At 63.6% G+C, this 57,671-nt stretch carries 50 protein-coding genes (1 of these 50 running past the window's edge); 27 read left to right on the forward strand and 23 right to left on the reverse strand.

Annotated features, from left to right (window positions below; translation table 11 throughout):
- Positions 1-380: 380 nt before the first annotated feature.
- Both OPU71_RS05655 and OPU71_RS05660 read left to right on the forward strand, forming a co-directional pair.
- Positions 381-2,309, forward strand: coding sequence for an HsdM family class I SAM-dependent methyltransferase (locus OPU71_RS05655; RefSeq protein WP_267726015.1), 1,929 nt, complete (start codon positions 381-383; stop codon positions 2,307-2,309).
- Complete coding sequence (locus OPU71_RS05660) at positions 2,306-2,800, forward strand: hypothetical protein (protein ID WP_267726017.1); 495 nt, start codon at positions 2,306-2,308, stop codon at positions 2,798-2,800. Before OPU71_RS05655 ends, OPU71_RS05660 begins: the two co-directional genes overlap by 4 nt.
- Positions 2,801-3,036: 236 nt before the next feature.
- Here the strand turns inward: OPU71_RS05660 and OPU71_RS05665 are convergent, their stop codons facing one another.
- From OPU71_RS05665 to OPU71_RS05675, 3 genes are all read right to left on the reverse strand, one after another.
- Complete coding sequence (locus OPU71_RS05665; protein WP_267726019.1) at positions 3,037-4,071, reverse strand: AraC family transcriptional regulator; 1,035 nt, start codon at positions 4,069-4,071, stop codon at positions 3,037-3,039.
- 71 nt (positions 4,072-4,142) lie between these two features.
- Entirely contained in the window at positions 4,143-4,529 is a 387-nt protein-coding gene (locus OPU71_RS05670) for a type II toxin-antitoxin system RelE/ParE family toxin (protein ID WP_267726021.1), read from the reverse strand.
- Entirely contained in the window at positions 4,522-4,827 is a 306-nt protein-coding gene (locus tag OPU71_RS05675; protein ID WP_267726023.1) for a type II toxin-antitoxin system Phd/YefM family antitoxin, read from the reverse strand. The genes OPU71_RS05670 and OPU71_RS05675 overlap by 8 nt, the downstream gene beginning before the upstream one ends.
- 288 nt (positions 4,828-5,115) lie before the next feature.
- Between OPU71_RS05675 and icmF the strand changes: the two genes are divergently transcribed.
- Both icmF and OPU71_RS05685 read left to right on the forward strand, forming a co-directional pair.
- Entirely contained in the window at positions 5,116-8,496 is a 3,381-nt protein-coding gene (icmF, locus tag OPU71_RS05680; RefSeq protein WP_267726025.1) for a fused isobutyryl-CoA mutase/GTPase IcmF, read from the forward strand.
- 89 nt (positions 8,497-8,585) lie between these two features.
- The gene (locus OPU71_RS05685; protein WP_267726027.1) at positions 8,586-10,112 is read left to right on the forward strand and encodes a S41 family peptidase; all 1,527 of its coding nucleotides are present in this window, start codon (positions 8,586-8,588) and stop codon (positions 10,110-10,112) included.
- Positions 10,113-10,331: 219 nt separating this feature from the next.
- Here the strand turns inward: OPU71_RS05685 and OPU71_RS05690 are convergent, their stop codons facing one another.
- Positions 10,332-10,970 (reverse strand): TetR/AcrR family transcriptional regulator, encoded by a 639-nt coding sequence (locus OPU71_RS05690; RefSeq protein WP_267726029.1) that lies wholly within the window; start codon positions 10,968-10,970, stop codon positions 10,332-10,334.
- An 85-nt stretch (positions 10,971-11,055) separates the two neighbouring features.
- Between OPU71_RS05690 and OPU71_RS05695 the strand changes: the two genes are divergently transcribed.
- From OPU71_RS05695 to OPU71_RS05720, 6 genes are all read left to right on the forward strand, one after another.
- The gene (locus tag OPU71_RS05695) at positions 11,056-12,096 is read left to right on the forward strand and encodes a prolyl oligopeptidase family serine peptidase (protein ID WP_267726031.1); all 1,041 of its coding nucleotides are present in this window, start codon (positions 11,056-11,058) and stop codon (positions 12,094-12,096) included.
- Positions 12,097-12,108: 12 nt separating this feature from the next.
- Entirely contained in the window at positions 12,109-12,948 is an 840-nt protein-coding gene (locus OPU71_RS05700; RefSeq protein ID WP_267726033.1) for a nuclear transport factor 2 family protein, read from the forward strand.
- A 200-nt stretch (positions 12,949-13,148) separates the two neighbouring features.
- Positions 13,149-14,657, forward strand: coding sequence for a S41 family peptidase (locus tag OPU71_RS05705; protein WP_267726035.1), 1,509 nt, complete (start codon positions 13,149-13,151; stop codon positions 14,655-14,657).
- Between the two features lie 3 nt (positions 14,658-14,660).
- Positions 14,661-15,041 carry a hypothetical protein gene (locus OPU71_RS05710; RefSeq protein WP_267726037.1) on the forward strand — a complete coding sequence of 127 codons (381 nt, stop codon included), beginning with the start codon at positions 14,661-14,663 and terminating at the stop codon, positions 15,039-15,041.
- A 125-nt stretch (positions 15,042-15,166) separates the two neighbouring features.
- Positions 15,167-16,123 carry a hypothetical protein gene (locus tag OPU71_RS05715; RefSeq protein ID WP_267726039.1) on the forward strand — a complete coding sequence of 319 codons (957 nt, stop codon included), beginning with the start codon at positions 15,167-15,169 and terminating at the stop codon, positions 16,121-16,123.
- A 90-nt stretch (positions 16,124-16,213) separates the two neighbouring features.
- Positions 16,214-17,080 carry a DMT family transporter gene (locus OPU71_RS05720; RefSeq protein ID WP_267726042.1) on the forward strand — a complete coding sequence of 289 codons (867 nt, stop codon included), beginning with the start codon at positions 16,214-16,216 and terminating at the stop codon, positions 17,078-17,080.
- Between the two features lie 18 nt (positions 17,081-17,098).
- Here OPU71_RS05720 and OPU71_RS05725 read toward each other — a convergent pair whose 3' ends face one another.
- The 8 genes from OPU71_RS05725 to dnaA form a co-directional block, all read right to left on the reverse strand.
- Positions 17,099-18,262, reverse strand: a complete 1,164-nt coding sequence (locus tag OPU71_RS05725) for a VWA domain-containing protein (RefSeq protein WP_267726045.1) — start codon at positions 18,260-18,262, stop codon at positions 17,099-17,101.
- Positions 18,259-20,532: a DUF5682 family protein gene (locus tag OPU71_RS05730; RefSeq protein ID WP_267726047.1), complete on the reverse strand. Its 2,274-nt coding sequence runs from the start codon at positions 20,530-20,532 to the stop codon at positions 18,259-18,261. Before OPU71_RS05730 ends, OPU71_RS05725 begins: the two co-directional genes overlap by 4 nt.
- A gap of 7 nt (positions 20,533-20,539) precedes the next feature.
- Entirely contained in the window at positions 20,540-21,619 is a 1,080-nt protein-coding gene (locus OPU71_RS05735) for an ATP-binding protein (RefSeq protein WP_267726050.1), read from the reverse strand.
- Positions 21,616-23,163: a DUF5691 domain-containing protein gene (locus OPU71_RS05740; RefSeq protein WP_267726053.1), complete on the reverse strand. Its 1,548-nt coding sequence runs from the start codon at positions 23,161-23,163 to the stop codon at positions 21,616-21,618. Before OPU71_RS05740 ends, OPU71_RS05735 begins: the two co-directional genes overlap by 4 nt.
- On the reverse strand, positions 23,160-24,497 hold the full coding sequence (locus OPU71_RS05745; RefSeq protein WP_267726056.1) for an SWIM zinc finger family protein: 1,338 nt from the start codon (positions 24,495-24,497) through the stop codon (positions 23,160-23,162). The genes OPU71_RS05740 and OPU71_RS05745 overlap by 4 nt, the downstream gene beginning before the upstream one ends.
- A 147-nt stretch (positions 24,498-24,644) precedes the next feature.
- On the reverse strand, positions 24,645-27,125 hold the full coding sequence (gene gyrB / locus OPU71_RS05750; protein ID WP_267726058.1) for a DNA topoisomerase (ATP-hydrolyzing) subunit B: 2,481 nt from the start codon (positions 27,123-27,125) through the stop codon (positions 24,645-24,647).
- Between the two features lie 179 nt (positions 27,126-27,304).
- Entirely contained in the window at positions 27,305-28,408 is a 1,104-nt protein-coding gene (gene dnaN, locus OPU71_RS05755) for a DNA polymerase III subunit beta (protein WP_267726061.1), read from the reverse strand.
- Between the two features lie 527 nt (positions 28,409-28,935).
- Positions 28,936-30,363 (reverse strand): chromosomal replication initiator protein DnaA, encoded by a 1,428-nt coding sequence (gene dnaA / locus OPU71_RS05760; RefSeq protein WP_267726064.1) that lies wholly within the window; start codon positions 30,361-30,363, stop codon positions 28,936-28,938.
- Between the two features lie 276 nt (positions 30,364-30,639).
- Here dnaA and rpmH point away from each other — a divergent pair, with 276 nt between their 5' ends.
- The 13 genes from rpmH (at position 30,640) to OPU71_RS05825 (ending at position 42,036) form a co-directional block, all read left to right on the forward strand.
- A complete protein-coding gene (rpmH, locus tag OPU71_RS05765) occupies positions 30,640-30,774 on the forward strand; it encodes a 50S ribosomal protein L34 (protein WP_114403167.1) in 135 nt (44 codons plus the stop codon).
- The gene (gene rnpA / locus OPU71_RS05770) at positions 30,713-31,135 is read left to right on the forward strand and encodes a ribonuclease P protein component (RefSeq protein ID WP_267726072.1); all 423 of its coding nucleotides are present in this window, start codon (positions 30,713-30,715) and stop codon (positions 31,133-31,135) included. Before rpmH ends, rnpA begins: the two co-directional genes overlap by 62 nt.
- Before the next feature lie 6 nt (positions 31,136-31,141).
- Positions 31,142-31,351, forward strand: coding sequence for a membrane protein insertion efficiency factor YidD (gene yidD, locus OPU71_RS05775; RefSeq protein ID WP_267726073.1), 210 nt, complete (start codon positions 31,142-31,144; stop codon positions 31,349-31,351).
- Between the two features lie 55 nt (positions 31,352-31,406).
- Positions 31,407-33,062: a membrane protein insertase YidC gene (yidC, locus tag OPU71_RS05780; protein WP_267726074.1), complete on the forward strand. Its 1,656-nt coding sequence runs from the start codon at positions 31,407-31,409 to the stop codon at positions 33,060-33,062.
- Entirely contained in the window at positions 33,037-34,395 is a 1,359-nt protein-coding gene (gene mnmE, locus OPU71_RS05785; RefSeq protein ID WP_267726076.1) for a tRNA uridine-5-carboxymethylaminomethyl(34) synthesis GTPase MnmE, read from the forward strand. Before yidC ends, mnmE begins: the two co-directional genes overlap by 26 nt.
- A gap of 12 nt (positions 34,396-34,407) precedes the next feature.
- Complete coding sequence (locus tag OPU71_RS05790) at positions 34,408-34,752, forward strand: hypothetical protein (RefSeq protein WP_267726077.1); 345 nt, start codon at positions 34,408-34,410, stop codon at positions 34,750-34,752.
- A gap of 21 nt (positions 34,753-34,773) precedes the next feature.
- Complete coding sequence (locus OPU71_RS05795) at positions 34,774-35,556, forward strand: sulfite exporter TauE/SafE family protein (RefSeq protein ID WP_324256036.1); 783 nt, start codon at positions 34,774-34,776, stop codon at positions 35,554-35,556.
- A gap of 132 nt (positions 35,557-35,688) precedes the next feature.
- Entirely contained in the window at positions 35,689-37,584 is a 1,896-nt protein-coding gene (gene mnmG / locus OPU71_RS05800) for a tRNA uridine-5-carboxymethylaminomethyl(34) synthesis enzyme MnmG (RefSeq protein ID WP_267726078.1), read from the forward strand.
- The gene (gene rsmG / locus OPU71_RS05805) at positions 37,581-38,207 is read left to right on the forward strand and encodes a 16S rRNA (guanine(527)-N(7))-methyltransferase RsmG (protein WP_267726080.1); all 627 of its coding nucleotides are present in this window, start codon (positions 37,581-37,583) and stop codon (positions 38,205-38,207) included. The genes mnmG and rsmG overlap by 4 nt, the downstream gene beginning before the upstream one ends.
- On the forward strand, positions 38,207-38,977 hold the full coding sequence (locus OPU71_RS05810) for a ParA family protein (RefSeq protein ID WP_267726082.1): 771 nt from the start codon (positions 38,207-38,209) through the stop codon (positions 38,975-38,977). Before rsmG ends, OPU71_RS05810 begins: the two co-directional genes overlap by 1 nt.
- Positions 38,978-38,988: 11 nt before the next feature.
- On the forward strand, positions 38,989-39,786 hold the full coding sequence (locus OPU71_RS05815) for a GNAT family N-acetyltransferase (protein ID WP_267726084.1): 798 nt from the start codon (positions 38,989-38,991) through the stop codon (positions 39,784-39,786).
- Between the two features lie 62 nt (positions 39,787-39,848).
- Entirely contained in the window at positions 39,849-40,694 is an 846-nt protein-coding gene (locus OPU71_RS05820; RefSeq protein ID WP_267726086.1) for a ParB/RepB/Spo0J family partition protein, read from the forward strand.
- Between the two features lie 220 nt (positions 40,695-40,914).
- Positions 40,915-42,036 (forward strand): HD-GYP domain-containing protein, encoded by a 1,122-nt coding sequence (locus tag OPU71_RS05825; RefSeq protein ID WP_267726088.1) that lies wholly within the window; start codon positions 40,915-40,917, stop codon positions 42,034-42,036.
- A 101-nt stretch (positions 42,037-42,137) separates the two neighbouring features.
- Here the strand turns inward: OPU71_RS05825 and OPU71_RS05830 are convergent, their stop codons facing one another.
- A complete protein-coding gene (locus OPU71_RS05830; protein ID WP_267726090.1) occupies positions 42,138-43,472 on the reverse strand; it encodes an ATP-binding protein in 1,335 nt (444 codons plus the stop codon).
- A complete protein-coding gene (locus tag OPU71_RS05835) occupies positions 43,469-44,125 on the reverse strand; it encodes a response regulator (RefSeq protein WP_267726092.1) in 657 nt (218 codons plus the stop codon). Before OPU71_RS05835 ends, OPU71_RS05830 begins: the two co-directional genes overlap by 4 nt.
- 383 nt (positions 44,126-44,508) lie before the next feature.
- Between OPU71_RS05835 and OPU71_RS05840 the strand changes: the two genes are divergently transcribed.
- Both OPU71_RS05840 and OPU71_RS05845 read left to right on the forward strand, forming a co-directional pair.
- Positions 44,509-45,645, forward strand: a complete 1,137-nt coding sequence (locus tag OPU71_RS05840; RefSeq protein ID WP_267726094.1) for a pyridoxal-phosphate-dependent aminotransferase family protein — start codon at positions 44,509-44,511, stop codon at positions 45,643-45,645.
- Between the two features lie 43 nt (positions 45,646-45,688).
- Complete coding sequence (locus OPU71_RS05845) at positions 45,689-46,294, forward strand: hypothetical protein (RefSeq protein WP_267726096.1); 606 nt, start codon at positions 45,689-45,691, stop codon at positions 46,292-46,294.
- Positions 46,295-46,427: 133 nt separating this feature from the next.
- Here the strand turns inward: OPU71_RS05845 and OPU71_RS05850 are convergent, their stop codons facing one another.
- The 7 genes from OPU71_RS05850 to OPU71_RS05880 all read right to left on the reverse strand — a co-directional run bounded on the left by OPU71_RS05850 (position 46,428) and on the right by OPU71_RS05880 (position 53,923).
- Entirely contained in the window at positions 46,428-49,007 is a 2,580-nt protein-coding gene (locus OPU71_RS05850) for a hypothetical protein (RefSeq protein ID WP_267726098.1), read from the reverse strand.
- A gap of 112 nt (positions 49,008-49,119) precedes the next feature.
- Positions 49,120-49,632, reverse strand: coding sequence for a hypothetical protein (locus OPU71_RS05855; protein WP_267726100.1), 513 nt, complete (start codon positions 49,630-49,632; stop codon positions 49,120-49,122).
- A gap of 116 nt (positions 49,633-49,748) precedes the next feature.
- Complete coding sequence (locus OPU71_RS05860) at positions 49,749-50,147, reverse strand: hypothetical protein (RefSeq protein WP_267726102.1); 399 nt, start codon at positions 50,145-50,147, stop codon at positions 49,749-49,751.
- A gap of 67 nt (positions 50,148-50,214) precedes the next feature.
- Complete coding sequence (locus OPU71_RS05865; protein ID WP_267726104.1) at positions 50,215-51,771, reverse strand: phospholipase D family protein; 1,557 nt, start codon at positions 51,769-51,771, stop codon at positions 50,215-50,217.
- On the reverse strand, positions 51,759-52,490 hold the full coding sequence (locus OPU71_RS05870) for a DUF3047 domain-containing protein (RefSeq protein WP_267726106.1): 732 nt from the start codon (positions 52,488-52,490) through the stop codon (positions 51,759-51,761). Before OPU71_RS05870 ends, OPU71_RS05865 begins: the two co-directional genes overlap by 13 nt.
- Positions 52,491-52,529: 39 nt before the next feature.
- A complete protein-coding gene (locus OPU71_RS05875) occupies positions 52,530-53,678 on the reverse strand; it encodes a glycoside hydrolase family 5 protein (RefSeq protein WP_267726108.1) in 1,149 nt (382 codons plus the stop codon).
- A 26-nt stretch (positions 53,679-53,704) separates the two neighbouring features.
- A complete protein-coding gene (locus OPU71_RS05880) occupies positions 53,705-53,923 on the reverse strand; it encodes a hypothetical protein (protein WP_267726110.1) in 219 nt (72 codons plus the stop codon).
- Positions 53,924-54,299: 376 nt separating this feature from the next.
- Between OPU71_RS05880 and OPU71_RS05885 the strand changes: the two genes are divergently transcribed.
- Entirely contained in the window at positions 54,300-55,928 is a 1,629-nt protein-coding gene (locus OPU71_RS05885) for an alpha-amylase family glycosyl hydrolase (protein WP_267726112.1), read from the forward strand.
- A 42-nt stretch (positions 55,929-55,970) separates the two neighbouring features.
- Here OPU71_RS05885 and OPU71_RS05890 read toward each other — a convergent pair whose 3' ends face one another.
- Positions 55,971-56,330 (reverse strand): 50S ribosome-binding protein YggL, encoded by a 360-nt coding sequence (locus OPU71_RS05890; RefSeq protein WP_267726114.1) that lies wholly within the window; start codon positions 56,328-56,330, stop codon positions 55,971-55,973.
- A gap of 374 nt (positions 56,331-56,704) precedes the next feature.
- On the opposite strand from OPU71_RS05890, the gene OPU71_RS05895 reads away from it, so the two are divergent.
- Entirely contained in the window at positions 56,705-57,157 is a 453-nt protein-coding gene (locus OPU71_RS05895; RefSeq protein WP_267726115.1) for a hypothetical protein, read from the forward strand.
- A gap of 44 nt (positions 57,158-57,201) precedes the next feature.
- Here OPU71_RS05895 and OPU71_RS05900 read toward each other — a convergent pair whose 3' ends face one another.
- On the reverse strand, positions 57,202-57,671 hold the final stretch of the coding sequence (locus tag OPU71_RS05900) for an ATP-binding cassette domain-containing protein (RefSeq protein ID WP_267726116.1). It continues 1,444 nt past the right edge of the window; 470 of the gene's 1,914 nt are visible here — the last part of the coding sequence; its start codon lies beyond the right edge, outside the window; it ends in the stop codon at positions 57,202-57,204.

Below are 57,671 nucleotides of genomic sequence, written 5' to 3' on the forward strand. Positions count from 1 at the left end.
CGACTCGACCGAGAAGTAATGGAACATCGAGGATTGGGGATCGACTTCGCCGCGCATCGTTGCTCTGCCTGGGGTGGGACGCTTATCCCTACGACAACTGCATCCCCGAATCGTTCACGGGGTTTTGCATCACCCTGTTAGCAACCCGTTGCGAACGTTCTGCGGCTCCCACCTGATTGCTCGCTTTGTCGGGCATCCGGAACTCCATGCTGGAATGAATCTCAGATTGGGAGCCATTTTCGTAAGTCCGAGTTCTACATCTGCGCGACTGTTATGCTTTGCCCCATAAGCGGAATCGGGGGTGTGATCCGGTACCGCCTGCCATAGGGCAGTTCGCCTGCCGGCGATTGCAGTACAAAGACAATTTGCACGGGACGCCAGTGAGTAAAAACGAGCGTAAGACGGAGAATATTGTTCGCGACCAACTACGCCTGTGCGGGTACTACAACCCCGCATCTGATGTGCAGGTCGAAGAGCAGAAGAGCAACATCGAAGCAGCGAAAAAGTTGCTTAGGGCGGCGAGTAAGTCGGGTGGTGGTGGGGCTGGCGCGCCGGAGTTCATTATCAGTGCCCCCAGCTCTCCGGATTTCTTGGTAATCGTTGAGTGCAAGGCCGACACCAAGGATCACGTCAGCCCCTCCGTTAACGCCATCGTCGACGGCCAAGCTCTTGCCGAGGATGACGCTGCTCTCGCAAAGAGGTTGAAGCGGTTTGCCGCTGACGGTGTCTTGCACTATGCGAAGGCTCTCTCCCGCGAGTTCAATGTGATAGCACTAGCTGTCAGCGGTGAGACCAAGAAGGGAGCCTTGATCTCAACCTATCTATGGCATAAGGGTGGCCTGAAGCCAAAGGTCCTCGTTGCGAAGGGCGGCGCGACGCTCGATAAGATCATCCCATGGGCTGACTACATAGAGAACGCGACGTTCGACCCAGCCGTTCAACGCATGCGCTTCGACGAGCTGATGGCCTTTGCTGCAGATCTGCATGAGTTCATGCGCGATCACGCGAAGCTAACGGAAAGCGAGAAGCCACTGCTGGTCAGTGGCACATTGATCGCTTTGCGCAATAAGGCCTTTGCCGCGTCTTATGGCCTGCACACTCCAGCGCAACTGCAGCGGGAGTGGATGCGAATTATCAAGGACGAGATCCAAAGGGCTGAGATTCCTCAGGCCAAGAAAAACAATATGACTCAGCCCTACTCAAGCATCGAGGTGCACCCCGAGCTTGGGAAGCCCACGAAGTCATACCCCAAAGGTCCGTTGTTCGAGTTGATCGATCGCTTGAACAGCAAGGTTTGGCCGTTCATCAGCGTCTATCACGACTTCGACGTCGTGGGCCAGTTCTATGGCGAGTTCCTCAAGTACACCGGGGGCGACAAGAAAGCGCTAGGTATTGTTCTCACGCCTCGCCACATCACCGAGCTATTCGCACTGCTCGCTAACGTAACCAAGGACAGCCATGTCTTGGACATCTGCTGCGGGACCGGCGGATTTCTGGTCTCCGCCATGCACCAGATGTTTAAGTCTGCGGTAACAGACGAAGATCGCGAGCGTATTCGCAGGGACGGTTTGGTCGGTGTAGAGCAGCAGCCAAACATGTTTGCCTTGGCTGCCTCGAACATGATTCTCCGCGGCGACGGCAAGGCAAACCTGTACCAAGGCAGTTGTTTTGATGATGCGATCACGAACGCGATCAAGCGTCACGATTGTGACGTTGGCATGGTGAATCCACCGTACAGCCAGAGTGACAGCGATCTGCATGAACTCAAATTTGTGAAGCACATGCTCGACTGCCTAAAGTCTGGCGGCACAGGTATTGCCATCGTGCCTATGTCCAGCGCCCTATCGGCAAACTCGCTCAGGGCCGAAATCCTCAAGGAGCACACCCTTGAAGCGGTCATGTCGATGCCCGATGAACTTTTCTATCCGGTTGGTGTGATCACGTGTGTCATGGTTTTCACTGCACACAGGCCGCACGCTGTATCTAACCGAAAAAGCTGGTTTGGATACTGGAAAGAAGACGGATTCGAGAAGACCAAAACTCGTGGCCGCACAGATCAGCACGACCAGTGGTCCGCGATTCGCGATAGCTGGGTAGACGCATTTCGGAATCGCGAAGTTCATGCAGATAAGAGCGTTATGCAGAAGGTCAGTGCTGACGACGAATGGTGCGCTGAGGCCTATATGGAGACTGACTACACAAAGATTTCTCAGGCTGACTTTGAGAAGGTGCTCCGAAACTACGCCATCTACCGTCTTGTCGGTAGCGATCCGTCCGATAGCAACGATGCGAAGGGAGAGGACGCATGAAGTTGGTGGCTTTGTCGAAGTTGTTTGAGACGCGCTATGGGCACTCCTTGGAGTTGAATCGACTTAAGCAAACCCCACGCGAAGATGGTGGAATCGCCTTCGTCTCGCGCAAGATGGGTGATAACGGTATCGCGGCGCACGTCGAGCGAATAGCGGAGCTAGAGCCTGCGCCAGCCGGTGAGCTTACATGCGCGTTGAGTGGCAACGGCGTGTTGTCGACGTTTATTCAGGATGAGCCGTTCTACACGGCTTTCCATGTAGCCTGCCTTCGACCAATCGAGCCAATGAGTCAGGAGCAGTTGCTCTACTACTGCGCTTGCATAAAGGCGAACCGTTTTCGCTACAGCTATGGCCGACAAGCCAATAAGACCTTGAAGGATCTTCTCCTGCCAGATCCTGCGGATCTGCCGGACTGGATCAACGGGGGCCTTTCGCGTGTAGTTGACACGTTGAGCCATCGGCTGAATTCGATTCAGCGTCGGCTGCCATAAGTCTTGTAATAAGCCCCTACTTTGAGTCCCGAGAACCCGTCTGGCGGTCTAGTCCGGTTTCATTACAAACCGGTCAGCCACACAGGGTAGCTGCAGTCTGCTCGCTGGCCTTTAGCGGCCACCCTATCCTTTTGGTGTGACGGCCTCATAGGCCGATCAGTAGTCGTGGCCAATTCGCGCTGTATTGCCCTGACCTTGCGAAATCCCGCCACGCCACGCTCTGTAACTGCCGCCGATCAACCAGCCCGACGCCCCCTCCGCCAAGCACTCGGCGATTGCCCAGTCCAGCCGACGAAGGCACGAAAGAATGCCGAAGGCTCAGCGTAGCCGAGCTCGGCGGCGAGTGTGGCGACCGGCACGTCGGTCTGCCCCAGGCGTGCGAGCGCGAGGTCGCGGCGCAGGGCTTCGCGGATGGCGCGGAAGCTGGAGGCTTCGGCTTCGAGCCGGCGTGCGAGGGTGCGGGGGGAGAGGTGCAGGCGGGCGGCGACGGTTTCGAGCGTGGGGAGTTCGGGCAGGGCTTCGCGTAGCAGGTCGCGCACGCGGGTGACCATTTCGCGGTCGCGCCGGTAGAGGGTGGTAAGCCGCCCCGGCCCGCCGGCGAGAAAGCGGGCGAGCGCGGCTTCGTCGCGCCGCAGGGGCAGATCGAGCAGGTTGGCAGCGAAGTGAGCGACCAGCGGCGTAGCCGGTGAATCAACCGGCGCTGCGAAGCGGCTATGTGCGGTGTAGATCAGCGTGTAGTCGGCGACATGCGCCGGGGGCGGGTAGGGGAAGTCCACCGCGTCGAGCGCGATGCCGCGCCCGACCAGCCAGCACGACAGCCCGTGTAGCAGGCGCAACAGCCATTCGAAGCTGAACACGCGATCCACCGCAAAGGGCTGGCGCTCGCTGATCGTGAGCTGCGCCTGCTCGCCGCTCCGCGCCACCGTGATCGACACATCGGGCAGCACCAGCCGCAGGAAGCGCACCGCGCGCGCCAGCGCCTCGCCCAGCGTCGCGGCGCTGAGCACCCCCCGGCACAGGAATTCAAAACTGCCCACCCGCATCGGCTGCGGGAACAGCCCGAAGGCCTCGTCGTCGAGCGTGGCCGCAACATGGTTGTAGAGCGCAGCGTAGTGGGCCAAGGGCACGCGCACCTCGTCGCGCACCAGGCAGGCGGCATCGATCTCGACTTGCGCCAGCAAGGCCGCCGCATCGAACCCCGCCGCATGCGCGCCAGCCAGCATGCCACGCACGAAGGCGGGGGCGACGGTGGCGGAACTTTGTGCAGGCATGCCGACCTACGCGCCGAGGGCTTGCCGCAAGCGGGCGAAGAGCAATGTTCCAGTGGCGAAGGGCCGCTGTGTCATGCGTTGCCGGGCCATAGCCGTGCAAAGTCGAAGGAGAGTTGCCGGTGGTGGCGGATCGAGAGCAAGTAGACCGCCGCTTGGGTGTCGGCCACCGCGTACAGCAGCAGGTAGTCGCCGTTGACCAGCACCCGTAGCGTGGATGCGGCGCCAGCCGGCAAGCGGGCAAGCTGGTTCAGGGCTTCGACCGAGCGGGGCGGGGTGTCGAGATAGGCACGCCCCATGCGCGGAAAGCGCTGCAGGTTGGGGATGACAGTGCTGCGCAGCGTTTCAAGCAGCGCATCGTAGGCGCTGTCGGCGCCCGCCTCGGCGAGGAAGGCTTCGATGGCGGCCAAGCGTTCGAGAAAGCTCGCCGTGAGTTCGACGCGGAATGGCGTGTCAGCCATTTTTGCCGGTGGCCTTGCGGCGCGCTTGAAGGCGGGCGATGGCGGTGTCGGCGTCTTCGCTGCGGCCGGCCGCAATGTCTTCGAGCCCGCGGCGGGCGTCTTCGATCAGCAGCAGGTGAATGCGTTCGCGTTCAAGCGCGTGGTAGTAGTCGAGCCGCGCGGCGTCGATCAGCGCGACGTAGCTTTCGCCGTTCTTGGTGATGATCTTCTCGGCACCGGCTTTGACCTCGTCCGCCAGTTCAGACAAGTGGGCACGGGCATGCGAAAGCGGCGTGACATCGCGGCTGGTGATCGCCATTTCTGCCTCCTTTGACGTACGGATTAACGCACAGAATCGCAGCTATCTTAGCTGGCGCGGCCCGCCGACGTGCATAGAAATTCCCGTTTTCTATGCATGTCGTCGGGACGTGTATAGAAAATCCGCAAATCGACAGGCTTTCGCGCGGAGCCTCTCGTGGGCGCTCTGCGTGATTGGCGGATTCTGCACGATCGGCGTCGCATCCGGCACTGGCAGGCTGATTGACCGGCGGCTATTTTGGCAATGTGCCTGCCGCAATTGATAGAGGCGGGCGTCAGGAGAAGCCCGATGACCGACCCGCGCGTCCACACCCAGTTGGCACCCTACAAAACCAAGCACCGCGTCCGCTTCGTCACCGCCGCCGCGCTGTTCGACGGCCACGACGCTTCGATCAACATCATGCGGCGGCTGTTGCAGTCGACCGGCTGCGAGGTGATCCACCTGGGCCACAACCGCTCGGTGGGCGAGATCGTGAATGCGGCCTTGCAGGAGGATGTGCAGGGCATCGCGATCACCTCTTACCAGGGCGGGCATGTCGAGTTCTTCAAGTACATGGTCGACCTGCTGCGCGAGGCCGGCGCCGGGCATATCAAGGTGTTCGGCGGCGGCGGCGGTGTGATCGTGCCGGCCGAGGCGCGCGAGCTGATGGACTACGGCGTGACGCGGATCTACTCGCCGGAAGACGGCGCCGCGCTGGGCCTGCAGGGCATGATCAACGATGTGGTGGCTAAGGCGGATTTCGACGTTGCGGGCTTGGCGACGGCTGACTTTCAACGCAGAGACGCGGAGGCGCAGAGGGCCGCAGAGAAAGGCCTTGAAGAAGTTCCTTTGCGGCCCTCGGCGCCTCTGCGCCTCTGCGGTGAGACTTCAGCCGCCGATGCCATCGCCGCGCTGCGTACTGGCGACACCCGCGTGCTGGCGCGCACGATTACCGCGCTGGAGGCGGGCACCGCCGCGCCCGCGCTGCGCGAGGCGATCCTGCGCGAAGCCGAGTCGCTGGCGACGCCGCGCCTCGGCATCACCGGCACCGGTGGTTCGGGCAAGAGCTCGCTGACCGACGAGCTGATCCGCCGCTTCCGCCTCGATCAGGCGGATCGGATGAAGATCGCGGTGATCGCGGTCGACCCCTCGCGCAAGCGCACCGGCGGCGCGCTGCTGGGCGACCGCATCCGCATGAATGCAATCGAACATCCGCATATCTACATGCGCTCGCTCGCGACTCGAGAGACCGGCAGCGAAATTTCCGCCGCGTTGCCCGAGGTGATTGCCGCCTGCAAGTTGGCCGGCTTCGATCTGGTGATCGTCGAGACCTCCGGCATCGGCCAGGGCGATGCGGCGGTAGTGCCGCATGTGGACCGCTCGCTGTATGTGATGACGCCGGAGTTCGGCGCTGCGAGCCAGCTCGAAAAGATCGACATGCTGGACTTCGCCGACTTCGTGGCGATCAACAAGTTCGACCGCAAGGGCGCGGCCGATGCGCTGCGCGATGTGGCCAAGCAGGTGCAGCGCAACCGCGAGGCCTTCAACCAGCGCCCGCAGGAGATGCCGGTATTCGGCACGCAGGCGAGCCGCTTCAACGACGACGGCGTGACTGCGCTCTACCAGGCGGTGCGTGCCGCGCTGCAGGGGCTGGGCCTGCACTTCGAGCCGGGATTGCTGCCGGAGATCCACACCCGGCATTCCACGCACCAGACGCCGATCGTGCCGCCGGAACGTAGCCGCTACCTTGCGGAGATTGCCGACAGCTTGCGCGGCTACCACCGCCGAGTGGATGCGCAGAGCCGCATCGCACGCGAACGGCAGCAACTGCTTGCGACCCGAGCGATGGCTGCAGCGGCCGGCGTGCCGGTTGAGCTGGATGCGCTGATCGCGGCGCGCGAGGCGCAACTCGGCCCCCGCGAAACCAGGCTGCTTGCAGAGTGGCCGCAGGTGGTGGCGGCCTACGCCGGCGAGGAGTACGTCGTCAAAGTCCGCGACAAAGAGATCCGCACCCGGCTGGTATCCGAAACCCTTTCCGGCAACTTGATCCGCAAGGTGTCGCTGCCGAAGTACGAGGACCACGGCGAGCTGCTGCGCTTCCTGATGCGCGAGAACCTGCCCGGCACCTACCCCTACACCGCCGGCGTGTTCGCCTTCAAACGCGAGAATGAAGACCCGACGCGGATGTTCGCTGGCGAGGGCGATGCCTTCCGCACCAACCGCCGCTTCAAGCTGCTCAGCGAAGGCATGCCGGCCAAGCGGCTTTCCACCGCCTTCGACTCGGTGACGCTGTACGGCAACGACCCGGACCTGCGGCCGGACATCTACGGCAAGGTCGGCAACTCCGGCGTGTCGATCGCAACGCTCGATGACCTGAAGGTGCTGTACTCGGGCTTCGACCTGTGCGCGCCGAACACCAGCGTGTCGATGACGATCAACGGCCCGGCGCCGACGATTCTCGCGATGTACCTGAACGCGGCGGTGGACCAGCAGCTGGAGAAGTTCGAAACCGAGTTGTGGCAAACGAGCCACCGCGCACCGACCGAGGACGAGATCGCGAAGATCCGCGCCTGGACGCTGGCCACGGTGCGCGGCACGGTGCAGGCGGACATCCTGAAGGAAGACCAGGGCCAGAACACCTGCATCTTCTCGACCGAGTTCTCGCTGAAGGTGATGGGCGACATCCAGCAGTACTTCGTCGAGCACGATGTGCGCAACTTCTACTCGGTGTCGATCAGCGGGTATCACATCGCCGAAGCCGGCGCGAACCCGATCTCGCAGCTGGCCTTCACGCTCGCCAACGGCTTCACCTATGTCGAGGCGTATCTGGCGCGCGGCATGCACATCGACGACTTCGCGCCGAACCTGAGCTTCTTCTTCAGCAACGGCATGGACCCGGAATACGCGGTGCTGGGCCGTGTGGCGCGGCGCATCTGGGCGGTGGCGATGCGCGAGAAGTACGGCGCCAACGAGCGCAGCCAGAAGTTGAAGTACCACATCCAGACTTCCGGCCGTTCGTTGCACGCGCAGGAGATCGACTTCAACGACATCCGCACCACGCTGCAGGCGCTGATCGCGATCTACGACGACTGCAACTCGCTGCACACCAACGCCTTCGACGAGGCGATCACCACGCCGACCGAGGAGAGCGTGCGGCGTGCGATGGCGATCCAGCTGATCATCAACCGCGAGTGGGGCGTCGCCCGCTGCGAGAACCCCAACCAGGGCAGCTTCCTGATCGACGAGCTGACCGATCTGGTCGAGGAGGCGGTGCTGAAGGAATTCGAGGCCATCGCCGCGCGGGGCGGCGTGCTCGGCGCGATGGAGACCGGCTACCAGCGCGGCAAGATCCAGGAAGAATCGCTGTACTACGAGCACAAGAAGCACGACGGCAGCTACCCGATCGTCGGCGTGAACACCTTCCGCAACCCGCATGGCGACGCGGTGCTGGAGAAGCTGGAACTCGCGCGCTCGACCGAAGACGAAAAGCGCTCGCAGCTCGCACGCCTCGCGGACTTCCACGCCCGCCACGCCGACGCATCGCCCGCAATGCTCGCGCGGCTGAAGGATGCGGTGATCCGCGACGAGAACGTGTTCGCGGTGCTGATGGATGCGGTGCGCTGCTGCTCGCTCGGGCAGATCACCCACGCGCTGTTCGAGGTGGGCGGGCAGTACCGCAGGAACATGTAGGCGAAGGCTGCGCCGCCGGGCGGGCGAAGGCTTGCGCAAGGCGCCTGGCGGGGCAAAATGCGGCTTTGCATCTTGCCCGAGCGCACACCATGAACCCCCGCATCCGTACCGCTGCCGCTGCTTTCATGCTCACGCTGCTTGCCGGCTGCGGCGGTGGAGGCGGGGCAGACGGTGGCGCCAAGCCGGACGCGGGCTTCCCCGCCTCGGCAAGCCTTGCCGCCCAGTGCATTGCGCCCCGTACCGGAACTGACCCGGTGACCGGCGCGCGCTACCCGGATCAGGCAGGCACGGCCGCAAGCGAGAAGGCCTGGCTGCGTTCCTGGACCAACGAGCTCTACCTCTGGTACCGCGAAGTGCCCGATCCGGACCCGGCCGGGTTCGCGACGGTGCTCGACTACTTCGATGTGCTCAAGACCACCGAACTCACGCCCAGCGGCAAACCCAAGGATCAGTTCCACTTCACCTACCGCACCAGCGAGTGGAACGCGTTGTCGCAGTCGGGCGTGACGGCCGGTTATGGCGCGGAGTGGGCGGTGCTATCGCGCAAACCGCCGCGCGTGATCCGCGTGGGCTTCATCGCCAGCGGCACGCCGGCTGAGCGCGCGGGCCTGCGCCGTGGCACCGAAGTGCTGGCGGTGGACGGCATCGACCTGGCAAGCAGCGACCAGACCGACGCGATCAACAACGCGTTCAGCCCGCTCGGCGTGGGCGAATCGCACAGCTTCACGGTGCGCGATCCGGGCGCTGAGGGCACGCGCACCGTCACGATGACCTCCGAAGCCATCACGCTGCAGCCGGTGATGAACACCAAGGTGCTGCAAACGGCCAGCGGGCGTGTCGGCTACCTGCAGTTCAACGACCACATCGCGCCGGCTGAAGCGCAGCTGGTCACGGCCTTCGAGCAGTTGCGCACGCAGGGCGTGAGCGATCTGGTGATCGACCTGCGCTACAACGGCGGTGGCTACCTTGCGATGGCGAGCCAGCTTGCCTACATGATTGCCGGGCCCGCACGCACAAACGGCGCCACCTTTGAACGCATGGTGTTCAACGACAAGTATCCGAGCACCAATCCGGTCACCGGCCGCCCACTCTCGCCCACCCCGTTCTACAACACCACGCTGGGCTTTTCGGCCGCCGCGGGGCAGGCACTGCCAACGCTGGGGCTCAACCGGGTGTACCTGCTCACCGGCCCCGGCACCTGTTCGGCGAGCGAAGCGGTGATCAATGGCCTGCGCGGCGTGGGGGTGGAGGTGATCCTGATCGGCGGCGCCACCTGCGGCAAACCGTATGGCTTCTATGCGCGCGACAACTGCGGCACGACCTACTTCTCGATCCAGTTCCGTGGCGTGAATGCGTTGGAATTCGGCGACTACGCCGACGGCTTTGTGCCCGCAGGCACTGGCCCGGCTGGGGTAGCTGGCTGCGTGGTGGCCGACGACTTCGCGCACGAACTGGGCGACCCGGCCGAAGGGCGCCTGGCGGCCGCGCTGGCTTACCGGGTGGATGGCAGTTGCCCGCCGCAAGCCGCAGCGAGATCGATCCCGCAAAGCGCCATCGATGGCCCCGCAATACGCGGCCGCGCCCCGTGGCGGGACATCCGCATCCAGACGCCTTAGGGAAGGTCTGAATAAGTGAGCGAGAGGGATGCAGCGCAAGGCGCGGCGCGCGCAGCGACCAAGCCATATCAAAGGGATAGGCGCGGGAGCGAGCACGCCGCAACGCAGCGATGCGCCGTCGCAGCCACTTATTCAGGCCTTCCTTAGGGAAGGCGGCTCAAATCGCCCACTGGTGAAGTCCACGGCTGAGCGCCAGATTCGCAAGCGAGGCAGCGCCGATCACGAGGGCTCGTCCGATTGCGGCGGGCTTGGCGCGGGTAACACCTGCCCCGCCGGCAATACGCCGGGGCAGTCGTCGGGCGCGAGCAGCTGGGTTTGCAGTTGCTGCATCACGCCGCGATACAGGCTCAGATCACCTGCAACACGGCTGCACACCAGCGCCCCTTCGATCAGGATCTTTGCCTCCCAGGCCCGCCGCACAGCCACCGGCTGCGATACGCCGCAACTCACCAGCAGGGCACTCAGATGCTCGGTTCGGCCCACGAAGCGCTCGCGCAACCCGGCGCCGAAGCGTTCGAGCCCATTGCCGATGCCGAAGGCGTTGGCGGGGGTGAGCTGGCTGGCGCGGTACTGCACCTCGTCGATCACTTTCAGGTAGGCCATGAGCCGTTCGCGTGGCGGTAGCGCGCTTGCCAGCAAGGCGTCGACATGGGTTCTGGCCCAATCGTCGGCCTTCAGCAAAACCGCCTTCGCGATCTCGTCCTTACCACCGGGGAAGTGGTGGTAGATGCTGGCGCGGCCTAGCCCGGTCCGCGCCGTGATCAAGGCCAGCGTGGTGCCGTCGTAGCCGTATTCATAGAACAGGTCGACCAGTTGGCCAATCAGCTGTTCGCGCGTGTCGCTCTTGGGTCGGGCCATTGCTATTTCGCTGCTGCAGGGCGGTTGACAATCCTACCGCGATAATTACTATACCGATCAGTCGGTTAATTAACGGAGCGCCCTCATGGCCTTGATTCCAAAGCTTTGCCGCGTCCTCACCCTGTTTGCGTTCGGCGCGCTGTCTGCGACCAGCGCAGCGGCCTCTCCCTGGCAGGCGGCGAGTCTGCCGCCCGCCGCAAACACCCGCTATGGCCAGCATTACCTGCTGGCCTTGCCCGAAGGCTACGAGGCCGACCCGCAACGCGCCTGGCCTGTGATCGTGTTCCTTCACGGGGCGGGTGAATGGGGCACGGATCTCGCGCGGGTGAAGACGCAGGGGCTGGGCGCCTTCGTCGAAGGCGGCGGCAAACTGCCCGCGATCGTGATCGCGCCCCAGACGCCGCGCGACCAGCTGTGGCATCCGCTGTTTGTTGACGCGGTGTTGCGCGAAGTCGCGGCGCGTTATCGCATTGATGCCGAGCGGATCTACCTGACCGGCCTGTCGCTTGGCGGAATGGGCACCTGGAGCACCGCGCTCGCCTATCCCGGCCGCTTCGCCGCGCTGGCGCCGGTGGCTGGCGCCTTCCCGAATGACATGCTGGCCTACAACCTTGGGCGGCCAGAGCCCACCGCCGCCGACTGGCTGCCGGCCATCCGCCAGCTGACCCACCTGCCGGTGTGGATAGCGCATGGCGAAGCGGACCCGGTGGTGCCGTTTGCGATGGACCGTCGCGTCGCCGCGGTGCTCAAGCAGCTGGGCATGGCGCCGCGGCTCGAATGGATGGCGAACGTCGGCCACGATGCGTGGACGCGCACCTATGCCGAAACGCCGGCCTTCTACGAGTGGCTGTTCGCGCAGCGTCGCAGTGCTGCGCCGCCGGCCGCGCCAGCCCCCGGCGCCGAGCTTGCGGGCCGTTACCGCGCCAGTAACCGCAACACAGCGGAAGTTACGGTGCTTGAAGATCGGGTGGACATCGCGATGGGCGACGGCGAGCGGATCGAGTTCTTGCCGATCAACCGCCGCCAGTTCATCGGCCCATTCCTGATCCGCTTTGAAGACGATGCCCAGGGCGCACCGCGCGCCCTGGCGATCCCCGGCATCGGCCGCTTTGAGCGGCAACACTAAGGAGTACCTCACATGAATCGGAAGACCTGTGCCGGGCTTGCCCTGTTGGCCATCGTCGCTTGCATGATGCAGCCTGTCTCCGCACGTGCCGCGCAAGACGATGCCACCCTGCTGGAAACCCTGGACGCGTATGTCGAGGGCTGGTATGCCGGCGACGCAGCACGCATCGAAACGGCCACCCACCCGGACCTGATCCGCCGCAAGCCGGCGCTATCCGGCACCGACGGCGCGATCCAGCTCGAAGAGATCGACCAGCTCGGTCTGCTCGTTGCGGCGCGAAGCGGTCTGGGGCGCCGGGCGCCGGCCGAAGACCGCAAGCGGATGACGACCGAGGTGCTGGATCAGCGAAGCGTCAGCGCGCTGGCGCTGGTCGAAACCGGTGGCACCTTCAGCTACCTGCAACTGGTGCGCAACGCAGGCCGCTGGCAGGTCTTGAATGTGCTGTGGGAACCGAAACTCAGCGCTGATGAGGGGCGCGACATGCACGACGCCGCGCTGGTTGAAGCCACCGTGCAGGACTATCTGCAGGGCTGGTACACCGGCGATGCCGAACGCATGCGCCGCGCACTGCATCCGGAACTCATCAAACGCAAACCGGCCTTGCTCAACCGGGCCGGCGATATCCGCATCGATACACTCGATGCCAACAACATGATTGCCGCAACACGGGCGGGCCGCGGCACGCGCACGCCCGCCGCAAAGCAGCTGAAGACACTGAAGGTGCTTGATATTCGTGGGCGCTCGGCGCTTGCACTGCTTGAGACCGGCGAGTTCTTTGACTACATCGCGCTGGCTCGCAACAAAGGCCAATGGCTGATCGTCAATGTGCTGTGGGAGCCGAACATCGAGTAGGGGCTATTCATCCACACGGCAAAGTCTGTGATTCGTCAAAACAGTGACGCCTTACCAGACCATTTGCGAAGTGATGACGCAGAATCTGCGGCTGCATCTTCCTCCCCCGTGTGCGCGCCATGATCAACTGCCGTCTTCTCGCTTCCAGCCTGGCTGTTTCCCTTCTTCTTGCCGCGTGTGGCGGGGGGGGTGGGCCGAGCATGCTCAACCCGGCGCCTGGCAGCAGCAGCGGTGGAGGTGTCGGATCGAGCGGCAGCCCGGCACCGACGCCCGCGCCAGCGGGCTTCCCGCCCTCCAGCAGCCTTGCAGCGCAGTGCATTGCGCCGCGCACCGGCACGGATCCCGAAACCGGGCGCCCCTACGTCGACCGGGCCGGCAGCGCAGTCACCGAGAAGGCGTGGTTGCGTTCGTGGATCAATGAAACCTACCTCTGGTACCGCGAAGTGCCTGATCCGAACCCGAGCGCGTTTGCGACAGTGCTGGCCTATTTCGATGTGCTCAAGACGCCCGCGCTGACGCCCAGCGGCAAACCCAAGGACCAGTTCCACTTCACCTATTCCACCGAAGAGTGGATTCGGCAGTCCGAATCGGGCATCACTGCGGGCTACGGCGCCGAACTGAGCTTTGGCTCGTCCACGCCGCCGCGCAGCATCCGCGTGGCCTATGTGCAGCCGGGCTCGCCGGCCGAACTGGCGGGCCTGCGGCGCGGCACCGAGTTCATCACCGCCGATGGTGAGAACATTGCCGACAGCGCCAATGTCGATCTGCTCAACGCCGCACTGTTTCCGGAAGAGGAAGGCGAGTCGCACACCTTCACCGTGCGCGATGCCGGCGTCGAGCGCAGTGTGACGATGAGCTCGGCGGCGGTGAAGCTCAGTGCCGTGATGAATACGCGCACGCTCAGCACGGCAAGTGGCAAGGTCGGCTACATCCAGTTCAACGACCACATCGCGCCGGCCGAGGCGGATCTGGTGAAGGCGGTGGAGCAGTTGCGCGGCGAAGCGGTCACCGATCTGGTGCTCGACCTGCGCTACAACGGCGGCGGCTACCTCGCGATTGCGAGCCAGATGGCGTACATGATTGCCGGCCCGGACCGCACCGCCGGCAAGTTCTTTGAACGCACCATGTTCAACGACAAGCACACCAGCACCAACCCGGTCACCGGCCGGCCGCTTGCCGCGACGCCCTTCTACGCATCAAGCCTGGGCTTTTCTCTTGCCGAAGGGCAGGCGCTGCCGACGCTGGGGCTCGGGCGGGTCTATGTGCTGACCGGCGGTGGCACCTGTTCGGCGAGCGAGGCCATCATCAATGGCCTGCGTGGCGCGGGCATCCAGGTCTTCCAGATCGGCAACACCACCTGCGGCAAGCCTTACGGCTTCTACCCGCAAGACAACTGCGGCACGACCTACTTCGCGATCCAGTTCAAGGGGGTGAATGCCGCCGGCTTTGGCGACTACGCGGACGGCTTCGTGCCCGCCGGCAGCGGCGAGGCGGGCGTGCCCGGCTGCGTGGTGGCCGACGACTTCGCCCACGAATTGGGCGACCCGGCCGAAGCGCGCCTGGCCGCTGCACTGAGCTATCGCGACACGGGCATCTGCCCGCCGCAACCGGCCGCGCGGGCGCTGGCGCCAACGCGCGCGGGCCTGCCGATTGGCGCGGGCGTGTGGACGCGCTCGCCCTTCCGCGACAACCGCATCCTGCAGCGCTGAACGATGCGCGGCGCGGTCGGCCTGCTGATCCTGCTGCTCGCCAGTGCTTGCCGCACAGCACCGCTGGCGGCGGCGCAAGACGCGCTGCTGACCGAATCGTCCGCCGCGACGCGCGCGCACCTGGCCCGCAGCGCCAGCGCCTTGCTCGGTGGTGTGCCGGTGCTGCTGGCGGACGATGCGTTCATGGTGAACAGCCAGGTCAGCATCGACCGCGCCATGCGGCGCGACGCTGCCGGCCTGCGGGTTGATGGCCGCAGCGAGGGTTTCCCCAAGCTCTTGCGATTGCAGATTCGCGATGGCAGCTGCCTCTTGCGCCTTGAAGGCAGCGATCGCGAACTGGCACTGGACGGCGTGAACTGCCGGCCCGCCGCACTGCCGCGCTAGGGGCGCGTGCGCTGCCCCCAAACCCACGCAACGGCAGCAATCGCCTCGTGTTAGTGTCCGCCTCCGAAAGCGGCCCGACGCGCTGAGCGAATCAATTGCGGGCTGCAACACCGCTGGAGTCCCCGATGTCTTCGTCAGTCCGCCGTACAGCCCGGCATTTGCTGCTCACGCTGATCCTGCTTGCGCCCGCCGCCCAAGCACAGGAGAAGATCCTCCGCGCAAAAGGGGTTGATCTGCAGCGCGCGGCCAATGGGGTGCTATCGCTGATGAGCTATTCGGTGATCCCCGACATCACTTCCAGTTCGCTTTCCATCAGCAGCGACCCGACCGGCAACCCCGATCTGTTGATGTCGCAGTTCGGTGGCGGCTTCACCTGGAGCAAAGAGACGCCGCTCTACCTTGAAGGCGCCGCCGCATACAGCCGTTACGACCCGAGCTTTGTTGCCACCGACGGCCTGGTCGAGCGGACGGTTCCAGTCAAATGGACCTCGGTCTCGGCAACCGGGGGCATCGGATGGGACTTCCCGATTGCGCCCTACCTGGCCTTGCGACCGATCCTCAATTTTTCGCTCGGTACGGTTGCCAGCGATCTGACGATTGCGCGCGCATGGCTGGAATTCAAGCTCGATCGCGACATCGAGTTCCTCGATGGCGGCGGTCTCAACGCCTACGGCCTGGGCGGCAGCCTGATGCTCGACTACGAGGCCGTATTCGACACGCACGAAGTGGATGTGGAATGCCGGCTGACGCACCTGCGCCTGCGCAGCTTCGGCGGCAGCAGCGAGGCCGTGGTGGGCTCGGCCGATTCGAGCACCGCGAACATCTGGGCCCGCTATCGCGCGCCAACCCCTTGGACGATTCTCGATCGCCCCTTCCGCTACGTGCTCGAAGCCGCCCATTCCGAATACTTCGGCGATCAGCGCGGCGCACTGGGTTTCGTGCGCCTGAGCCAGGTCGGGGCGGGTATTGAATTCGATTCCAGCGCATACGACATCATCATCACCCGCACCCGCCTGGTCGCGCGCTACGCCTTCGGCGAAGACATCTCGGGCGTCTCACTCGGCTTTGCGGTCAGCTTCTAGGGCGTAGCGCAGGGCTGTCTGACCCTCGCGGGGCGGGGCATCGGGCGCGTAAAATCCGCGGTTCTCTGCATTTTGCGCGCGTCGTATTCCGTGAACATCAACGTCCTGCTTCTGCTGCTCGTCACCCTGGTCTGGGGCACCACCTTCCCGTTGATGAAGGCGGCATCCGCCACCCTCAGCGGGGTCGAAATCTCTGCGCTGCGCTTCCTCGTTGCCGGGCTCGTCATGCTGCCCTTCGCCATGAAGGCTTCGCGCGCCGCGTGGCGCGACGGGGCAGTGCTCGGCGTGGTCGCGCTGGTCTCTTACGTGACGCAGGCGGTCGGGGTGGAATACATCTCGTCCAACCGCAGCGCCTTCATCACCAGCCTCAACGTGCTGATGGTGCCCTTCCTCGGGCTTGCGCTCGGTGGCCGGCTCAATGCCCAAATCCTCGGCGCCGCCGCGTTGGCATGCCTCGGGATCGGCCTGCTGTCGTGGGAAGGCGGCGGCAACTGGATCGGCGATGGCATCACCCTGCTCTGCGCGCTGTCCTACGCGATCTACGTGATCCTGCTCTCGCGCCGCGCCCCGGCGCACCACCCGCGGACCCTGGCCGCGACGCAGATCGTCCTGATGGCCGCCTTCGCGCTGGTCTGGATGCTCGCCAGCGGCCTGAGCGGCGATCGCCTCGCCACCCTGCCCGCGCGCCTCGAAACGACCTGGCTGCCCATCCTCTACCTCGGCCTGGTTGCCAGCGCCGGCATGCTCTTCCTGCAAGCGGTGGCACAACGCCACGTCTCGGCCGAAAAGGCTGCGGTGATCTACGCCATGGAACCGGTCTTCGCCGCCCTCTTCGGCTGGCTCTGGCTCGCCGAAATGCTCGGCGGCCGCGGCATGCTCGGCGGCGCGCTGGTGGTGATTGCGGTGGTGTTGAGCGAGTGGAAGTTCAACCAGGCCGAACGCGCGCCAGCCACCTGAGCGGCCCCTCGTTCAAGGCTAACGCGCCGCCACGATGCCCTGCTGCGCCGCCCAGAGGCCAACATCTTCGCGGCGGATGGCGGCAGCCATCAGCGCCGGGAACTGATCCGGGCTGCACGCAAACGAGGGCACCCCGAGTGCGGCCAGCTTGGCGGCAAGCTGATGGTCGTAGGAGGGCGCGCCCTCATCGCTGAGCGCCAGCAGCGTGATCACCTGCACGCCGGACTGCACCAGTTCGCTGGCGCGTTGCAGCAGGTTCTTCTCGACACCGCCTTCGTACAGGTCGGAGATCAACACCATGATCGTGTTGCGCGGATCGCGTACCAGTGATTGGCAGTAGCCGACCGCGCGGTTGATGTCGGTGCCGCCGCCCAGTTGCACACCGAACAGCACTTCCACCGGGTCGCTCAATTGCTCGGTGAGGTCGACCACTGCGGTATCGAAGACCACCATGTGCGTCTTCACCGCCGGCAGCGAGGCCATCACCGCGCCGAAGATGCTGGAGTACACCACCGAGGCGGCCATCGAACCGCTCTGGTCGATGCACAGGATCACCTCGCGCTGGGTGCGGCGCGCCTTGCGACCGTAGCCGATCAGCGTCTGCGGAATGATGCTGCGGTAGTCCGCCTGCCAGTGCCGCAGGTTGGCGCGGATCGTGCGGCCCCAGTCGATTTCCGCATGGCGCGGACGGCGGTTGCGCTCGGCCCGGTTCAAGGCGCCGGTGACCGCGCTGCGCATCGGCTCTTCGAGCTTTTTCATCAGCGCATCGACCACCTTGCGCACCACCAGGCGCGCAGTGTCGCGCGTCTTGGCGGGGATGATGCCGCGCAGCGACATCAGCGTGGCCACCAGGTGCACATCCGGCTGCACCGCTTCGAGCATCTCCGGCTGGAACAGCATGCTCTTCAGATCGAGGCGCTCGAAGGCGTCTTTCTGCATCACCTGCACCACCGATGCCGGGAAGTACTGTCGGATGTCGCCCAGCCAGCGCGCCACCCGCGGCGACGAAGCACCGCTGCCGCCGCGCAGGCCGCCCGCGCTGTCGGCGTCGTAGAGCGCGGTGATGGCCTGGTCGATGCGCAGATCGTCGCCGGTGAGGCTGCTGCCACAGGATTCGGCGGCCGCTTCACCCAGCACCATGCGCCAGCGGTGCAGGCGCGCCGCGTGTTCGGCAGTACTCATTGCGACACTCCGAGTAGTTGGCGCAGCAAGGGCAGTGCGCGTTCGGCGCGCTCGGTATCCCAATCCGGCTGGGTGGCGGTTTGCGCAGTGGCGGCCGGCCGCTGCGCCCGTTCGCCCAACTGGCGACGTTCCGGCGCGCTGAAGGCCGAAAACGCGCGCCGCAAGAGCGGCAGTACGCGCTGGAAGTGCGCATCGTTGAGCGTGCAGAGCCAGTCATCAACCAGCGCCCACAACTGCGCATCGTGCAGCAACACCAGCGCGCTCTGGTTCAGGAAGCCTTCGAGCCAGGCCGCCGCCGGTGCCGGGTCGTTGCCGGCCGAAAGCGCGCGGCTCATGCGCAGGGCGGTATCGTCCGCCGTGGTTTGGCGGGTGTCGAACAGCAGGCGGGCGGCAAGGCCGGCGACCATGCCGTGGCAGGTCTCGGCCGTGGCAAGCCGCGCCAGCGCCGCAGACCATGCCTCGGACAAGGCCTCGCGTTCGAGCAGGCGCACCGCCTGGTGGGCGCCGGCGATCGCCTCGCGCATGGTCTGCGCGGCATCGTCGTCGAGCGCGCTGCAGGCGCCCGGCAGGCCGATCGCGGCACGCGGCACGAGGCGGTCGAGCAGGTGTTCGACCATGCCAACATCGGTTTTCCGCACATTGCCGTAGCGCGCCAGATTGGCGAGCGAGGGCAGGGCTTGGAGCATCTGCACCACATCGCTGGCGAGCGCCGCAAGGTCTTCAAGCGCGCGGGTCACCGGCGCGATGGCGGTCTGCAGATCGGCCAGCAGCACCTGATTCACCAGCGCCGAGAGTTCGGGCAGTGCCTCGGCCTTGAGCGCTCGATCGATCGCGCGCGCGGCGGCGGCCTCGGCCACGCTGTTGCCCCAGCGGCTGGCGTTGATCACCGCGATCGCCAGCTCCGGCGCCCACTGCAGGGTCCAGATTTCGTGGAAGCTCCCTTTGGCGCTGCGGCCGGTCTTGCTCAGGGCGCCCCAGCCGATGTCCAGCAACACCAGCCGGTGCAGCAGATGGCTGCGCGCCAGATCGTTGGCCTGGCGCAGATCGAGATCGAGCGCCTTCTGGCCGGCCTCGGGCTTGAGCCGCAGGCTTTTCTGCCACTGGGCGATGTCGCGCTGCAGTGGCACCGCGGGCGCGTCTTTCGGCGTGCTGCCGAGGCGGTCGCCGACGATCATCGCGCGCGCGATCAACTGCATCGGTGCGTCGTCACCCATGCACACCACGGTGCGCAGCGCTTCGCCGAGTTCGTCCAGCCCCGGCTGCGGGCGTTCGCGCAAGGCGGCGAGCGAATCGGCCAGGCGCACCGCTTCGATGAGGTGGGCGGAGGAGCAATCCAGCCCTTCGGCGCGGAACAGCGCCGCGGCGCGTGCGAGCCAAGCGGTGGCGCGACGTTCGGGCGTGGTGGTCCACAGATGTTCGTACCAGCCGGGCGAGGCAACGCCGGCACCGTAGCCGCTGTGCACGCTCAGGTTGGCGTTGGACCAGGGCACCCAGGTGGCGGCCACTTTCACGCGCGGCAGCGCCTTGAGCAGCTCGTTATCGGCCTTGGCGCTGGGCATCTCCGCCAGCGCCGGTACATGCCAAGCCCCGCAGACCACCGCGATGCGCGCGAAGCCGTCCTTCTGCGCCAGGCGGATGCACTTGCGCATGTGCGCCTCGCGCAGCGCCTCACGGTGTTGTGCGGCCTCGTTCCGGCTGGCTTGCGGTGCTTCGGCCCGCACCGTGCTCATCGCCTCGCGGATCGCGGCGAACAGGTCGAGGCTGTCGCCGCGCTCTTCGACCATGTGGTTCCACCAGGCTTCACCGTCGCCATAGCCGGCGGCGCGGCCCAACCAGTCGAGCGGGTCGCCGCTGGCGCCGGCTTCTTCGCTGGTTTGATCGGGCTCGGCGCTGGCCGCGTCGGTCGGCGGGGCGGGTTCGCCTTCCGCCTCCGGCGGGCGCGCGAGCGCAAAGCGGTGGCCGACCGGCAGATCGATGAAGCGTGTCGGGATACCCCGTTCCACCGCGTAGCGCAGCGCGTTCCATTCCGGCGAGAAGGCAGCAAAGGGGTAGAAGGCTGCCTCGCGCGAATCCTCGGGGTTGTAGATCAGCAGTGCGACCGGCGGCAGCAGCGCGGCATCGCAGATCAACGGCAACATCGCCTCGCCTTCGGGCGGGCCTTCGACCAGCAGGCAGTCCGGCTGCAGCTCGGTGAGCGCGCGCATCAGGCTGCGTGCGCAGCCCGGCCCATGGTGGCGAATGCCGAAGAGGTGGATCGGGGCGTCGGCCATTGGCGGCTCAGTCGTGATCGCGGCAGGCGCGGTACAGATCCTTCCAGTCGCTGCGCTCCTTCATCACGGTTTCCTGATATTCGCGCCACACCACCGCGTCCTGCACCGGATCTTTGACGATCGCGCCGACCAGGCTGCTCGCAATGTCGCCGGCACGCAGCACGCCGTCACCAAAGTGGCCAGCGAGTGCCATGCCGCTGTTGATCACCGAGATCGCCTCGGCGGTGCTGAGCGTGGCGCTGGAGGTCTTGAGCTTGGTCTTGCCGTCTTCGGTCTGGCCGTTGCGCAACTCACGGAAGATCTGCACCACGCGGCGCACTTCCTTGAGTGCCGGCGGCTCGCCCGGCAGTTGCAGCGCGCGGCCCAGTTCGCTGACGCGCTTGGTGACGATCGCCACCTCTTCATCCTCGCTACTGGGCACCGGCAGGATCACGGTGTTGAAGCGGCGCTTGAGCGCGCTCGAAAGTTCGTTGATGCCCTTGTCGCGGTTGTTGGCGGTAGCGATGACGTTGAAGCCGCGCACCGCCTGGGTGGCGATGCCCAATTCAGGCACCGGCAGCGATTTTTCCGACAGGATGGTGATCAGCGTGTCCTGCACATCTGCTGGGATGCGGGTGAGTTCTTCGACCCGCGCGGTCTTGCCGGCTTCCATCGCCCGCATCATCGGGCTGGGCACCAGCGCTTGCTTCGACGGGCCCTTGGAGAGCAGTTCGGCGTAGTTCCAGCCGTAGCGCAGCTGTTCTTCGCTGGTGCCGGCGGTGCCCTGGATCAGCAAGGTGGAATCACCGCTGATCGCGGCCGCAAGGTGTTCCGAGACCCAGGACTTGGCGGTGCCCGGCACGCCGAAGAGCAGCAAGGCGCGGTCGGTGGCAAGCGTGGCGACTGCGGTTTCCATCAGGCGCTGGCTGCCGATGTACTTGGGGCTGACGGTAAAGCCGTTGTCGAGCTTGCCACCCATCAGGTAGGTCACAACCGCCCAGGGCGAGAGCACCCAGTTGCCTGGCCGCTCGCGGGTATCGGCTTGCTTGAGCGCTTCGAGCTCTTCGGCAAACTGGTTTTCGGCATGTTGGCGCAGTACTTGGCTCATGTTGATTTCCGCAAGCTGAGGGGTCGATTGAGGGTTTTGCGCAGAGCGGCAATCGCCAGCACACGCGCAAGGGTTTCGCTGAAGTACAGCGTATCCGGCTTGTCCAGCGGCCAGTGCTGGCCGGCCTCATCGAGGCATTCGGGCGGGATCAGGCAGATGAACTCGGGCAGGGTTTTGCGCAGCGCGTAGTCCCACTTGCCGGCATCGCTGCCCAGTAGTTCGCGGACTTCCTTGAGCACCAGGCGGGCAAAGGCTGCAGAACAGGGCTCGGCACTCTGGTTGATGCGGCCCAGCAGATCGCCCAGCGCGCGCTGGCGGTTCTGCACCAATGGCCGCCAGTGGGCTTCGCGCCGCGCGGCCGGCAGGTACTCGATCAGGGTGATCCAGTCGGTGCGCAGGGCGCTGAGCATGGGTGCATCAGCGGTGGCGAGCAGGGCTTCGATCCACTCGGGCGGCGCTTCACGCGCCAGCACTTCGCCCCAGCCGCGCATCACCGCTTCGGCCCAGTCACTCGCCTTCGCCCACTGCACCAGTTCGGCGGCCGACTGACCGGTATGGCTCACCCAGAACGCCAGCGGAACCGCCCGCACCAGCTGGTACAACCACCAGGCCCGCTCGCCGAGCGTTTCGCTCTTGGCCCGCGTGGTGTCGATCGCGTCGGCTTTCCAGTCGTCGCCGAAAGCTTCGGGCGGATCGAGTTGCCAGACGGTGCGGAACAGCTTGCGCTGGGTGCTCAGGCAGGCGCCGAGTCGGCTCGCCATCCGCGTCGCGTAGCGGCTTGCCGGCAGCGCCGCGAGCAGGCTGGCGGCGAGTTGGCGCACTTCCTTGCTGCGGTCGCCAAGCAGCGATTCGAGAAAGACCTCGTCGGCCGGGCCGAGCGCAAGCGACAAGGTTTCGAGCAATTGGGCGCGTTCGCGCGCATCGAATTCGGCAAAGCCGGCAGCGAGGCGCTCGCGCGCGGCATCGGGCGCAACGGCACGCAGTTGGGCGAGCAAGGCCTTGCGTTGCTCAAGGCTGCCGTGGTCCCACAATTCAAGTTCCGGTGCGGCGGCCGCAGCCAGGGCGATCTGCCAGTCCGGGTTCTGACGGGCGAGCCACTGCCCGCGCTCACCGAGGCTCGCAGCGACGGCTTGGCGCAAGGCCGGCGTCTTCTGTGCGAGCGACAAGGCGGCTGGCAGCAAACTCGGCGGCAGGACCGCGCCCTGTTCGGCCAGCCGCCGCAGCGCTTCGGCACGCAGCAAATCCGGGCCTTCGCTCAGAACAGCGCTCAGCGCGGCGCGCCAGTCGGGGTCGTCGAGCCTTGCAGCAGACTCGTCCGCACAGCGGGGCGGTAAGGAATCGCCGGTGCGCATCGGCACATGGCCGGCACGGCCGCACACCGCAAGAATGCCGGCACGGCGCAAGACCTGCACTTCGACCGGGGTATCCGATGTGTTGGCAGCCTCAGCCAGATCGCCAATCGGTCCGGTGGTCTGCGCCAAATCCGGCGGCCGGCGTTCGGTGCCAAGCAAGACTTGATTGGCAAGCTGCTGCAGCGCGTTCATGCGGCCACCCCGTCCTGGACCCAGAACAAACCGTGTTTCCAGGCGCTCAGCAGCCGCAAGGCGCCGCCCTGCCATTCGCCGAACACGCTGATCGCTTCGCCGCCACTTTCCGCCAGCAAAATCCAGCCCTCCTCATCCGGCAGCACGATCGGCACGATCTGTTGCGACGTCGTTTGCAGCCACCAGCCGTGCGCGTCGTGCCGCGGTACACCGTTGCTGAACAGCATGGGCTGCGGCGCCTGCCAGGGGTTGGCGGCCTCCGCCAAGGCGAGGGTGTTGAGCGACTCGTCGAGCGTGAGCGTGGGCGGCGCATCGACCCGTTCGATCTGCGCCGCCTCGCCCAGCACGATAGCGCGCAAGGGCGCATTGCCGGGGTAAAAGGCAAGGCGCATACGCAGGCGCGACGAGGTGAGGAAAGACTGGTCGAAGCGGCGGCTGCCGTGTGCGTAGTCCAGCAGCAGCGCGTAGCGCCCGGTGGCGCTGCCCCGCAGCCAGACCCGACGTACCCAGAGGCGGCCGTCTTCATCGATGCACTGACCCAGCACCACCCAGTCGTCTTCGATCTGCTCGCCGGCGGCGGCAACCGTTTCGCGATCCACCGGCAAACCCAGCGCGTAGCGAAGATCGGCCTGAACCGGCTCGGGCAGGGTTTCGATGCGGCTGAAGGCATCGATCAACAAACGCAGTTGGCCGAGGCCGCCGAGCACCCGCGCCGGCCAGTCCTCGCCCTTCGACACCGCCGCGCCGATGCGGCGCAACTGGTAGGCAAGGCCTGGCAACTGGGCGTCGATCATGCGCGTCGCAAGCTCATCCCACTGCGATGTACGGCCGGGCAGTTGGGCGAGGCCTTCACGCAATCGATCGTTGAGCCAGCGTTCCAGTTCATCGATACCGCCCTGCATCCGTGTCTGCCGCTGTGCATCGCGCCGCGCAGCCGCTTGCGGATCGCTAGTCGCGGCCTCGGTGCTTGCCGTATCAGCCTGCTTTGCGGCCTGCTTCTCGGCCCGCTGCTTGCGCGAATCCAGCCACTCCGAAACCCAAGCTGGCGGCGACGATTGCACAAATTTGTCCGGCACCTGTGCCAGCAGCAGCAACAGAGCCAGCCCATGCTTGCAGGGAAACTTGCGGCTCGGGCAAGTGCAACGGAAGGCCGGGCCGGACTTGTCGACCTGCACCTGGTAGGGTTTGGAACCACTTCCCTGACATTCGCCCCAGACCGCATCGGCGTCGAAGGACAAAGTCGGCCACTTCGCCGGAACCACCAGCCCCTTGGCGGCCTTCGTCGAAGAATCGTCAGGCGATAGCTGCAGGACTTCGTCGGCGCTGAGCTGCATCAGGAATCAGGGGGGTCGGGTTGGTCGGAATATTGGCTCGATGGGCCAATCAATCTGAACAGGCACAGCTAGTGGAAACGACCAGCGGAGCAGGAAGAGCCAAAGAATGAGGCCTCTTTCGAGGCCTCATTTTTTTGAAATTTCGAATCAAACGTCGATGTTTCGGGCGTAGAGCGCGTTGGATTCAATGAACTCGCGCCGTGGTTCAACTTGGTCGCCCATCAGGGTGGTGAAGATTTCGTCGGCGGCGATGGCGTCGTCGATCTGCACCTTGAGCAGGCGGCGGACGGCCGGGTCCATGGTGGTTTCCCACAGCTGGTCGGGGTTCATTTCGCCGAGGCCTTTGTAGCGCTGCTTGCTGAGGTTGCGTTCGACTTCGTTGAACATCCAGCGGATGGCTTCTGCAAACGATGTAACCGGCGCGCCTTTTTCGCCGCGGCGCATTTCGGCGCCTTCACCGACGAGGCCGTTGATCATTTCTGCGGCGCGGCGGATCTGGGAGTAGTCGCCCGAGACGAGGAACTCGGAGTCGATGATGCCGCGGCGGACATTGCCGTGGTGCATGCGTTCAACCGCGAGTTGCCAGGCTTCGCTTTCCTGATCGAAGTGGGCGCGGACGTTGACGCCCTTGGGCATGGAAGCCTGCAGACGGCTTGCCGAGTCGATGGCTGCTGCTTCGTCGTTCAAGGCGACGGCGATGTTCTGCGCAAGCATCGCGCGCAGTGCGGCCGGGTCGATGAAGCCGGCGACGCGGTTGATGACGGCTTCGGCCAGCAGGTAGTTGCGTGCGAGTTCGCCGAGAGCATCGCCTTCGATAGGCGTGGCGCCCGTGCTGGGGATGAGCTGGGCAGTGTCTAGGCCCATGCGCAGCAGGTGGGCGTCCAGCTCGGCGTCGTCTTTGATGTAGCGCTCATTCTTGCCGTGCTTGATCTTGTAGAGCGGCGGCTGGGCGATGTAGATGTGGCCGCGCTCAACCAGTTCGGGCATCTGGCGGTAGAACAGCGTGAGTAGCAGGGTACGGATGTGGGCGCCGTCGACGTCCGCGTCGGTCATGATGATGATGCGGTGGTAGCGCAGCTTTTCGGGCTTGAAGTCGTCTTTGCCGATGCCGGTGCCAAGCGCGGTAATGAGCGTGGCGATCTGTTCGGAGGAGATGAGCTTGTCGAAGCGCGCGCGCTCGACGTTGAGCACCTTGCCGCGCAGCGGCAGGATCGCCTGAAACTTGCGATCGCGGCCTTGCTTGGCGGAGCCGCCTGCGGAGTCACCCTCGACGATGTAGATCTCGCACAGGGCCGGGTCTTTCTCCTGGCAATCCGCGAGCTTGCCGGGCAGGCCGACGCCGTCCAGCACGCCTTTGCGGCGAGTCATTTCGCGCGCTTTGCGGGCGGCTTCGCGCGCGCGCGAGGCTTCGACGATCTTGCCGCAGATGGTCTTGGCGTCGATCGGGCGTTCCTGAAGGTACTCGGCGAGCTTGGCGGCGACCACTTCTTCGACCGCCGGACGGGCCTCGCTCGAGACGAGCTTCATCTTCGTCTGCGAGGCGAATTTCGGATCGGGCATTTTCACCGATAGGACGCAGGCAAGGCCTTCTCGCATGTCATCGCCGGTGATCTCGACCTTGGCCTTCTTGGCGATCTCGTGTTCTTCGATGTACTTGTTGATGACGCGGGTCATCGCCATGCGCAAGCCGGTGAGGTGGGTGCCGCCGTCGGACTGCGGGATGTTGTTGGTGAAGCACAGCACCTGTTCCTGGTAGCTGTCGTTCCACTGCATCGACACTTCAACCGTGAGCTCGACCGTGCCGCCGCCACCGCTGACCGGTACCTGGGTGGCGCCTGCGGCGTAGAACACGCTGGGGTGCAAGACGGTTTTGGCGCGATTGATGTACTCGACGAAGCCGCGTACGCCGCCGGAGAAAGCGAAGTCTTCCTCACGGTTGGTGCGCTGATCGATCAGGCGGATGCGCACGCCGTTGTTGAGGAAGGAGAGTTCGCGCAGGCGCTTGGCGAGGATTTCGTAGTGAAACTCGATGTGGCCGAAGATTTCTTCGTCGGCGAGGAAGTGCACTTCGGTGCCGCGTTTTTCGGTGTCGCCCAGCACGCGCAAGGGCGAGACTTCGACACCGTTCTGCACTTCAACCAGGCGATCGACCGCATGGCCGCGGTTGAATTCGAGGAAGTGCTTCTTGCCATCGCGGCGGATCGTGAGACGCAACCATTTCGAAAGCGCGTTCACGCACGAAACGCCCACGCCGTGCAGGCCACCGGAGACCTTGTAGCTGTTCTGGTTGAACTTGCCGCCGGCGTGCAGCACGCACATGACGATCTCGGCCGCGGATCGCTTGGGTTCGTGCTTATCGTCGAACTTGATGCCGACCGGAATGCCACGGCCGTTGTCGGTGACCGAGATCGAGTTGTCGGTGTGGATGGTGACTACGATGTCGTCACAGTGGCCGGCAAGGGCCTCATCGATGGCGTTATCGACGACTTCGAAAACCATGTGGTGCAGACCAGTGCCGTCGCTGGTATCGCCGATGTACATGCCAGGGCGCTTTCGCACGGCTTCCAAGCCTTCAAGTTGCTGAATGCTGTCTTCGTCGTAGGCGGGTTGCTGGTTCTGTTCAGGCATGGACATCTGGTCGTTCTCACTGGCGGGCGTGCCGCCTTCTTGATCTGTTGTTCGCGGGCCGTGCGATACCGAAATGGCACGGCGAGCGATTCAGCACCCGACCAGGGCGCAGCAATGCCAAAGCACTGCGCGCCCGAAGTCCGATCTGGAATCGCTCGGTCGGCTTGTTCTCGCTTGCGTTAAATACGCATCGGCATCACGACGTACTTGAAGCGGTCGTCACCCGGCAGAGTGATGAGGGCGCTCGAGTTGCCGTCGTTCAGACGCAGTTCGATATCGTCAGTGGCGGAATTGGTCAGCACATCAAGCAGGTAGGTGACGTTGAAACCAATATCGACAGAGTCGCCGGCATAGTCGACTTCGATCTCTTCCTGCGCTTCTTCCTGCTCGGCGTTCGAACTGACGATCTTCAAGCTACCGGTGGAAAGTACCACACGAACGCCGCGGAACTTCTCGTTCGTGAGAATCGCGACGCGATGAAGCGAGCCGAGCAGCATTGTGCGACCAAGAATCAGCAGCTTCGGATGGTTCTGCGGAATGACGCGTTCGTAGTCCGGGAACTTGCCATCGATGAGCTTGCTGATCAGCTCGATCGGCCCGAAACGGAAGCGGGCCTGGTTGCCGGCGAGGGAGATTTCCAGCGGCTCATCGCTGTCGGCAAGCTGGCGTGCGAGTTCAAGCACGGTCTTGCGCGGCAGGATGACCTCGGTCTTCGGCAGATCGCCTTCGATTTCGGCCGACGCGTAAGCGAGGCGGTGACCATCGGTGGCGACCATGCGCAGTTCGTTGCCCTGCGCGACAACCAGCAGACCGTTGAGGTAGTAGCGGATGTCCTGCGCCGCCATCGAGTAGGCAACCTGTGCCAGCTGGCGTTTGAAGGCTTTTTGCGAAACGGTGAAGCTGATCGCGTCTGCTTCGTTGAACTGCATTCGCGGATAGTCGGCGGCCGGCAGGGTCTGCAGCGCAAACCGGCTCTTGCCTGCGTGTAGCGACAGGCGATTGGATTCGAGCTTGAGGTTGACTTCTGAGCCATCCGACAGCGCACGGAGGATGTCCTGGAACTTGCGCGCACCCACGGTGAAGTTGGCGTCGGTTCCACCGCTTGCCTGCCCGGTTGTCCGGATCTGGATCTCGATATCAGTCGCGAGCAGGGTCAGCTCGTCTCCACGCTTTTCGATCAGAACGTTGGAGAGGATCGGGAGCGTATGGCGCTTTTCGACAATCCCGGAAACCGATTGCAGCGGACCCAGCAAAGCTTCACGTGAAGCTGTTAACAGAAGCATTTAAGTAAACCTCTACTATTAGTTAACTGCACCCGTTTTCTGTGGATAAACACAGAAATCTAAAATTTATCAATGTCTTGAAGGCGAAAAAAGTCTGTTCATAAACGGCGTAAGGTTTGATGAACAACTGGGGAAAGATTTCTGCTTCACCTCAACAAAGCTTGTTTTCCCCAAATCTTGCCATGTTCTACCCACTGTCAATCCACACTCATGAGCGAGTACTTTGGGTTTTCCGAGTCTATCCGGAGGGACCAAGTTCAGGCTGGTGCGACTGGTTTGGTTGTTAACAAGATCTTGTAAACATATAACTACTATTAGTACACCTAGACGCAAATCTGTGGATAAGGCCGTTTAACAGCTAAAAAACAATGACTTGAATGATGTCTAACCCTGTTCGAAAGCTGCGTACTGTTGGGCGAACGAATGGGGATGCTTTTTTTGCGGCGCCTAGTTTCCAGTGTTTTCCCCAAATGATGCCCTTGTCTGTGCACGCTCAATCCACAGATTGAGGCACACAGAACCACGATCTAGCTGCGCAGGGTTTGTGTAAGCACATGCAGGTCGTGGTTGAGTTGTTGATCTGCCAGACGTAGTTCAGCAATGGTCCTGCACGCATGCAGCACCGTGGTGTGGTCGCGACCGCCGAAGGCTTCGCCGATCGAGGGTAGTGATGAGGGCGTCAGTTCCTTGGCGAGGAACATTGCGACCTGGCGCGGACGTGCAATCGCGCGGGTCCGCTTCTTCGAGTGCATGTCCGAGACCTTGATCTTGTAGTAGTCCGAGACGGTCTTCTGGATCAGTTCGAAGGTGATCTGGCGATTGTGGGCGGCCAGCAGGTCACGCAAGGCTTCCTTGGCAAGTTCTAGGCTGATGTCACGGCCGTGGAAGCGCGCGAAGGCCAGCACCTTTTTGAGGGCGCCTTCAAGTTCGCGAACGTTGGAGCGCAGGTTCTTGGCAATCAGGAAGGCCACATCATCGGTCAGCAGGATGCGCTCGACCTCGGCCTTCTTCTTCAGGATGGCCACCCGCATTTCGAGTTCGGGCGGTTCGATCTGCACTGTCAAGCCCCAGTCGAATCGGGAGATGAGGCGGTCTTCGAGGCCGGTGACATCCTTCGGGTAGGTGTCACAGGTGATCACGATCTGCTTGCGTGCTTCGGTCAGCGCATTGAACGCGTGGAAGAACTCTTCCTGAGTGCGGTTCTTGTTGTTGAAGAACTGGATATCGTCGATCAGGAGAAGATCCAGCGAGCGGTAGTAACGCTTGAACTGATCGAAGCTCTTTTGCTGGTAAGCGCGCACCACGTCGGCGTAGTAGTCCTCGGCATGCACATAGCGGATCACGGCTTTCGGGTTCTGCTTCCAGACAGCGTTGCCGAGGGCGTGGATCAAGTGCGTCTTGCCGAGGCCGACACCACCGTAGACGAACAGCGGGTTGTAGCTTGTGCCCGGGTTCTGGGCCACCTGCATCGCGGCGGCGCGGGCGAGGTCGTTGGCACGGCCTGTCACCAGACTGTCGAAAGTGAAGTCGCGGTTCAGACGGGTGCGCTCGTAAGCGGCACTTTCGCTGCTTTCACTGCTTGCGCGCGACTGGGTCTGCGAGTCCTCACGGCCTTTTGCAATGGCAGGCGCTGCTGGCGCATTGGCTGGGCCGGGAGTTGGCTTTGGCATTGCTGGCGCAGTGTTGGCTTTGACTGCTGCCGGCCGTGGCGTGTTGCCAATCGCCAGCGTGACCTGCACCGGTTCGCCGAAGTGATCGTGGCCGATTTCTTCGATCCGACGCAGGTAACGTTCACGCACCCATTGCAGGACGAAGCGATTGGGGGCGAGCAATTCCAGACTGCGGGGGTCGGCAGTCGGGGATGCAGAAAGTGCCCGGATCCAGGTGTTGAACTGTTGTTGCGGCAGCTCAGCCTCGAGGCGGGATAGACAGGTAGACCAGAATTCGTTGCTCACGTTTTGCGCGAATGGCGCCCACTCCGCGACGGCGCGGATGGCGTCGTACGGTTCGGCATCAACTCTTTGATTCTTATGTGGTTTTTATGCTTCAGTCGACGCCGTTTTGTGGATCTGAAACGGGTCGCGGATGAAGCGTCGGAAGCGAGTTATTCTACGCTTGATTGACAGATTTATCCACAGGCCAGACCCTGTGGAAAACATAAAAAGGCTTGACAAACAGTGCGTTACGCTGTGTAATCGCGCGTTTTTCCGCCTCAGCAAGGGAACAGAACAATGAAGCGCACTTACCAGCCTTCCGTCGTCCGCCGCAAGCGCACGCACGGCTTCCTCGTCCGCTCGCGTACCCGTGGTGGTCGTGCAGTGCTCGCCGCACGCCGCGCCAAGGGCCGTCATCGTCTCGCAGTCTGAACGGTTGGTTGAAACTGCCAGCTTCGACCTGATACCAGCCTACCGGCTGCATACGGGCGACGAGTTTTCGGCGGTTTTTTCCTTCCGCAGGGTCGTGCGGGGCAAAGTTTTCAATCTGCACTACCGACCCAATGCCTTGCCAAGTGCGCGAATCGGCTTCGTGGTTGCAAAGAAGCTGGCGCGCCAGGCAGTGCAGCGCAATCTGATCAAGCGGATCGCCCGAGAGGCGTTCCGCCTGCGGCGCGCAACGCTGCCTTGCTGTGACCTGGTGCTTCGGCTTTCGGCTTCACCCAAAGCGACCAGTCGGGCCGCTCTGCGGCTTGAAGTCGATGCGCTTTTTGACCGCTTACCGCAGGGATGATTCGCCATGAAGGCCGTGCTCATCCTCCTCTTGCGTGCATACCGGTTCTTCCTTAGTCCGTTCCTTGGACGCAACTGCCGCTTTCATCCCAGCTGTTCGGCGTACGCCATTGAAGCCTTGCAACGTTATGGTGCTATCAAAGGCTTCTGGCTCGCTGCGCGCCGTGTTACGCGTTGTCACCCGTGGAATGCTGGCGGGTATGATCCGGTACCCTGAATGTTGCGCACTTTGCGCGTACGACTGATATACCTACCCGAAACGACTGAATCCGATGGATAACCGCCGCCTGATCCTTCTGGTGATCTTCAGCATGTCGCTCGTCATGCTTTGGGACGCCTGGCTGAAGCACAACCAGCCGAAAACGCCTGCGGCCGTCGCCGCTGCCGCAACCCAGGGTGCAACGCCGGTGCCGTCGGCGCCGGGCGTGGTTGCCGCGCCACCGGTTTCGGGTACCGAAGCAGTTGCTCGCGCTGAACGCCAGAAGGCGCCGAAGCTTCTGATCGAGACCGATCTGATTCGAGCGGAAGTGTCGGCACTGGGCGGCGATCTGGTGCGGCTTGAATTGCTCAAGCATGGCGCGAACGATGATCCGAAGAAGCCCTTTGTCCTTTTTGAAGAGGGCGGGGCGCATACCTATCTTGCGCAGAGTGGGCTGATCGGGGCGGGCTTGCCCAATCACAAGACGGTCTTTGCTTTGCCGACGACCGGAAAGCTCGTGCTGAAGGATGGTGAGCAATCGCTGGTGGTCAGGCTTGAGGCACCGGAGCAGAACGGCATCAAGGTCGCCAAGGTGCTGACCTTCCATCGTGGTACCTACGTGGTGGATGTCGGTTACGAGATCAATAACGCAAGCACGGGCGCCGTCACCGGTCATGCGTATTACCAGCTGACGCGGGATACCAAGTCGGCCGAAACCACTGCGGGTTTCTTTGGCGGTGCGCAGACTTACACCGGCCCGGCGTTCTATACCGAGGCCGAGAAGTACAAGAAGATCGATTTCAGCTCGATCGAGAAGAACGAGGCCAAGCTTCCCAAGCCTGCAGCGGACGGTTGGGTGGCAATGGTTCAACACTACTTCGTGTCGGCTTATGTGCCGGCTGCGGGTCAGCGTGAGTTCTATGCGCGGCCGCTCGATGGTGGGCTTGTCTCGGCGGGGGTGATTCAGCCGTTTGCAGCGCTTGCGGCAGGGGCGAAAGCGACGGTATCCGTCCCGCTTTACGTTGGTCCGCAGGAACAGAACAAGCTTTCGGCACTGGCGCCGGGCTTGGATCTGGTGGTGGACTATGGTTGGTTGACGGTGATCGCTGCGCCGATCTTCTGGTGCCTGGCCTGGCTGCACAAGCTGGTCGGGAACTGGGGCTGGGCGATCATTGCGCTGACGGTGCTGATCAAACTGGCGTTCTTCCCCTTGTCTGCCGCGTCCTACAAGTCCATGGCGAAAATGAAGACGATCATGCCTCGCATGAAGCGGATTCAGGAGCAGTACAAGGACGACCGGATGAAGATGAACCAGGAGATGATGGAGCTGTACAAGAAGGAGAAGGTCAACCCGATGGGCGGGTGCTGGCCGATCCTGATCCAGATGCCGGTGTTCATCGCCTTGTACTGGGTGCTGCTGGGCGCCGTCGAGATGCGTCAGGCGCCCTGGCTGGGCTGGATTACTGACCTCTCGATCAAGGATCCGTACTTCGTCCTGCCGATCATCATGGGTGTCACCAGTCTGATCCAGATGAAACTTCAGCCGGCGCCGGCTGATCCGGTGCAGGCGAAAGTCATGATGTTCATGCCGGTTTTCTTCACGGTGATGATGGCGTGGTTTCCGGCGGGGCTGGTGCTTTACTGGGTGGTCAACAACGTTCTGTCGATTGGTCAGCAGTGGTACATCATACGGATGATCGAAGGTGGCGGAAAAGCAGCCAACAGTTGAGTCGATTGCGGCGATAGCCACTGCGCCGGGGCGCGGTGGCATCGGTGTCGTCAGGGTTTCGGGGAGTGGGCTTGAAGCTTTCGCGAAGCGCCTGACGGGCAAGACGCCTCAGCCGCGTCTTGCCCAGCTGAGCAAGTTCCTCGATAGCGAAGGCCGGCCAATTGATGCCGGCCTTATGCTTTTCTTTCCCGGCCCGCATTCCTACACCGGTGAAGACGTACTCGAGTTGCAGGGTCATGGAGGGCCGGTGGTCATGCGGCTCTTGCTGGCGCGCTGTCTTGAGTTGGGTGCGCGGCTTGCGCGACCCGGTGAGTTCACCGAGCGCGCCTTTCTGAACGACAAGCTCGATCTGGCGCAGGCCGAGGCTGTGGCGGATCTGATTGATGCGGATACGTCAGCGGCGGCACGTTCGGCCTTGCGCTCGCTCGACGGGGATTTCTCACGGCAGGTGCATGCCTGGCGCGACAAGCTGATTGAGCTGCGCATGCTGGTTGAAGCAACGCTGGATTTTCCCGAGGAAGAGATCGACTTCCTGCGGGCGGCGCGTGCCTTCGAGCGTCTGGATGTTCTGGGTGATGAACTGGATCGGATGCTTGCGACGGCAAGGCAGGGCAGCTTGCTGCGGAGTGGTTTGCATGTCGTGTTGGCCGGCCAGCCTAACGTCGGTAAGTCGAGTCTGCTAAATCGCCTGTCTGGCGAGGATCGCGCAATCGTCACGGATGTCGCCGGTACAACGCGGGATGTGCTTCGCGAAACGATCCAGATCAAGGGGATTCCGCTTCATATCATCGATACCGCCGGTCTGCGGGAAACGGAGGACGCCGTCGAGCGGATCGGGATTGCACGTAGCTGGAAGGAAATCGGTCGCGCGGATGTCGTGTTGCGCCTAGTTGATGCGAGGGACGGCATCACTGCCGCAGATCATGAAATTGATGCGCGCTTGCCTGATGCGGTGCCGGTCATCTGGGCCTTCAACAAGATCGACCTGATCGGTGCCCAGGCGCTGCGGGTTGAAGCCGCTGACGGGGTAGAGATTCATCTGTCTGCTGCAAGCGGAGCCGGGATGGATTTGCTGCGTGCCGAGTTGTTGCGGGTTGCCGGTTGGGAGGCTCACGGCGAAGAGGTGTTCCTCGCCCGCGAGCGCCATGTCGAAGCCTTGCGGGATGCGCGCGAGCGGATCGCCTTGGCGCTGACGCGCGCGCATGAAGAGGCACTGGAACTGATGGCCGAGGAGTTGCGGCTGGCGCAGGAAGCGGTGAATCGGATCACCGGTGAGTTCGGCGCTGATGATTTGCTGGGCGTGATTTTTTCGCGCTTCTGTATCGGGAAATAGGATGGAGCTGGAATGAGTGAGTTTGATCTGAGTTACTACGATGAAGAAGCGGCCGGCCTGGCGCTTGAGATCGAGCGAAAGTTGGTGATCCTGAATCTCGACTGGACGGATCCGACTGTGATGCGGATGCTCGCGAAGGAGGTTCTGGCCGCGAACAACGGTGGTCGAGAGATCGGAAGTGGCGCTGAGTTCTCGCGCGATCAGACCTGCGAGGAACTGTTCGGTCTGATCGCGTTGATGAACAAGTTGATGTGCGAGGCTGCGGAGAAGGGCGTTGAGGTTCATGGAAACGACGCTTGGAAGGCGGTGGCGCGAGCACTGTGGTTGGAGAAGGAAGAAAGGGAAGCCAATGTGTGATTGCCCGTGGGTTTGTTCCACGTGGAACACACGTTCGCGGTGCTGATGGATTGGTTTCTTCTACTGGGTGGGGCCTTCCTCGCCGGCCTGGTTGATGCCGTAGTCGGTGGAGGTGGGCTGATCCAGATCCCACTCTTGCTCTCAGTGTTTCCTGCGACGCCGATCGCAGTCTTGTTTGGCACGAACAAGGTGTCTTCGGTTTCGGGTACGCTGGGTGCTTGCATTCGGTATGTGCGTGAGATTGCGCTGCCGTGGCGCACGGTCTGTTGGGCCGCTGCCGCTGCCTTCATTGGCGCGTGGCTGGGTGCTCAGGCGGTCAGCTTGCTGCCAAAGGAAGTTCTGAAACCCTTTGTGTTGGTGATGCTCGTGCTGGTGGGTGCCTACACCTTCGTCAGGAAGGATTTCGGGCGACTCGAACGGGCATCGCTTCCCGCGCACTGGGTGCTTCCACTCTCACTCATCGCCGGTGGCGTCATCGGTTTCTATGATGGGTTCTTCGGGCCCGGCACCGGCAGCTTCCTGATCTTTGTCTTCGTGCGCTGGTTTGGTTTTGATTTCCTGAAGGCCTCGGCGTCGGCGAAGGTGGTGAACGTAGCCACCAATCTGGCTGCAATCGCTTCCTTCGCTCTGGGTGAGGGCATCCTGTGGAAGGTCGGAGCCCTGATGGCGATTGCGAACCTGGCTGGCTCACAAGTCGGCGCGCATTTCGCACTCAAGCATGGCAATGGATTCATTCGGTGGGTCTTTCTTGTGCTGGTCTCCGTGCTGGTTGTGAAGCTGGGGGCTGAGATGATCATTGCGTAGTGTTCCACGTGGAACACCATGCCGCCTTGCCAGTATCCCCGCGCGACCTGTCCTGGCGTCTAGGATTTTTCGCGCTCAGCCCGTATCATTCCGCCCCTTCCCCTGATTCAGCCCCTTCCGCGGGAGCACAACATGCTGTACCCAACTCGTTTTGATGTCATCGTCGTCGGCGGTGGACATGCTGGCACCGAAGCGGCACTCGCTGCCGCCCGCATGGGCTGCGCCACTTTGCTGCTTACCCACAACATCGAGACCTTGGGGCAGATGAGCTGCAACCCGTCGATTGGCGGTATCGGCAAGGGGCACTTGGTCAAGGAAGTGGACGCGCTTGGTGGCGCCATGGCCCAGACCACCGATGTGAGCGGTATCCAGTTCCGCATCCTCAATGCCAGCAAGGGGCCGGCGGTACGTGCCACGCGGGCGCAGGCCGACCGGATCCTCTACAAGGCAGCGATCCGTGAGCGCCTGGAGAACCAGCCCAATCTGACCCTGTTCCAGCAGGCCGTCGATGACATCACCGTCGAAGCCGACCGGGTCACCGGCGTGGTCACGCAGATCGGCCTGCGTTTTGAAGCGCCCACTGTCGTGCTCACCGCGGGCACCTTCCTGAACGGTCTGATCCACGTTGGTCTGCAGAACTACTCGGCCGGCCGGGCAGGGGATCCGCCCGCGATCACCTTGTCGCATCGGCTACGTGAGTTGCAGCTTCCGGTAGGCCGTCTGAAAACCGGCACGCCGCCGCGTATCGATGGCAAGACGATCGACTTCACCGCGATGGACGAGCAGCCCGGCGATGATCCGGTGCCGGTGTTCAGCTTCCTTGGCAACGCAGCGCAGCATCCGAAGCAACTGCCCTGCTGGATCACCCGCACCAACGAGCGCACGCACGAGATCATCCGCGCCAACCTCGATCGCTCGCCGATGTACACCGGCGTGATCGAAGGGGTTGGCCCGCGTTATTGCCCGTCGATCGAAGACAAGATCCACCGCTTTGCGGACAAGGATGGCCACAACGTCTTCCTCGAACCCGAAGGCCTCACAACCCACGAGTTCTACCCCAACGGTATCTCGACCTCGCTGCCCTTCGATGTGCAGTTGCAGATCGTCCGTTCGATCCGGGGAATGGAAAATGCCCACATCTTGCGCCCCGGCTACGCGATCGAGTACGACTACTTCGATCCGCGCAACCTCAAGAACAGTCTCGAAACCAAGTCGATCGCCGGCCTCTTCTTCGCCGGCCAGATCAATGGCACCACCGGCTACGAAGAGGCCGCCGCGCAGGGCCTGCTGGCCGGTGCAAACGCAGCGCTGCAAGCGCAGGGCAAGGACGCCTGGTGCCCGGCGCGTGGCGAGGCCTACCTTGGCGTGCTGGTCGACGATCTGATCACCCGCGGCGTTTCGGAGCCGTACCGGATGTTCACCTCGCGCGCCGAGTACCGCCTCTCGCTGCGCGAAGACAACGCGGACCTGCGCCTCACCGAGGCAGGCCGCACGCTCGGCCTGGTTGATGATCACCGCTGGGATGCCTTCTGCCGCAAGCGCGATGCCATCGCCCGCGAAACCGAACGCCTGCGCGCCAGCTGGGCAGTGCCGCACAAGCTTGCCGAGGGTGAGGCTGAGAAGCTGCTGGGGCAGCCGCTTGAACGCGAGGCTCGCTTCTTCGATTTGCTGCGTCGCCCCGGTGTTGATTACGCCGGCCTGATGGCGCTTTCTACCGCGCCGGCCGACCCGGTGACCGATCCGCAGGCGGTTGAACAGATCGAGATCTCCGCCAAGTACCAGGGCTACATCGATCGCCAGCAGGACGAAGTCTCGCGCCAGGCAGCACAGGAGAACACCGCCTTGCCGGAAGATCTCGACTACGCACAGGTGCGCGGGCTTTCGAACGAAGTGCGGCAAAAACTCGCGCTGCACAAGCCACAGACCATCGGGCAGGCGGGCCGCATCCAGGGCGTGACCCCGGCTGCGATCTCGCTGCTGTTGATCCACTTGAAGAAGACCGCGCACGCGCGGTTCAACGCCGCATGAGCCCCAAAGAACTCCTCGACAATGGCCTCGCCGAACTGGGCCTCGACCTCAGCGCCGACACCCGCGAACGCCTGCTCGCCTACGCCGCGCTGATCGCCAAGTGGAACAAGGTCTACAACCTCACTGCGATCCGTAATGCGGACGAGATCATCACCCTGCATCTGCTCGATTCGCTGACCGTGCTGCCGCATGTGAAGGTCGATCGCATCGCCGACATCGGCGCCGGCGCCGGGCTGCCCGGCATCGTGCTCGCGATCGTGCGACCGGATCTGGAAGTGCATACCGTCGACACGGTGCAGAAGAAGGTCACCTTCATGCGCCAGGCCAAGATCGATCTGGGTCTGAAGAACCTCGAATCGCACCATGTCCGTGTCGAGCAATGGCAGCCGGCGAAGCCCTTCACGGCGGTGATCTCGCGTGCCTTCTCGGATATGGCGGACTTCATCAAGCTGACCGATCACCTTGTCGCTGACGACGGTCACTGGCTGGCCATGAAGGGCGTGTATCCTCATGAAGAACTCGCACAGCTGCCGGCCGGCGTGCGGATGAAAGAAGCAATCGCCCTGCGGCTGCCTGGCGCGGCCGACACCCACCGACATTTGATCGTTCTCGAGCGCAGCTGATGGCCCGTATTTTCGCAGTCGCCAACCAGAAGGGCGGCGTAGGCAAGACCACCACCACCGTCAATCTTTCGGCCGCGCTCGCGGCGCATGGCCAGCGCGTGCTGCTGGTCGACCTCGACCCGCAGGGCAATGCCACGATGGGGTCGGGCGTCGATAAGCGCAGCCTGCCGGCGTCGGTGTACCACCTGCTGGTCGGCCTCAACACCTTGGCGGAAGTGCGCGCGCGCTCCGAAGCCGGTGGCTACGATGTGCTGCCGAGTAATCGTGATCTCGCCGGTGCCGAGGTCGAGATGGTGGACCTCGATAACCGCGAAAACCGGCTGCGCGACGCGCTGCGCGCGGTCGACGACGAGTACGATTTCGTGTTGGTCGATTGCCCGCCTTCGCTGTCGATGCTCACGCTCAACGGCCTTTGTGCCGCACATGGCGTGATCATCCCGATGCAGTGCGAGTACTACGCGCTCGAGGGCCTCTCGGATCTGGTGAACACCATCAAGCAGGTGCACGCCAAGCTCAATCGCGATCTGAAGATCATCGGCCTGCTGCGCGTGATGTTCGATCCGCGCAGCACGCTCTCGCAGCAGGTGTCGGCGCAGCTTGAATCCCACTTTGGCGACAAGGTCTTCAAGGCCGTGATCCCGCGCAACGTGCGGCTTGCCGAAGCCCCCAGCCACGGTTTGCCGGGCGTAGTGTTCGACAAGGCGGCCAAGGGTTCGCAGGCCTACCTCGCTTTTGCCGCCGAGATGATCGAGCGGATCAAGACGATCTGAGCGCGGCAGCAATGGGCGCCGCCCTCGATCCCGCGTCGATTCCGCTCGCCCTGCGCGAGCTGGCCGACCCGCTTGCCGCGCATGCCGAAGATGCCGGCCTCAACGCCACGCAGGTCACCGAGCAGGCGCTCGTCGATGGCTGGCTGGTGCGCTTTGCCAACAGCCGTGCCAAGCGCGCGCGCAGCATCAACGCCATCGGCGCCGGCCTGCTGCCGCTCGACGAAAAGCTCGAACGCGCACAGGCGCTCTACCAGGCTGCCGGCTTGCCGCTCACCTTCCGCATCACACCCTTCTCGCCACCGGCCGGGCTGGATGCCGAACTTGCCGCGCGTGGCTTCATCGCCTTTGAAGAATCGCGGGTCATGATCCGCGCGCTCGCACCCGCCGCGCCGGTGCTGAGCGAATTGCCCTTGCACGAAGTCGGCGCGCGCGAGTTCAGTGAAACCGCTGGTGCGCTCTACGGCGACGACGCCGCGCGGATCGCGGTGGATACCGCGCGCAACCTTGCCTTCCCCGGCCAAGGCATCCGTTTGCTGCTCGGTGAGCGCACCGCGCCGCTGGCGGCGGGCAGCCTGCTCTTCGATGGGCGCATGGCGGGCCTCTACGGCCTCCATACGCGTTCAGATATGCGGGGCAGGGGGTACGCCGCCCTGATCGTCAAAACACTGCTTGAACGGGCGCAAAACGCTGGCGCGCAACACGCGTGTCTGCAGGTCGGCGCGGGTAACGCGGCAGCACGCGCGCTGTATCACAAGCTTGGCTTCACCGATCGCTATGCCTACTGGTACCGCGCGCGGCAGATCGAATGATGGAAGCCCCGTTGCCCGAGCGGCAGCGAGGCGATTGATTGCACTTTTCAGGAAGCACGAACATGGTCAAGAAACCCAAGGGCCTCGGCCGCGGCCTTGAGGCGCTGCTCGGCGCCGACACTTCGTCGGACAACCAGGGCCGCCTTGAAACCCTGCTGATCGACGACCTGCAGCCGGGCAAGTACCAGCCGCGCACCCGCATGGATGCCGGCAGCCTTGAGGAGCTGGCCGCGTCGATCCGCACCCAGGGCGTGATGTCGCCGATCCTGGTGCGGCCGATTGCCGGCGGGCGCCACGAAATCATCGCCGGTGAGCGTCGCTGGCGGGCAGCGCGCATTGCCGAGCTGAGCCAGGTGCCGGTGCTGATCCGCGAGATCCCGGACGAAGCCGCACTCGCGATGTCGCTGATCGAGAACATCCAGCGCGAGAACCTCAACCCGCTCGAAGAAGCGCTCGGCATCCAGCGCCTGATCGACGAATTCGGCATGACGCACCAGATGGCGGCGGATGCGGTGGGCCGCTCGCGGCCGGCCACGTCCAACCTGCTGCGCCTGCTCGCGCTGCCTGAGCCGGTGCGCGAACTGCTGATGGCCGGTGATATCGAAATGGGCCATGCCCGCGCGTTGCTGAGCCTCGACCCGGTGCAGCAGGTGATGCTCGCCAACCAGGTGGTCGCGCGGCGCTTGTCGGTGCGCGAAACTGAAAAAGCGGTGCAGCACGCGCAAAAGCCGGAGGCCGAAAAGGCCGCTAAGCCGGTCAACCGCGATGTCGCGCGTCTGGAGGAAGAGCTTGCCGACAAGCTCGGCGCGATGGTGAAGATCCAGGCGAACAAGAAGGGCGCCGGCAAACTGGTGATCGAGTTTGGCAACCTCGACCAGCTCGACGGCATCCTCGGCCGCATTGCTTGATCTCTTCGCACGCACTTGCCGAAGCGGCCGCCCAAGGGTGGCCGTTTTTCATTGTTGCGCGGCATCGCCGCGTCCATCCCATGTCACGTGCACCGGGGCTCGGTGCGCCAGCGACAATGGGTGGGGACAAGCGATGCGGGCATGGCATTGCCTCAAGCCCCGCAGTACGGCGCCGTAATTGCGTGACAGGGCTTGTTGTCCGCCACCACCGGAGCGTCTGTTGAAGCAACTGCAACTACTGGCTGAGCATGTGAAGATCGGGGTTCCCCTGCTCTGGAATGTGCGTGATCGTGCCGGCAACCTGCTGCTCAGCCGTGGCTACACCTTGCAGACCGAAGCACAGCTGCATTCCCTGCTGCAGCGCGGCATGTTCGTCGATGAAGCAGAATTCCGCCGCCAGCGTGCTGCGTCGGAAAAGCCCAGGCAGCAGGCATTCGACCCGATCTGGCTGTGGTCTGACCTGCATGTGAAGCTCTCGCTCCTGTTGCGCGACAACGTCAAGGATCCGGACTTCGCCGACAAGCTGATGCAGCTCTCGATGCTGATTCAGTTTCTTGCCGAGCGGGATGCCGATGTCGGCATCTTCGTCATGATGCAGGCCGATGCCGCCAAGTATGCGGTGCTGCATTCCATGCACACCGCGGTGATCTGCGAACTGATATCGAAGAAGCTCGGCGTCCCGGATGAAGATCGCCGCACCATCATCCACGCAGCGCTGACGATGAACCTGGGCATGTTTGAACTGCAAGCGATTCTTGCCGCTCAGAGCACGCCGCCGACCGAGCGACAACGCGCCGATATCCAGGCCCACCCGGCGCGTAGCGTTGCGATGCTCAAACAGGCCGGGGTCACGCATCCGGAATGGTTGCGCGCGGTGGCCGAACACCACGAAACGCCCGACGGCAAAGGCTACCCACGCGGCATTACCGACATCAGCATGATTGCCGAACTGGTTCGCCATGCCGATGTGTTCGGAGCGAAGATCAGCCCACGCGCCGGGCGCAGCGCATTGCCGCCCAACCGCGCCGCGCGCGACTCCTTTCTGGCGATGGGCGGTAACGAAAACCCGATGGCGGCGATGCTGGTCAAGGAGATCGGCATCTACCCGCCGGGCGCTTTTGTTCGCCTTGGCAATGGGGAAGTGGCGATCGTCCTGCGGCGGGGGCAACTGGCAACGACACCGCTCGTCTACAGCATCATCAGCGGTGCCGGCGTGCCCTACATGGAGCCGGTTCGCCGCGATACTGCGCGCAAGGACTTCGCGATTGAATCCATCGTGCCGCGCCAGAGCGTGATGGTGCGGATCAATCCATCGCGCCTGTTCGGCTACGACAAGGGCTGAGCGGCGCGCTTAGGGAAGCTTTGAATAAGTGGCTGCGACTGCGCATCGCTGCGTTACGGCGTGCTCACTCCCGCGCCTTTCGCTGGATCCCTCTCGCTCAGTTATTCAGACCTTCCTGAGTTGGCTCGTCCATCGCGTGCCAGCGGCGCAGGCCAGCACACGCGCACCCGAAGGCCGCCCTCGGCGCGGTTCTCCAGCATCACGTTGGCAGCATGACGGGTCGCAATCCGTTTGACGATCGCCAGGCCCAGGCCGGTGCCCGGCTGTTCGCTGCCGGCGTGCCGGTAGAAGCGTTCGAACACGCGGGCGTGTGCATCCTCTGGAATGCCGGGGCCGCTGTCTTCCACCAGCAGTTCTACCCGGGTGCCCTCGGTGCGGCGCACCGAAACATCCACCTGCCCGCCTGGCGGGGTGTAGCGCACCGCGTTGTCGATCAGGTTGTTGAGCAGCATCGCCAGCTCGGCCTCGTTGCCCAGCACGCTGACCGCATCGCAATGGCCCAGCCCCAGATCGATGCCGCGCGCTTCGGCCTGCGGCGACTGCGCAATCACGCCCTCGCGGGCCAAGGCGTCGAGCGCGACCGGGCTGTCGCTGGATGCGCGATCAGGCTCCAGCCGCGCCAGCGCCAGCAACTGTTCCACCAGGTGGGTGGCGCGCAGGCAGCTCGCCTCGATGTTCGCGATTGCCCGTTCGCGTTCCTCCTGTGTATCGGCGCGCTGCGCCAGCTGTGCGTAAAGCCGGATCGCGGTGACCGGCGTGCGCAGCTCGTGCGCCGCATCGGCAATGAAGCGCCGCTGCCCGTCGAGCAAGCCCTCCACCCGCGCCAGCAAGGCATTGAGCGTGCCGACCAGGGGCCGCAGCTCGCGCGGCGCGCCGTCTTCGGGCACCGGTGTGAGCGACCCCGGATCGCGCGCCGAAAGCGCCGCGCGCAATGCAGACAGCGGTGCCAGCGCGCGGCTGACCCGCACGCCGAGTACCACCGTCAGCAGCGTCGCCAGGCCGGCCAGCACGGTGAGCATCGGCAGCGAAATGCGCATGAACAGTTCGCGGCGGGCGCCCGATTCGCGCGCCACCAGAATCGTCTGGCCGCTGTACTTGCGCGCAAAGCCGCGCCATTCGCGATCGTCGTAGGAAAAGTCGAACTGGCCCAGCAGCGGTGGTTTGGCCACCGGTGGGTAGTGGCTCGCGTAGGCGAGCCGATCATTGGCATTCCACACCTGGCTGAGGAAGTCGCCCGGCTGCTCATCGTCGCTGCCCGCTTGCACGCCGTGGCGGGCCACCGCATCGGCGATCTGCGACAGCTCCACGTTGCGCAGGGCATCGAAGGAACGCACCGCCAGCGTGTAGGCGGTGAGCACGGCCACGCAGCCCAGCAGCAGCATGGCCCCTAACTGCCAGCCGAGCACGGTTCGGCGGATCGAGCCCGGCGTGTTCATCCGACCACCTTGTAGCCAATGCCGCGGATGTTGCGAATGCGCTCGGCCCCCAGCTTGCGGCGCAAGTGGTGCAGGTGAACTTCCAGCGCATTGGATGAGGGTTCGTCGCCCCAGCCGAAGAGCCGTTCTTCAAGCTTCTCGCGCGAGAGCACCGCACCCGGTTGTTCGAGCAGGATTTCAAGCAGCGAGAGCTCGCGTGCCGACAAGGCAACCGGCTCACCGGCCAGTGTGACGCTGCGGGCTTCCGTGTCGAAGGCAATTGCACCGCAGTGGATGACCCGCTGGGTGCGGCCACTGTTGCGCCGGATCAGCGCGCGCAGTCGGGCGATCAGTTCGTCCAGATCGAAGGGCTTGGTCAGGTAGTCGTCGGCACCCGCGTTGAGGCCTGCAACGCGGTCAGACACGGCGTCGCGCGCGGTCACCACGATCACCGGCAGGCGGTTGTCCTGGCCGCGCAGGCGTGCGAGCAAGGCCATGCCGTCGAGCTTCGGCAGTCCCAGATCCAGCACGCTGGCGGCGTACCGGTTCGCTTCGATCGCCAGTTCGGCAGCGCGCCCGTCGCGCACCCAATCAACCGTGAAGCCCGCGGCAAGCAGGCCAAGCCGGCTGGCGTCGCCGACCATCGGATCGTCTTCCACCAGCAATACCCGCATTCCAGAACGCTCCAGGCACACAGACGAGTGGGGGATTATCGACCCGGACGTGCAAAAAAAAGAGCTCCGGCATGCCGGAGCCCAACTCTCCACTTCAGCAGCTCACGCCGCTCCGTGTCCTTGCAAGGCCGCCGCGCCCGATGCCGCGCCGGCCCGTGTGTCAGGAACCGCCGCATGCAGGGATGCAGCCTGACTGCATGATGGCCATTTCGGGCGTCGGCAGGCTTAAGCCAGACTTAAGGCCGGCCCCGCCGGGCCGGGCGTCGCATCGCGGCGCGCGGCAAGGGCATGCGCGCATCGAGATCGGGTTTGTGCGGGCTTGACCGCGCCGCCGTGGCGGCACCAAGATCACCGGCTTACCTGAACCCGTCGGAGAGCTCCACATGGACCGCAGCGCGCCGCAGATCACCTCCTTCCACCCGCCTCGTCGCGTGCTGATGGGCCCCGGCCCCAGCGACGTACCGGCGCGCGTGCTGCAGGCGATGGCGCAGCCGACGGTGGGCCATCTCGACCCGGCCTTCAGCGGCATGATGGAAGAGCTCAAGACCCTGCTGCGCTGGGCCTTCCAGACCAAGAACGAGCTGACCTTCCCGGTCTCCGCGCCGGGTTCGGTGGGCATGGAAACCTGCTTCGTGAACCTGGTCGAGCCGGGTGACACCGTGATCGTGTGTGTCAACGGCGTGTTCGGCGGCCGCCAGGCCGAGAACGTGCGCCGCTGCGGCGGCACGCCGGTGATCGTGGAAGACGAGTGGGGCGCGCCGGTCGACCCCGCCAAGGTGCGCAAGGCCTTTCAGGCACATCCGCAGGCCCGCATCCTCGCCTTCGTGCATGCCGAAACCTCCACCGGCGCATTGTCGGACGCCGCCACGCTGGCGCAGATCGCACGCGAGCACGATGCGCTGACGATCATGGACTGCGTCACCTCGCTCGGCGGCGTGCCGGTGCTGCTCGACGAGTGGGGTATCGACGCGGCCTACTCGGGCAGCCAGAAGTGTCTTTCGAGCACGCCGGGCCTCTCGCCGGTAAGTTTTGGCGAGCGCGCGGTGGCCAAGCTCAAGGCGCGCAAGCACCCGGTGCAGAGCTGGTTCCAGGACCTGAACCTGGTGCTCGGCTACTGGTCCGGCGCCGGCAAGCGCACCTACCATCACACCGCGCCGGTGAACCCGCTCTACGGCCTGCACGAATCGCTCGTGATGCTGGCCGAAGAGGGGCTTGAGGCCTCGTGGGCACGCCACCGCGCAATGCACGAGCTGCTGCGCGAAAGCCTCGAAGCAATGGGCATCGAATTCGTCGTGCGGCCCGATGCGCGACTGCCGCAGCTCAACGCGGTGCGCATCCCCGCCGGGGCGGATGACGCCGCCGTGCGCGCCGCGCTGCTGAGCGACTACGGGCTGGAGATCGGCGCAGGCCTCGGCGCGCTCGCCGGCAAGGTGTGGCGCATCGGCGTGATGGGCTATGGCGCGCGGGTCGAGAACATCCGCCTCTGCACCGCCGCGCTGCGCGACGTGCTGGGCCGTTGATGCCTCACACCGGGCCAGCGCCGGCTGGCCCGATAATGCGCGGATGAGAAATCCCTACAGCGGTGTATCGCCCAAGCGCCTCGTCTGGTCGCTCGTCGCGGCGGGCGCGGCGATCGCCATCGTCAGTGCGATGCCCTCGTGCGAGGACGGCCGGCTTGAACTCGCCAACGCGGTGAGTCATTGCCGCAATGTCACCCGCTTTGACCCGAACCAGCGCTCGGCGCTCTCATCCACCAAGGCCTTCGTGGCCTGTGTCGACCATAAGGCGGGCAAGGCCGGGCGCCCCTACTTTGCCGAGCAGCGCGCCCTGTTCGAGGCGCTGCCCAACCACCCCTGCGAGTACGTCGGCATCTGGGCGGCCACCCGCGGTGATCAACACTACCGCATGGTGCTGGACGAAGACGGCAGCTTTCGCGGCCAGGCCTACGCCGACTCGCGCGCCGTCTACGGTGGCATGACCGGCAACTGGGGCGTGGCGGCGGGCAAGCTCGTGTGGATGTACGACAAGGGCCTGACCTGGCCACCCGACGCCAACCCCATCGTGCCGCAAGGGCAGGGCAGCTTCCTGCTGCGCGAAGTCGACGGCAGCACCACCCGCTACGACCTGCTCGATCGCTCAGTGTTCGAGCGCTGCCCGGCAGAAGGCTAAGCGGCCTGCAGGGCTATCGGCGGCCAGGCGCCGAGCAGAGTTGCCAGCCTCTCCTTGGCGTACCCATCAGGCCACTGGAACTGGTTCCGTCGGCGCGTCGCTCGCTCTGAACAACTCGCCGGCCGGTATGGATTCACAGTCGACCGTCTTTCCAAAGCCTGATCAGATCGATCGGCCAGAATTCGAACGGTACGATCATGACGAACTGGGTGGAGGGGTGCGTCAGAATTGGAAAGCAGCCCGCAGTAAGCGTGCCGTTTGGGATGTGTTTTCGAAAGACCATGAAGGTGGTCGAGTAGACGTCCCGGTCAGTGAGCGATCGCGGCAGTTTCCATCCGAGCGAGCGAGTGACTTCATCAGTGATTTGCTCGGCAATCTTTCGTTCTTCTGGATTGGAAGGTGTGGTGTTTTTCAGTTGGGAAATTCTGCGCCCGATCCCGCGCAGTTCCTGTGGCCGTGTGTCGAAATAGGGATCGTCGCTCCAAACTAGGTCGGCCGGGCAATCGTCTGGTCCGGGCGAAAAGAGGAGGCGGTTGGCCTGAACCAATGCGGCCCAGACAATCCTTCCTTCGTTGAGCAGCACTACTTGCTTCTCGAAGAAGCCGAATAGCGGATCCTGCGGTTTCATCCACCTTGGGCACGAGGCTTTGACGGATTCAAGGGCATAGCCTCTGAGCGCCGCGCCGTTCTGCGCAAATGCAAGCCTGAGCCCTTTGAGGGCGTTTCCCATTGTCTCGTCGGCTGGACTGCCAACGTGGGTGCGAGGCGATCCAGATGAGGGTGAAAGCGCCGGTGCAGAAGTGCTGGGCGGAATGTCGACCTGATCCAAATCGATCAGCTCGCCTTGAGCGTCAGTGACCTGAAACCGGTTGATCTGATCCAGCATCACGGAGATTGTCGGCGCGTTCGGCAAACTCGAAAGCCACTCCGGTTGAATCGTTACCGAATGACCTTCAATACGCGTGACGCGTGCCCAACTTTCAGTGCCGCTGCCGCTCTCGGGTACGAAGAAGCGGAAATCGTGGCGAGCGCTGAACAAGTCCGAAAAGCGCTGCTGGCGCAAGGTCAAAGCGTTTCGCCGAAAAACGCCGATGGTTTGATACAGCCCCAGGACAGAGTCGCCACCCTCCCGCCCGTTTTCGAATTGCTTGGCGACCTTATTGAAGGGGAAGATCGCACCCTCATCACTTTGCACACAGATCGCCTCGTCGTAACGCCCCCAGACGCCGCCTGATTTGCGAATGATGCAATCCCCCAAGAATGCACCAAATACCTGTAGCAAATTGAACTGGTTGGCCGGGTCGCCATGCTCGCGCTGCTGCTCAATAATCTGATCGAGCCAGCGAACGCCGCCTTCATCTAACCCGATTTCTCGACCGGCATGATCGCGGGCAAGCTCAAGGCAGTTATTTGTGAAGCCTTGCAGTCGTTTCGCGATACCTTCGGGGCAGGGCGAGAAGGGGTCAGCCGGCATCCCGGGTTGGCGCTCATTTAGCGAAAACACCTGGCCACCGGTCAATGATTTCGAATGATGCGCCATCGCCATGAAGCGTTCGTCGGCACCATTGCAGCACCAGTAGGCCCAGAATCCCTCGTCGTCCCCGCCGTAGTTGCTATCGTCGGTGACGGTTTCACCCGGCTGGATCCACCCGGAATTGGATACTCCGTACCACTCGATGAAATCCTGCGCGGTAAACCATGCGCCTGTGAAATTGCCCAGTCTGACGCTATTCCCTTCCTTGCGGAATCCGCCGAATTTGAGAACCCGGATCGGTCTATCCGATTTGTTGGTCAGGCTGGTCGAGTAGTACTTTCTGCGGTGGATAAAGGTGTTCTCTCCGTAGCGAACCGCCGCCCTGCGCGCGCCAGCGTTGATCAATGCATGATTTTCCCAGAATGCCTCGGGTGGATTTTTCAGATGGATTAGCCGGTTGTCGAGGGGCGATTCGTAGAGCTGACGTTCCAGCGCGACCCCTGCCTCTTCGGCGGCAACCAGGCGTAACTGAGTGCGCAGCAGCCATTGATAGAGCGCCTGGTTCTGTTCAAAACTCGCAACGCTTGTCGTGATGTTCAACGAAACCGCCCCTGCTTCCGGGCGCAAACACATCACCAGATGATGCTGTGGGTTTTCGTCACCCGGTGCTGTCCCGCGAAATTCAGCGACCACGGCGGGGCCGGCATTCGTATTGAGGCTATACGGTTCGCGGTAAGGTTTGAGGTAATCCATCTTGGCTGGAACCACCCCGAAGCGGATTTCCGCCCAAACCATGAGATCGACCCCGGGGGAGCGATTCAGACTTGCGGTAAACCAGCAATCGGCGCCGGTGTCCTCAATCCTGAACAAGGCATCTTTGCTGGCGTCGCGCCAATAGCCGGGGGCGTCGAGTGTCAGGCCAACCTTGGTATTGACGAAGCGGCGCAGGTTCAAGTGATCGAACTTTCCGGGAAGGTCGGGCGCTTTGGGCGGAGGCGACGAAAGTGAAGCCAGCGAGCACGCGCAGCCACACTTTTCTACGTTCTCCTTTAGCGCCCTCGCCGCAGTCAAAAGCGAGTCCGAGCCCTTCAAGCTCAGCGAAATGGCCTGCTTCGAGCGCAATGCAGGAAGCAACTGCTCAGCCGAGTGCCTGAGCAAGGGCGCCAGATCCTTGGCAACCTGCTCCTCGGCATAGCCTGGCTGCACTCCACTAATGACGATCTTGTATCCACTATTCATTTTTGACATAGATCCAGAGTGCCAAGCTCTCCCACAGTGAGGTGCTTGGAATGCGCACAGAGAAGACGCGTAAAGACCGGGTCAGCGGCGATAGCTGGGCTCTTGCACCGGACTATCTGTAGAAGCTGACCGACCCATCGGATTGGGTGAATCGGGTTTTCCCGAAATTCCGTTTGATGACATCGACTTGGGTCGATCTCATGTCGAGCAGCGAGCCTTGTTCAGTGCCAATCCGGAATTCCATGAGGACTTCGGCGGTGGCCGACTTTTCATCTGGTGCGATGCTGATCGATTTGATGGTGTATTCGATGTTGGTGAATAGTTCGTGGCCAACCTGTTCCTCCAATACGGCTTTTGAGCGATAGAAGTCATCAACCGATGAACAGACCGATGCCTTGGTGACGACTTCGTTCACTGGCATGGATCGCGCGGTACTGGAGAATTTGCCATGGACGCCGTCACTGAAAAGATCGCAGACGGCTTTTCCGTCGCCTCGGTCATAGGCAGACGCATATTCATGGTAGATGGCTGCCACATGCTCTTGCGTAATGCGCTTGCCGCCGACTGCTGCAAACCAGATTCCGTAGCCAAGACAGCCTGCCAGCAAGATCAACTTGATTTTCATGTTCGAGTTAAGGGCGTGGAATGAATTCTGTTGAGCCGCGCAGTTTAGCGGCGAGCTCGCAGGGCGGGCCAATTCATGTGAGGCCCTTTTGTGATTGGACAATTTTGAATTGCCGCTCAGCCCTGACGAATGAACGGAATCACCGATTCATCATGGAAACGGGCTAGAAGCGTTGAATGATTCTGGGCGAAGTGTTTTGCAATACGATGCACGCCATCAAGAATCCAGCGCTTTTCGGATATGAGAAGCACGTCGATCGGGTATCGAAGATCTGCGTTGTTGAGTCGGCGGGTTTGATGGGCGGACGCCCTTGGATCGCGAATCACCTGCATCGGGCAGACGTCGAAAAGCAGGCCCTGATCGGGTACCGACGACCAGAGCGGCAATTCCAGCAGGTACACAAAATCGGATACCGGAACTGCGACAGGCTCACTGTCGAGCGCCCAGACCTTTCGCACATCCCAGTGGAACGGAAGGATGTGTGCTTCAAGTGCGGCGGGAACCTGCTTGGGCATAGGCGCGAGTGCGAAGCAATTGGGCTGGGGATTGCTTGCCGGCGGCTGATCTAGCGGCGGGTCTTGTCTATAGCTGTGACTCGATCGGCAGCAGGCCCAGGAACCATACGCCAAGGCGCCGCAGGGTGCTCACTTCGGGTTCTTCGGTCAGGCGCAGTTTGCCTTCGGGGCGTCTTTCGATCCATTCGAGTTGCGTGCCGCCGCCGGGGGTGGGTGCCTGTACGACTTGCCAGGCCAGCGCATCAAGTTCGCCCTCGATGCCACTGGCAATGGCATCGGCCATTGGCGGGCTGTCGCAAACGATGCCGATTTCGGTATTCAGCTGCAGCGAACGCGGGTCGAGGTTGAGCGAGCCAATGAAGACCGAGCGCCGGTCGAAGACGAAGGTCTTGGCGTGCAATGATGCGCGAGAGCTGCCGAGCATCTTCTTCTTGCCCGTCTGAACACGCGCGGTCGGGCGCAGTTCGTACAGCTGCACGCCAGCATCGAGCAGGGCGTCGCGGTAGCGCTGGTATCCCGAGTGCACGGCACCCACGTCGCTGGCTGCCAGTGAATTGGTCAGGATCGTGACACGTACCCCTCGCTTGACCAGTTCGGCGAAGAAGCCCACGCCGGCATTGCCGGGGATGAAGTAGGGCGAGACCACCAGCAGTTCCTTGCTGCTCTCGACGCCGACCCCGGCGAACTGCGGCATCAGCGTGCCTTCGGTGTCCTCGGGCGCGCGGGTGATCTTGCCGGGGTCGTCGTACAAGAGGTGTGCCTGGCCCGGGAAGAGCTGACTGCCCGGTGCGCCCACAGCGGCTTCAAGTGCCTCGCGCGCCAGATCGGCGTAGGGGCTGTCGCGGTGTTCGAGCGTGAAGCGATCAAGCTCCACCCGCACATCGGCCAGATCTTCTGCCGTGCCGGTGCCGGAGAGTGCCGCGATCGGGATTGACGCGGGCGTGTTCCAGTAGCGGTCGAAGGCGTGCGAAACCTGTGGCACCACCGGCCCGAAGGTGAGCACGTCGAGGTCGCCGAAGGCGAGTTCGGGCGAAGCGCCAAAGTACTCGTCGCCGATGTTGCGGCCGCCCAGGATGGCTACCTGGTTATCCGCGACAAAGGCCTTGTTGTGCATGCGCCGGTTGGTGCGCTCGAAGTCGAACAGCATGCCCAGGCCACGCACGCCGCGTGAGGCGACCGGGTTGAACAGCCGGATTTCGATGTTCGGGTGCGCATCGATCGCGCTCAGCACCTGATCGTCGCCCGAGGTGCCAACGTCGTCCAGCAACACCCGTACCCGCACGCCGCGGTCTGCCGCCCTGAGCAGGGCCTGGGTGAGGAAGCGGCCGGTCAGGTCGTCGTGCCAGATGTAGTACTGCAGGTCAAGCGTTCGTTCGGCGCTGGCGGCAAGCGCGATCCGCGCCATCAGGGCGTCAACGCCATCGGGCAGCGGCCGGAAGTGGTTGTCCCCCGCCGCGGCCGGCTGGCGCGTGGCAAGGGCACGCCCGATACGCGTCGCCCCATCGGGCGTGAGCGCATGGCTTTCGCTGCGCGGCATGTTCTCGGGCAGGCTGGCGCAGGCGGTCATCGCGCCAGCCAACAGCAGCCCTGCGGCAAGCCGCCGCGCCCGCTTCAGCCCGCGCATTCGAGCCGGATATCCGCGTAGTAGCCGCTTGCCGCCTGGCCGGTGTTGTCGGTGTCGGTCATCACCGCCACGCCGAGCAGCTTGCCGGGCACGGCACCCCACGCGCGCTTGTAGTCCTCGGCAATATTGCGCTTCTGACTTTGCCAGCTGCCCAGCCCGGCGCTGCCGGACGCGACGGCGATCATCTTGACCTGGCTGCTGTGGGCCGAGGGGATCACCGTGCCGGGCGCGACCTGGTCGCTCCACACATACATCAGCAGTGCGTAGGGCAGTTCCTTGCCGAACAGGCGCTTGGCGCGCTTGAAGCGGGTCTGCTCGTCGTCGGGCAGGCTTGCGACATCGCCATCAAAGGCCAGCATCACCCGCAGCGGCGCGTCTTCCTTGTCCTTGACGCGGTTATCGGCACCCTTGACCAGCGCATCGGTCTTCCAGCGCCAGCTCAGGCTGGTCGGCACCGCGATCGGCGTCTTGAACGGGGCAAGGTACGCGGAGGCCGAGGCCTTGGCCTCGGCGCGCAGCACCGCCACGTCGCCTTCTTTGCTGACGGTGTAGACCGTGTCGCGCTTGGTCTTGGACAAGGGGCGGTGCACCCAGCCGGCCGCCGGCTGCGCAAAGCCGAGATCGCGCGCCTCGCACGGGCCCGTTTCCGCTGCCAGCGCGCTGGGTGGGGTGATCAGCGCAATCGCTGCGCCAAGGCTCACAAGCAAATTCAGATTCATCGAGGCTCCCTCTTGAAAGTCTGCCTGGGCGTGGTGTGCTCAGGGCGGACCGAGCTTGCGCTGGAACAGATCGATCAAGGCGTGGTTGGCCTTGTCCGGGTCGATCGGCTTGCCGTAACCGTAATACAGCGCGAAGTAGTCTTCATGATAGCTGTGCCAGGTCCAGGGCAGGTTTGCCGATTCCGCCAGGTCGATCATGTCCGCCGCCCAGCCGAGGCCATTGCGATTTGCTTCGAACGCAGCGCGGATCAGGCCGAACTCGCCCAGGTAGAGCGGCACGCCGTGGCGGCGGCCCCAATCGAGGTAGCGATTGAAACCCGTCGTGATCTCGCTACGGCGATCCGGCCCCCACTGCCCGCCTTCCACCCGCGCCATGTTGGCCCAGGGCGCATGGGTGTGGGTGAAGGCGAAGGGCTCGTAGAAGTGGAAGGTGTAGACCAGATTGGGGTCTTCGATGGTGACGAAGTTCATTTCGGCATCGTTGTCCCATTTGTCCGCCACCGCATTCACCCGCTCGACGATCACCGTGTGGCGGGTATCCACTTCGCGGATCGCGTTGGCGGTGCGCTGCGCGAGTTGCTGCCATTGCTGCTTGCCGCGCGGCACCACCGGTTCGTTGAGCAAGTCGTAGCCGGCAATCACCGGTTCCTTGGCGTAGCGCGCCGCGATGGCCCGCCACATCGCGACAAAGCGATCCTGATTCGCTGCTTGTGACCACAACGCACCGCCCTCGCCAAGCGACTGAAAGCCACCCTGCGGCGCATGCATGTTCAGGATCAGATACACACCATGCTTGCGTGCCCAGGCCACATTGCGGTCAAGCCAGTCCCAGCCGCTGTCCTTGTAGCGCAAGGGCGCGGCATCGTCTTCCAGCGTGCCGTAGTAGAGGTAGAAGCGCACCAGGTTCATCCCCATCGCGCGCAGCCGGGCATAGTCGGCTTCGCTGTGGTGCGCGGTCGGCAGCGGATTCTTCGAGTACACCTCATTGCCGAAAGCCACGCCGCGCAGCCGCACCGGCGTGCCGGCTTCATCCACCCACTGCGTGCCGCTGGCGTGGAGGAACTGGTGTGGGCCGATGGTCTCCGGGGCCGCTCGGCGCAGCGATGGGGCTGGCGGCGCCGGATAGTCCGGCGTGCCGGCGCACGCCGACAAGGTAAGCAGCAGTAAGGCAGCGAAGAGCTGGAGCATCGAATGGGCCTCAGAATTCGAGTTGCCTATCTTTCCGCACCGCTGCGGCGACGCACAGTGGCGGGCTGCGGCTTTGCTAACCCAGCGCAGATGTAGACCGCAACGAGGTGGAGGTCGAGTAGTGCGATCAGCGTGTTCGCCGCGATCAGGCTTGCCTTCGCGAAGCCGTCGAGCGCGATGCTCACTGCCGCAAGCCGCGCCACAAGCACCTGGAAGCCCATTGCGAGCAAGCTCGCGACTACCACGACGGCAAGCTGCCGATAGCCGAAGCCCGCACCGCCGGCGATCTCGGTCGCCCCAATTTGCCCGATTCATGTAGCCGACCACAATCATCAGTCCGGGGTTGAACATTCGGCGCAGCGTCGCCGGCGGCAGGTTCGCCTGGCGGCAGCCTGAGATGGAAAGGATCCGCTGCTTCATGGCCATTCTCCGGTGCTTGGCTTGGCTTGGCTCGGCGACTCGTCATCGAGTGCATGGCTGCATTCTGCAAACCAGTGCCTTAAGCCTTTGTCAGCCGGGCTTAAGCGGAAATGAAGGCGTGTATCACGGGGTGCAGAACAAAGCTGAAAGGCATATGCGCGCGCCGCCTATATTGACGTCCCCCGTTTGATGGAGTGCGTCATGAAATCGTGTCGTCGTTCTCTGACCATTGCAGTGTTGGTGAGTTGCCTTGTGACTGCCTGCGGTGGCGGTGATGCAAACAAGCCGGAACCTCAGAGCGGTGCGCTGGACATGTCACCGGTTGCGGTGGCGACGAGCCCAAGTGCGCTGCCAGACGGGTGGTATCGCGATGCCGTGTTCGTCGAGATTTACGTGCGCGGCTATCAGGACAGCGATGGCGATGGCCAGGGCGATATCGATGGCCTGATCTCGCGCCTGGACTACCTCGCCGAATTGGGCGTGAAGGGCATCTGGCTGATGCCGGTGTTTGCGTCCGGTGATCACGACCATGGCTACGGCGTCGCCGACTACCGCAAGATCGAGACGGAATTCGGCGGTGAAGCGGCACTCAAGCGCCTGATCGATGCCGCTCATGCGCGCGGCATCGGTGTGCTGCTCGACTACGTGATGAACCACAGTTCAGCGAGTAACCCGCTGTTCCACGATTCGACCTATGGCCTTGAGAACAAGCGCGACTGGTACATGTGGCGCCGCGAAGATCCGGGCTGGGCGTGGTGGGTGCCCAGTCCTTGGCGCCGGCTCAACAACGCGTACTACTACGGCCCCTTCGATGTCGCGATGCCTGATTTCAATCTGACGAACGAGGCGGTGGTCAGCTATCACGTCGCGTCGATGCGCAAGTGGTTGAACCTTGGCATCGACGGCTTCCGCATGGATGCGGTGCAGAACTTCATCGAGAACGATTACCTGACCGAGAATCAGCCGGAGACCTTCGCGCTACTCAAGCGTCTTCACGACGAAATCGACAAGTACCCGAACCGTTTCATGGTTTGCGAAGACGTGCCAGCGCCGGAGTATGCGGCGCAGAACGGTTGCGGCTCGGCCTTCTTCTTCGGTTTGCATTCGGCGCTGGTGGCTAGCGCGCGCAACGGCGTCGTCGACAGCAAACTCGCCAGCTATCTGGCCAGCCCGGCGCTGCCGCAGATGTCCACGATCCTGACGAATCACGACACCTTTGCCGGCGACCGCTTGTTCAACCAGTTCAGTGGCGACGAGGCGAATTACAAACTCGCGATCGCATCACTCCTGACCCTGCCAGGCACCCCCTTCATCTACTACGGCGATGAGATCGGCATCAGCCTTGCCACCAAGGAGTCCGGCAGCGCCTTTAACCACGATCATCAGTTGCGTCCGCCGATGAGTTGGACTGCCGATGCGAAGACCGCCGGCTTCACCACCGGCAGCCCCTTCCGCAGCCTTGCCGACAATTCGGCCACCTACAACGTCGCGTCGCAGCAAACCGCCAGCGGCTCGATCTACGCGACCTACAAACAGCTGATCGCCTTGCGCAATGAGGAAACCGCACTGCGCCGTGGCGACATCTCGCCAGTCGTGAGCGGCAATGCATCGGTGCTCGCCTTCACGCGGACGTCCGGCGGCGAGAAGCTGCTTGTCGTTATCAACTACGGTGATGCTGCTGCTGAACTCAGCCTGACTATGCCGGGCAGTCGTGCGACGTGGAACAACCGTTATCCGGGCAACGCCTCAGCACTGATTTCGGATGCGACAGGCGTAGTGTCGTTCAAGCTCCCCGCCAAGAGCGCGCAGGTCTACAAGCTCGCGCCCTGAGCGCCGGAAAGGGGTGCCAGCCAGCGTGGCCCCCTGTTTACCTCAGCGCCAGGCGTCGAACATCGAGCCGACCTCAATGCTCGACACTTCGGCGCGCGCCGAGAACCAGGCTTCCACCGCCACCCGGTTGGCTTCGGTCGGCGAGCCGCGGTCGCGTGAGGCGACGCTGCCGAAGATCGCGCCGTCCTGCTCCAGCTGAGCCATGCCGCCAACGATCGGGCCGTGGCCATCGACGAAGCGGCCGAACTCGGTCGAAAACCCGGCGAACTCGCTGGCCGACAGCGGCGCATGCGTCGCCAGCCGGAACGCGAAAACGAACTCCTGGAATTCGCCGACACGGCGCTTCTTGCGCTGGCGGCGGTTCATGCCACAGATACGGGTGCAGGTCTTGGCGTGGGGCATGGCGGATTCCTCTGCGCAAAAGCGTGATTGCCGCCCCAATCCATCGGCGCAGCGGGCAGTCAGTGTGAAAGCAGTATGCGCCCTGGCTGGGGCGCGCGAATCGATGTTGCGCCAAAGCGGAGGGCGGGGCGGAGGGGCAAGCATTCAGGCAAGCAGCAAACCGGCAAGGCGCGATCACGTCTGCCTTGGGCATTATTGCTGAGATGCGCGTGCTCGCTACGTAGATTCTTCATGACGCCGGCCCGGAGCCGCAAAGCTTAATGTGCCCGCAATGCATTATGCATTCGCAGAGGAGTAGACTTGACCCTGCGACCGAGTCCATCGGCATGCCATAAGCGCATGCGCTGGGCCTCGGCTGCGTCTTTCAAAAAAGCTTGGATTTCTTCATGAAAATTAAAAAAACTACTTTGACTGCGCTGGTGGCTGCGCTGGCCACACCCGTAACCCTCGCCGCTTCGCCGACCTCGGTCTGGCAGTATCTTGGCAGCACAATCGCGCTCTACGGTGTTGGCCCGATCAGCGAACAAGGCGAAACCTGCATCAATGAAAAACTTCAACCGCTGATCCGCCACATGCAGACCGAGCGCCTGCAGCAGGCTGGCGAGGAGCTCAACATCAACCATCCGACCGTGATGTCCCTGATGGTGGGCGTCAGCGTGAAAATCGTCGCCTTCGTAGGCGGACGCACCGAGTACTGGTTGCCGGTCAAGCCGAACGCCAAGTCCGTCATCGTGCGCCGCAACGGCATGAAGCACGACGGCGTGGCCAGCCCCGACCGCAGCCCGATCCCAGACCTGAGCAGTTGCGCGGCGATGACGGGCAAGTGAGCATCGGCGCCGCGTGAATCGATTCGATCAGCGGCGCGTTTGCCTTACACCTCGCCGATCTCTTCCAGCTCGGTGTGGATCTCCAGCCAGCGCAGTTCGCCGTCGTCGATCAGCGTGGCGAGTTCGCCCTGGCGCTTGAGCAGCGTCTGGATTTGCGCGTTGTCGGTGCTGCCGTTGTAGAGCGCGGGGTCGGCGAGTCGGGCGTCGAGCAGTTTCTTTTCGCCGTTCCAGCCTTCCATCTTGCGTTCGAGTTGTTCGAGTTCCTTCACCAGCGGGCGGCGGCGGGCGATCTTGGCTTGCCGCTCCGCCTTCTCGTCGGCACGGGCCTGCAGGCGTTCGGCCTTGTCCTGCGCGGCGACCTGGCAGACGTTGGCGGCGGCGGTGCGGGCGCGGCGCGCTTCGAGCCACGCGAGGTAGTCGTCGAGATCGCCGTCGAACGCTTCGACCTTGCCGTCCGCCACCAGCAGGAAGGCGTCGCACACGGTGCGCAGCAGCGCGCGGTCGTGTGATACCA

It is taken from the genome of Niveibacterium sp. 24ML (genome assembly GCF_026586805.1).
In the GTDB taxonomy this organism is placed as follows: Bacteria; Pseudomonadota; Gammaproteobacteria; order Burkholderiales; family Rhodocyclaceae; genus Niveibacterium.

Bases quoted from the DNA above. Each gene is read 5' to 3' on its own strand.
- OPU71_RS05870 (WP_267726106.1), bottom strand. From the start codon at position 52,490: ATGAATCTGAATTTGCTTGTGAGCCTTGGCGCAGCGATTGCGCTGATC.
- OPU71_RS05850 (WP_267726098.1), bottom strand. From the start codon at position 49,007: ATGAATAGTGGATACAAGATCGTCATTAGTGGAGTGCAGCCAGGCTAT.
- OPU71_RS05690 (WP_267726029.1), bottom strand. From the start codon at position 10,970: ATGGCCCGACCCAAGAGCGACACGCGCGAACAGCTGATTGGCCAACTG.
- yidD (WP_267726073.1), top strand. From the start codon at position 31,142: ATGAAGGCCGTGCTCATCCTCCTCTTGCGTGCATACCGGTTCTTCCTT.
- icmF (WP_267726025.1), top strand. From the start codon at position 5,116: ATGACCGACCCGCGCGTCCACACCCAGTTGGCACCCTACAAAACCAAG.
- OPU71_RS05740 (WP_267726053.1), bottom strand. From the start codon at position 23,163: ATGAACGCGCTGCAGCAGCTTGCCAATCAAGTCTTGCTTGGCACCGAA.
- OPU71_RS05810 (WP_267726082.1), top strand. From the start codon at position 38,207: ATGGCCCGTATTTTCGCAGTCGCCAACCAGAAGGGCGGCGTAGGCAAG.
- OPU71_RS05815 (WP_267726084.1), top strand. From the start codon at position 38,989: ATGGGCGCCGCCCTCGATCCCGCGTCGATTCCGCTCGCCCTGCGCGAG.
- OPU71_RS05675 (WP_267726023.1), bottom strand. From the start codon at position 4,827: ATGGCGATCACCAGCCGCGATGTCACGCCGCTTTCGCATGCCCGTGCC.
- OPU71_RS05710 (WP_267726037.1), top strand. From the start codon at position 14,661: ATGCGCGGCGCGGTCGGCCTGCTGATCCTGCTGCTCGCCAGTGCTTGC.
- OPU71_RS05830 (WP_267726090.1), bottom strand. From the start codon at position 43,472: ATGAACACGCCGGGCTCGATCCGCCGAACCGTGCTCGGCTGGCAGTTA.
- OPU71_RS05725 (WP_267726045.1), bottom strand. From the start codon at position 18,262: ATGAGTACTGCCGAACACGCGGCGCGCCTGCACCGCTGGCGCATGGTG.
- OPU71_RS05735 (WP_267726050.1), bottom strand. From the start codon at position 21,619: ATGAGCCAAGTACTGCGCCAACATGCCGAAAACCAGTTTGCCGAAGAG.
- OPU71_RS05820 (WP_267726086.1), top strand. From the start codon at position 39,849: ATGGTCAAGAAACCCAAGGGCCTCGGCCGCGGCCTTGAGGCGCTGCTC.
- OPU71_RS05665 (WP_267726019.1), bottom strand. From the start codon at position 4,071: ATGCCTGCACAAAGTTCCGCCACCGTCGCCCCCGCCTTCGTGCGTGGC.
- OPU71_RS05890 (WP_267726114.1), bottom strand. From the start codon at position 56,330: ATGCCCCACGCCAAGACCTGCACCCGTATCTGTGGCATGAACCGCCGC.
- OPU71_RS05730 (WP_267726047.1), bottom strand. From the start codon at position 20,532: ATGGCCGACGCCCCGATCCACCTCTTCGGCATTCGCCACCATGGGCCG.
- OPU71_RS05840 (WP_267726094.1), top strand. From the start codon at position 44,509: ATGGACCGCAGCGCGCCGCAGATCACCTCCTTCCACCCGCCTCGTCGC.
- OPU71_RS05865 (WP_267726104.1), bottom strand. From the start codon at position 51,771: ATGCGCGGGCTGAAGCGGGCGCGGCGGCTTGCCGCAGGGCTGCTGTTG.
- OPU71_RS05860 (WP_267726102.1), bottom strand. From the start codon at position 50,147: ATGCCCAAGCAGGTTCCCGCCGCACTTGAAGCACACATCCTTCCGTTC.
- OPU71_RS05670 (WP_267726021.1), bottom strand. From the start codon at position 4,529: ATGGCTGACACGCCATTCCGCGTCGAACTCACGGCGAGCTTTCTCGAA.
- OPU71_RS05700 (WP_267726033.1), top strand. From the start codon at position 12,109: ATGAATCGGAAGACCTGTGCCGGGCTTGCCCTGTTGGCCATCGTCGCT.
- OPU71_RS05685 (WP_267726027.1), top strand. From the start codon at position 8,586: ATGAACCCCCGCATCCGTACCGCTGCCGCTGCTTTCATGCTCACGCTG.
- OPU71_RS05855 (WP_267726100.1), bottom strand. From the start codon at position 49,632: ATGAAAATCAAGTTGATCTTGCTGGCAGGCTGTCTTGGCTACGGAATC.
- gyrB (WP_267726058.1), bottom strand. From the start codon at position 27,125: ATGCCTGAACAGAACCAGCAACCCGCCTACGACGAAGACAGCATTCAG.
- OPU71_RS05660 (WP_267726017.1), top strand. From the start codon at position 2,306: ATGAAGTTGGTGGCTTTGTCGAAGTTGTTTGAGACGCGCTATGGGCAC.
- rsmG (WP_267726080.1), top strand. From the start codon at position 37,581: ATGAGCCCCAAAGAACTCCTCGACAATGGCCTCGCCGAACTGGGCCTC.
- OPU71_RS05745 (WP_267726056.1), bottom strand. From the start codon at position 24,497: ATGCAGCTCAGCGCCGACGAAGTCCTGCAGCTATCGCCTGACGATTCT.
- OPU71_RS05835 (WP_267726092.1), bottom strand. From the start codon at position 44,125: ATGCGGGTATTGCTGGTGGAAGACGATCCGATGGTCGGCGACGCCAGC.
- OPU71_RS05845 (WP_267726096.1), top strand. From the start codon at position 45,689: ATGAGAAATCCCTACAGCGGTGTATCGCCCAAGCGCCTCGTCTGGTCG.
- rpmH (WP_114403167.1), top strand. From the start codon at position 30,640: ATGAAGCGCACTTACCAGCCTTCCGTCGTCCGCCGCAAGCGCACGCAC.
- OPU71_RS05790 (WP_267726077.1), top strand. From the start codon at position 34,408: ATGAGTGAGTTTGATCTGAGTTACTACGATGAAGAAGCGGCCGGCCTG.
- mnmG (WP_267726078.1), top strand. From the start codon at position 35,689: ATGCTGTACCCAACTCGTTTTGATGTCATCGTCGTCGGCGGTGGACAT.
- OPU71_RS05885 (WP_267726112.1), top strand. From the start codon at position 54,300: ATGAAATCGTGTCGTCGTTCTCTGACCATTGCAGTGTTGGTGAGTTGC.
- OPU71_RS05715 (WP_267726039.1), top strand. From the start codon at position 15,167: ATGTCTTCGTCAGTCCGCCGTACAGCCCGGCATTTGCTGCTCACGCTG.
- OPU71_RS05705 (WP_267726035.1), top strand. From the start codon at position 13,149: ATGCTCAACCCGGCGCCTGGCAGCAGCAGCGGTGGAGGTGTCGGATCG.
- dnaN (WP_267726061.1), bottom strand. From the start codon at position 28,408: ATGCTTCTGTTAACAGCTTCACGTGAAGCTTTGCTGGGTCCGCTGCAA.
- OPU71_RS05695 (WP_267726031.1), top strand. From the start codon at position 11,056: ATGGCCTTGATTCCAAAGCTTTGCCGCGTCCTCACCCTGTTTGCGTTC.
- OPU71_RS05875 (WP_267726108.1), bottom strand. From the start codon at position 53,678: ATGCTCCAGCTCTTCGCTGCCTTACTGCTGCTTACCTTGTCGGCGTGC.
- yidC (WP_267726074.1), top strand. From the start codon at position 31,407: ATGGATAACCGCCGCCTGATCCTTCTGGTGATCTTCAGCATGTCGCTC.